This is a genomic window from Mesorhizobium sp. M1088, from assembly GCF_040318575.1.
Taxonomy (GTDB): Bacteria; Pseudomonadota; Alphaproteobacteria; order Rhizobiales; family Rhizobiaceae; genus Mesorhizobium.
The window spans coordinates 107,894-163,017 of sequence record NZ_JAMYMO010000001.1 but is presented as its reverse complement, the minus strand read 5'-3'; the positions used below and the strand labels follow the sequence as shown (position 1 = coordinate 163,017).

Sequence of the window (55,124 nt, the reverse complement as noted above, 5' to 3'; positions counted from 1 at the left end):
GATTGGCAAGGCCCCAGACGGCTATCACCACTATGGTCAGATGAAAACTACTGCTTGCCGCGGCAATCACTACATAGACGACCGCGACAAGCAGATAGGCAAATGGCATGACACGCCGCGCGCCTAAGCGGTCGATAACGCCGTCAAGAAGTGCCGCCGCGCCAAAGCCGACACCATAGGCGAGCGCGGCCAGCCCGTTGGCACTGACCGGCCGTCCCAAGCCGTTGTGAAGGTGATCGCCCAGATAGCCGTAGATGCCGTAGAACGCGGTCATGAAGGCCGCGCAGGCGACCAGCAGCGGCACTATGCCCGGAACGGCCAACGCACCCAGCGGCGTCGGTGCCGGACCGCTCTTCCTGACATCGCTGAGCGAGGTCAGCGACAGGCTGGCCAAGGCGAGTGCTGAGAGCACCGCGACCGCAGCGAATACGGCGCGCCAATGCACCAGATCGGCAAGCACGGCCGACAGCGAAACCCCGGCGACCATGCTCAGCGTCCAGCCGGTCAGCACGACGCCTATGGTGCCGCTTTCGCGGCCGGGCGGCGCAATCGCGGCGGAGCTGGCATAGATTGCCGGCATGGCGACACCTGCAGCGATGCCGGCGAGAAGCTGGGCCGCGACCAGCGCCGTCACGGTCGGCGCAGCGGCGCTGGCGACGAGCGCTATCGCCAGCAGCAGCAACGCCCCTTGCAGCATGCGGCGGGCGCCAAGCCGATCGATATAGCGCGCCAGGAACAAGGCGCTTGCCGACGTCCCGAGCCCGAACGCGGCCGACGCGATCATAACCGCCGGCACGCTTGTGCCGAAGGACGCGGCCACCGCCGGCGCGATCGGACCGAGCACCAGCGAGTTCGAGCCGATCACGGCAATGCACCCCGTCAGCAGGTAAGCGAGTGCCGGGATTGGCGGCCTGGGCGCCGCTGCGAATGTGGCGACTTGATCAGTGTTCGACATATGGCAATAATGGCCGTATTAAATTCTGCATCAATCGGGAATTTTAATATGGATGAAGAAACAGATGGCATTCCGCAGAACAGGCCCGCCGCCCGCGATATCGATGCAACCGACCGAAAAATATTAGGCGTTCTGGTCGACGACGCCACGATCAGCTATGCCGAGCTCGGCGACCGCGTCGGCCTTTCACCGCCGGCAGCCCATGAACGCGTCAAGCGCCTCCGGCGCAGCGGCGCCATCCGCAACACCGCGGTCATCATCGATCCCAAGGCGGTGCACAAGCCGCTGCTTGCCTTCGTCCATATCGACACAAAGGGGTGGGGAAAGACGCCGGAGCTGATGGCAATCTCCGAACACCCCGAAGTCGAGGAGATCCATTCGGTGGCCGGCGACACATGCATGCTGATCAAGGTCCGCACCGAGGACACGCGGGCGCTCGAGGGCCTGCTGTCGCGCCTCTACGAAACACCCGGCGTCACCTCGACCCGAAGCTATGTGGTCCTGTCGACCTATCTCGAGCGGCCGGTGCAGCCGGGGATAACGACGGAATGGCCGACCCCCCGGCATATGGCCAAGCCGCTTTATTAGCTCAAACGATTCTCACGCGTATCCAAAGTCGAACCGGAAACGTCTCAGACACTGCATCCTGTGGTCCCGCCGGTTCTTGGGTCAGACGGGATGCCTGTTGCGCAGCCGGAGACACGCGATGAGAAAATTGATCGTGGGCAGCTTCATTTCGCTGGACGGCGTCATCGAAGCACCGATGGAATGGGCGTCACCGTTCTTCGACGAGGAGATGAAGGAGCACTCATATGAAAAGGCCGGCGACGCGGATTTTTTCCTGCTCGGCCGCGTCACCTATGAAATGTTCTCGGCGCGTTGGCCGCAGGTCAAAGGCAGCAAGTACATGGACCGCATGAACGGGCTGAAGAAGCTCGTCGCGTCGCGCAGCCTCAAGGCAGTGAGCTGGAACGCATCGCTGATCGAAGGCGACGTCGCTGCCGAAATCGCCAGGATCAAGCAGCAAACCGGCGGCAACATATTGAAATATGGAGTGAGCAATCTCGACCAGACGCTGCTCGCCAACAGGCTTGTCGACGAGTATCAACTCTCGATCGTGCCGACCCGCGTCGGCCTTGGCAAACGCGCTTTCCAGGATGTCGACCCGTCCCTGGTCAAGCTGGAGCTTATAGATACGCACCGTTTCAAGAACGGGGTCATTACGCTGACCTATGTCCCGCTATGATCCGTATGCCATGAAGATGCAGCCAGGACTTGACCCGACCGGGCTTTTCGACGTCCGCTACGCCGGCTTCCTGGAGACAGTCGCGCATTTGCGTGGACGGCTGCACCGCTACTGTGCACGCATGACCGGTTCAACGCTCGACGCCGAAGACGTGATGCAAGAGGCGCTGTTCGAGGCCTATCGGAAGATCGAGAAGCTGGACGATGCGAGTGCTCTTCGCCCTTGGCTGTTTCGTATTGCGCATAATCGCTGCATCGATTTCCTGCGAAGCCGGCAGGTGCGTCGGCATGCGGAGGCCAATTTTCGTCGAAGACGAGATCGTCCTGCCGGTCGAGCCGGCGGGCCAGGGCGCGGATCGCGCCATCGAGCGGCTGGTGATCTACCTGCCGCCCAAGGAGCGCGCCTGCGTCCTGCTCAAGGACGTCTTCGACTATTCGCTGGAAGAGATTGCCGATCTCGTCGGCTCGACCGTTGGTGGCGTCAAAGCTGCGTTGAACCGAGGCCGCTCTAAATTGGCTGCCTTGTCGGGCGAGTCGATCGTCCGTTCGGAGCCCCAACGCGATCCGGAACTCTTGGAATTGCTCAGCCGCTATGTCGAACTGTTCAACCGCCGCGACTGGGATGGGGTACGAGCGTTGACCAGCGCCGACGCACAATTGCGGGTCGCGGATTGCTTCAAGGGCAGGCTGTCGGAATCACCTTACTTCGTCGAATACGAAAGAGCTTCGACGACATGGAAAATGGCGGTTGGCGAGATCGATGGCGAGGCGGTGCTGCCCGTGCTCCACCATGGCGAAGATAGTTGGAAGCCGGCCCATCCGGTTCGGATCGAAGCCGTTGGCGGGATCATAAATCGCATCGCCGATTACTATGCCTGCCCTTGGATCATGCCGGCGGCTGGTGCGGTGGTCTTTTCCAGGCCGGCCTGACCAGCAACAGGACATGCAAGTGTCCGGCATCAACCTCAATGGAATGGGATCGATGCCGGACAAGACATGGGCGGCTTACTGAAGCTTCGCCTGCAGGGCGTTGACGTCATCCGTCGTCATTTCGCCGTCGGTCGTCACCTTGCCGTCGACGATCTTCCAGAGGCGGAACGGGCCGGTGATGTCGCCGTATTTGTCGAAGGCGACCGGGCCGATGACGCCTTCGTAGCGGATCGGCTTGCCATCCTTGATCAGGCCGAGCGCCTTAGCGAACTCGTCCTTGCCGGCATAGATCGGCGTGCCGGCCGGGTCGACCGCCTTGTACATCGCCTCCTTGATCTTGGCTGGATCCTCGGAGCCCGCAATGGCGATGGCCAGGCCGACGATGGCGCCGGCATCATACGACCGGTCGGCCGCCGGGTTCGACGGTTCGATGCCCGAAAATTCCTTGTAGTTCTTGGTGAAATACTCGGTCGATGCGGTCGGGCTGGTGCCGGAGGAAGTGCCGTACGCATCCTTCAGATAATCCGCGCCAACGGATTCGATGAAGTCCGGGCTGTTCATGCCGTCATTGAGCAGGAATTTCTGGACACCGCCCTGCGAAATCCAAGTGCGGGCGATGGTTGCGCCGTCGACAGGCGTGCTGACGAGATAAAGCCCGTCGGGCTCGCCGGCCATCGCCGCCGTCACTTCCGAGGCATAGCTCGACTGCTTTTCATTGTAGGGCGTGTCGGAGACGATGGTGCCGCCGAGTGCCTTATAGGCGCGCGAAAATTCCGCCACCATGTTGACGCCGAAGTCGTTGTTGACGTGGATGACCGCCAGCTTCTTGAAGCCTTTGTCGATGGCATATTTGGCGGCGGCGACGCCCTGCAGCGCATCAGATGTGATGGTGCGGAAGAAGATGCCGTTGGTCTTGCCGTCGCGCCCGAGCGCCGTCAGCGTCGGCGACGAGGAAGCAGGCGACACCTGGACTATCTTGGCCGGAGCGGTGACCGAGGTCAGGATCGGGATCGACACCGAGGAGATGATGCCGCCGATGATCACTGGCACCTTCTTGACCTGCACGAGCTGCGTCGCGGCGTCGACCGCAATGTTGCCCTGGCTCTGGCTGTCGCGCGTGTCGGTTGCGAGATCGCAGCCGCGGACGCCGCCCGCATCGTTGATGTCGCGGAAGGCCATCTCAACCGATTTGGCGCCGGCCTGGCCGTACTCGCCGGCCGGGCCTGTCAGTTCCATGACGAGGCCGACGGTGATCTTGCAATCGGCGGCTTGCGCTGCGCCGGCCGCTGTCAGCAGTGCGAGCGCGGTGGTGATCTGAAGTATGGTCTTTTTCATTGCTGTTCCCCTTTCGTTACACGACTCTCATTGATGTCTTGAGCCTGTTCAGCCTTCCGGCATCTGCAGCCAGGTTTCATGCAGATGTCGCCATTCGACGCCGTTGGGCGCCGATGAACTGGTGGTGAAAACGGCACTTGAGCGGCGGCGGCTATGTTTGCCGGCGCGCTGCTGCGCTTCGATGTAGCTGACGACGATCGTGTCGCCTTGTTGCCAGCCGGCCCGGATTTCCTCGATCGAGATGGTGAAATCGCCGTCACAAGTGGCGCGGCTTGCCCTGACATGGTCGAGCACCGCGTCACGATCGAGGACCTGGCCGTCCGGCACAACCATGCGGAAGCCTTCGCCCATGACGCGTTCGAAGCGCCTGAAATCTGAATTGTCCGCACTCGCCGCATTGAACCAGTCGACGAAGAAGCGGTGGAGATCGACCACCTCGGCGCTGGCGCGGGAGAGCAAGGAGGGCTTTTCGTCCATGGCCGCGTTCATTTCCTGCCTGCATTCAAATTGTAATGCATGATCGAGCCGTGGCGGCCGTGACGGTCGCGTTCCAAAGTGTAGACGTCGCCCAGCGGCCCACGGCTTTGCGCGATCACGGCAGCGATCCTCGCCCGGTCGTCGGCATCGAGCGCGACGTCCATGATTCTGGCATTGGCAAGGGCGTGCGCCTGGTTGCGGGCGCCGACGATGACGGCCGCCACTTGCGGCTGCTCCAGCACCCAGGCGCTGGCGATGGTGGCGATATCGACGCCGTGGCGGTCGGCGACGGCCTTCAGTGTGCGAAGCAACTCCTGGAAAAGCTCCCAGCCACCAAAGTCGTCAATGATCAGCTTGTATTTGACCAGCGATCGGTTTTCGAGCGGCGTCTGCGGCTCGGCAGCGCCAAGCCATTTTTCGCTGAGGAAGCCGCCCGCCACCGAACCGTAGCAGAGGAAACTGACGCCGTGCCGGCTGGCGAGCGCTGCAAGGCTGTTGGCTGGCCGCTGGTCGAGCACCGAGTATTGCAATTGCTGGCTGACCAGCGGCACACCGGCGGCCAGCATCTCGGCCAACCGCGGCGTGTCGAAGTTCGTGGTGCCGATGTTGCGCACCTTGCCTTCCCCGCGGATTTCGTTGAGCCAGCCCATCGCTTCGACATAGCCGGGCAGCGCATAGTCCCACCAGTGGAACTGCACGAGATCGAGCCGCTCGGTCTTCAGCCGCCGCAGCGACTGCTCGACGATGCTGCTGATGTAGTCGCAGCTGATCGTGGAAAGCCGTTCGAGGTCAGGCACTAGCTTGGTGTGCACCTTCATCTTGGCGGCAGCATCAAGGCCACGCTCATTGGCAAGGCGCAGGCGTGCCGCGCCGATCAGCTCCTCGACACCGGTATAGATATCGGCGCAATCATAGGTCCTGATGCCGGCGTCGAAGGTGGCGATCAGGTCGGTTACCGCCTGTTGGCGGTCGATCGCGCCGTGCCCGCCGGCAAGCTGCCAGCCGCCGCGAATAACGCGCGAGATCGTATAGCCGGGGCTGAGCTCGAAAGCCTTGGCGGTCATCTCCGGTCATTCTCCTTCGGCAGCGGCACCGCCGTCGTTTCGGCATGGCTGAACCGCCGCTTGCCGGTCCTGACGATCCTCAGCCGGCTGCCACAATTGGGATCCGGACAAGCGATCTCGGCGTCCGACGTCATCCAGTCGTTCCTGTGGGTCGGGCGCTGCTTTGCGGCCAGAAGCGGCAACACTGCCGCAATGGAATAGATCGAGAAACCTTGCCCCGCTGGCATCGACAGCATCTCGCCCTTCAACTCGAAATAGTCGCCGGGCTTGGCGCCGCAATAGATCGGCTTGCCCTCGGGGATAACCGCCTCGACGCGAAGGTCGAAGAGCTCAAAACTGTCGTCGGTCTCAGCCATTCAGATCTCCACCCGGGTGAAGGTGATGTCGCAGGCACCGTTGCGGCGGATCACGCCACAAGCGGCTGCGAATTTATCGCGATCCTCAGGTACCACCTGCGCGACGACGCTTCCGGCAAGCCAGCCGATCGGGAACAGCAGGCGTGCACCCGCTCCGTAGAACAGGCCGACGTCAAAGATGGCATTCGGGTTGCCGCCCCACATGCGCGGCGGCACGTAGGACAACACGATGTCGCCCGGCTGCGGCGTCAGCGTTGCGTTCTCCGCCGGCAAGGGCCTGGCATAGGTTTGGCCCTCAAGTTCGGCTGATGGAACCGGGCAGGAGATTTCCGGCCCCGTCCACATAGCATGGATGCCGGAAACGACGCGCGGCTGCTCGAGATACGCCAGCAGGAAGGCGGCGTTGTCGGGCGCCTTTTCAGGCAACAGCAGCGCGGTCACGGAAAGCTTCGAGCGTGGCTCGGTGATGCTGATGCCAGGCGCCGTCATGCCCTCAATCCTTCCTTGCTTGTGGATTGGAGCTTGTCGCGCAGAAAGGCGAAGGGCCGGCTGATATCGGCCACCAGCGCCTCGCGCGCCGCTTGCGCATCCTGCCTCGCAAGCGCTGCGACGATGCTGCGGTGGTAGTGGGCCGTATCGACCTCGCCGGCGTCGGAGAAGGCGTAGATGGCAACGCGGATGCAAGGCCCCGATTGCAACCACAGGCTCTCGATCATCGGGATCAGCACGGCGGAACCGCAGCAACGGTAGATCTCGAAATGGAAGCTCTGATTGAGCGTGGCCTCGCGGTCGATATCCTTCTTGTGCTTGAGCGCGCGCATCTCGTCCCATTGCCCCAGCATGGCTTCGACCGAAGCGATCTGGCGCGCGTTCATGCGCGTGGCGGCCAGGGCGATCGCTTCGCCCTCGATCAGGGAGCGGGCGCGCAAGAGGTCGTCGATGCGCTCCAGCGTGATCGGCGGCACGCGCACCGAACGGTTGGGAAGCGCCTCCAGCGCCTTCTCGGTGATCAGCCGTCCGAGCGCCTCGCGCACCGGCATGGTGCTTGTGACCAGCGCGTCGGCGAGGCCGCGGATGGTTAGCACCTGGCTCGGCTCGAAAAGGCCGCCGATCAAGGCGCGGCGCAGCTCCGAATAGACGCGATCCTGCACGGTCTCGCGGCCGACCGGCGTAAGCTGGGCTGCGATCACCTCATTGTTCTTTTCGATGGCGGCCTTCTGCATGGGCAATCCCGGTCTTGGCCGTTTTCGGCTTGCGGAAGAAATTAAAGCCGAATAGCGTGATCAAAGCAAGTGTGATCACAAATCAAATCATTGGCGGCGAAGATCGCTTTCGGCCTGAGGGATTGATGGGCGACACGACGGAACGGCAGGAGGAGATCCGCACGCCGGTTCTGACGGCCAGGAACGTCGTCAAGCGCTTCGGCGGCCTCGTCGCGGTCAACAATGTCTCGTTTGACGTCCGGCCGGGTGAAATACTCGGCCTCATCGGCCCGAACGGCGCCGGCAAGACCACGATGTTCGACCTGCTCGCCGGCAGCATTCTGCCGACCAGCGGCGAAATCCTCCTCAATGGCGTATCGGTGTCGGGGGAAGCAGCCCATCGCCGCATCGGCCGCGGCCTTGGCCGCACGTTCCAGATCCCCCGGCCCTTGCCTAACCTGACGCTGATCGAAAACGTCATGCTGGCCGCGCAAGGACAGACTGGAGAAAAACTGCTCGCCAATTTCCTGACGCCCCGGCGGGTCGCTGCCGAAGAAAGGGCTGCCGAGACAAGAGCCGTCGAACTGCTCGAGCTCGTCACGATCGCTCACCTCGCGCACGAACCTGCGCGCGTGCTTTCAGGCGGCCAGCGCAAGCTGCTCGAGTTGGCCCGCGTGATGATGGCCGACCCGGCGATCATCCTGCTCGACGAGCCGGCGGCCGGGGTCAACGCAACCCTGCTCGAGATCATTATCGATCGCATCCGCGACATCAATGCGCGCGGCATCACCTTCCTGCTGATCGAGCACAATATCGACATGGTGACGCGGCTTTGCCACCGCGTCCTGGTCATGGCAAGCGGCCAGCTTCTGTGCGAAGGGACTCCGGAGGAGGTGGCGCGCGACCCGCGCGTCATCGAGGCCTACCTCGGAGGCACGGCATGAGCCAAAAGGTACTCGATGTCCGCGATCTCGAAGCCGGCTACGAGCCTGGCGTTCCGATCGTGCGCGGCGCTTCGATCACCGTCGACCAGGGCGAGATCGTCGTCGTTCTCGGTCCCAACGGCGCCGGCAAGTCGAGCCTTATCAAGGCCATCGCCGGCCTTGTCCCGATCACCGGCGGCGCGGTGCTGCTGGACGGCAAGGATATCACGGCGTCGCCCGCTCACATCATGGTCCGCCTTGGCCTTGCCTTCGTGCCACAGACAGAGAACATCTTCCCGCTGATGTCGGTCGAGGACAATCTCAGGGTAGCATGCGGCATCCTGAGGCCGCGCGAGGTCCCAGCCCGCATCGAGGAAATGTATGCGGCCTTTCCCGATCTCGCCCGTCAGCGCAGAACGGCCGCGGGCAATCTGTCGGGTGGACAGCGGCAGATGCTGGCTGTCGCCCGGGCGTTGATCGTCCATCCCAAGGTGCTGGTGCTCGACGAGCCGTCGGCCGGCCTGTCGCCGAAGTTCGTGGCGACGGTGTTCGAGATGCTGGCCGGCATCCGAAAGTCCGGCGTCACCATCCTGCTGGTCGAACAGAACGCCAAGGCAGCGCTTGCCATTGGAGACCGCGCCTATGTGCTGGTTGAGGGCAAGGAGCGGCACCAAGGCGTCGCCTCCGAGCTCTGGAGCGACCCGGTCGTGGCTGAACTCTATCTTGGCCAGCGCCGCCTCGATCTTGGACAAGGAAGCGCGGCATGAACCTGCAATTCGTCGTCGACGGACTGCTGGCAGGCTCGATGATCGGCCTCGGCGCCATCGGCGTGACACTCACCTATTCGATCCTGCGCTTCTCGAACTTCGCCCATGGCGACTTCATGGCCTGGGGCGCCTATGCGACGCTCGCCGTGGTTGGCGCCATTGGCGCGATTTTCGGCAAGATCGCGCCGATCGCGCCCCTCTCCTTCGGTTGGCCGCTGATCGTCGCGCTCATCATCGGCATGGCGGCCACCGGCCTGCTGGCGCTGGTGCTCGACATGGTGCTGTTCGCGCGGCTGCGGGCCAAGGGCCAGGCGATCATCGTGGTGATGGCGAGCTTCGGCGCCTCGATGGCGCTGAGAAGCCTGCTCGAATTCATCTTCACCTCGCGTCCGACCTATTTCAGCCGGGCGATCCAGATCGCCATGCCGATAGGTTTCGGCATCCGCATCACCCCGGACCAGATCGCGCTGCTGCTGCTGACCGCCGTGCTGGTGCTCGGCGTGCATCTCCTGATGACGCGGACCCAGACCGGCCGCTCGATGCAGGCATTGAGCCAGAACGCGGCACTTGCCCGCATCGTCGGCATCGACGTCGCCAGGGTGGTGCGCGTCACCTGGATCATCGGCGGCGCGCTGGCCTGCGTCGCCGGCGTCATGATCGGCATTCTCATCCAGGTCCGCCCGTTCATGGGTTTCGAGATGCTGCTGCCGATGTTCGCGGCCGCCATCCTCGGCGGCATCGGCAGCGTGCCTGGCGCCGTTCTCGGCGGCCTGATCATCGGCATGGCCGAAGCGGCTGCCGTGCATTTGATCGGCGCCGAATGGCGGGCAGCCGTCTCGTTCATCATCCTGATGGCGGTGCTGTTCGTGCGGCCCATCGGCCTTTTCGGAGCGAGGGAACGCTGATGGATCTGCTCGGCTACGGCGCCTTCTTCCTGACCACCGCGCTGATCTTTTCGCTCATCACGCTCGGGCTCAATCTGCAATGGGGGCTGACCGGGCTTTTCAATGTCGGGGTCGCTGGTTTCGTTGCCATCGGCGCCTACACCTCGGCGCTGCTGACCACGCCCGACGATGCCGCGCGCCTGGGCGGCTTCGACCTGCCGATCCTTATCGGCTGGCTTGGCGCCATGCTGTTGGGCGGCGTCACCGCCGCCATCACCGGCATTGCCACGCTACGCCTGAGATCGGACTATCTTGCGATCACTACTTTCGGCGTCGCCGTCGTCGTGCAACTGATAGCGCTCAATGCCCAGAAGCTGACCGGCGGGCCGTTCGGCATCGGCTTCATTCCGCGTCCGTTCGGCGGTCTTGCCGAAACGCCGTTGCTGTTCAACCTTTCGAACCTTGCGATCGTCTCGGTAGTGACGCTGATCGTCTATCTCGCGCTGGAGCATCTGTCGCGCAGCCCGTGGGGGCGCGTGTTGAAGGCGCTTCGCGAGGATGAGCGGGCCGCGATATCCCTAGGCAAAAGCGCACGGTTCTACCGCGTCCAGGCCTTTGCCGTCGGTGGCGCCATCATGGCGCTTGCCGGTGCGCTGCAGGCGCATTTCACCGGCTTCATCGCCCCGGACAATTATTTGCCGGCGCTGACTTTCCAGGTCTGGGTGATGCTGATCGTCGGTGGCTCGGGCAGCAACATCGGCGCCGTCATCGGCAGCATCCTGGTCTGGGCGATATGGGCCGGATCGGGAGCCTTGACCAGTATGTTGTTCTCGCCGGAACAGCAGGCCCGCGCCGCTTCGCTGCAGATCGTCGCCATCGGGGTGATGCTGTGCGTCATCCTTCTGGTCAGGCCGAACGGCCTGTTTGGCGACAGGCCGCGGCGTCCAAGGTTCGGCAAACGTCGACGCGTGGCCCCGAGCGAGAGCGGCTCATGAACGGCGTGACCGGGCCGCACGGCGTTTCCCTTTGGCATGCCGTCAGCCGCAGTCGCCGCGACCGGCCCACCCTCGAAGGCGCACTCGATGTCGATCTGGCAATTGTCGGCGGCGGGTTTTCAGGCCTTTCCACCGCGCTGCACAGTGCCGAGAAAGGCATCTCGGTTGCCGTCATCGAGGCGGAAATCATCGCCTGGGAGGCAACCGGCAGGAATGCCGGCTTCGTCGTTCCGAATTTCGCGAAAAGAGACCCCGACAATATCATTGCCCAGCTCGGGCCCGAACGCGGCGAACGCCTTGTCGATTTCGCTGCCGGCAGCGCCGACCTCGTCTTCGACCTGATCAGGCGGCATGCCATCGAATGCGATTCCGTCCAGAGCGGCTGGATACAACCAGCCCATTCACCGGCCGCTTTGCAAAAGACCAGATCGCGCGCCGAACAATGGGCACCACGCGGAAGGCCGGCTATTGCGCTGGATAGACAGGCGGTCGAAGAGCTGACCGGCGTTCGCGGTTATCTCGGCGGCTGGATCGACAGATCGGGTGGCGTCCTCAATCCGGTCGAATATGCGCGCGGATTGGCCGACGCGGCGGAAAAGGCCGGAGCGCGCATCTTCGAGCATACGCGTGTCGCGTCGATCGATCATATAGGCGATGGTTGGGCTTTGAAGACGGCCTCCGGTTCGGTACGGGCAGGAAAGGTGCTGGTCGCCACCAACGCCTATGGCGGGTCGCTGAACCGCACGCTTGAGCGAACCTACATCCCGCTGAAAATCTTCCAGATCGCGACGGCGCCGCTGCCGCGCGAAGTGCGCACTCGCCTGCTTCCTGGCGGGCAAGGCGTCGGCGACACAAGACGCAATCTCTTCACCTTCCGCTTCGACGGCGAAAACAGGCTGATCACCGGCGGCATGCATGTTTTTGGCCCCGGTGCCGACACGCGGGTGCCGCGGGCGATCTGGCGGCGGCTTGCCAGATATCTCGATCTCCCGGACATCCCGCCGCTTGAATACAGCTGGTCGGGGATGGCTGCCGTCGAGCCCGACTTCCTGCCGCACCTCGTCGATCTCGGCCCCGGGCTGATCGCCGGCTTCGCGTGCAACGGACGCGGCATCGCCATGACCACTGCGATGGGCAAGGTGCTTGCGGATTGGGCTGATGGAATAAAGCCTCAGGATTTGCCGCTGCCGTTTGCGCCGCCGTCGCCGATCCCGTTCCATAGCCTGATGCGGCATGCACCAAACATGGTGCTCCCCTGGAGCATGCTGCGCGACCGGCTGGATGGCTGATCGACGTGCGTCTCTGGCCGCCGTCCTGATACCCGAACTGCTAGACTCGCCCACACCATGTTGTTAACGACAGCGGATGAAGCAGAACTATCTTTATCTCATCATCGGCGCTTTGGCCGTCGCCGTTATTGCGTTGGGGATTTACGTTTATCGCGAGGAGACTAGGCCGAAAGGCGTGGAACTTCGCATCGACGATTCCGGCATTTCAGTTCGGGAAAAATAGAGCGTAGTCCTGTTGCCCGACTTTGCACTGGAAGTCGGCTTGTACCGCCTCACCCCAGCTCCAACGTCGTTATCGCAAAAACTCCGGACTGCACGAGCTGCGGCGCCTTTCCCTTGTACATCCGAGCCGTCTCGAAGCCCGGTAGAAGGCCTGCGGACGACAGCAAGTCTGCAAATTGCCGGCTGGTTTCGGGAACGTCGAGATGGACGTTTCCGGGACCGGACATGTGCGCGAGCGCGGCGAAGAGATGGCTTGCCGCGTCCAGGCTGTCGGCAAAGAGCGGGCCGATCTTGCAGCCGTCCCGGCATTGGCGCGCGATGCCATATCCCGCAATGGCGCCGTGCTTGAGGATCGCAAGCGCCATGTGCGGCGGGCGCAGCCAGTGTTCCAGGAAGGATCGCCTCGGACCGGGAAAGAAGCGGCGGTCATAGTCCAGTATGTCCGGCACGAGTTCCGGCCCTATGGCGCGAATGTCGTTGCCGACGGCTGCCGGGACATTCGGCGACCCCATGAACCGGATCGTCCGGTAGGCCGGTGCAAAACCCATGCTGCGGTAGTTGGCCTGCTGTTCGACGACACCGTCGAGGCCGATCGTGCGCTTGCCGAGCCGCGCTATGCCGGCATCCCAGACCGCCTTGCCATGACCTTGGGCACGCCTGTCCGGCCGGCAGATGTAGAGGCCGATGAAGCCGAAACCGTCGCCATAGGCAACGGCCGAAATGCCGGCCGCCATCTCGCCATCGATAAAGGCGCCGATGAAGCCATGCGGGTCGGCTGCCTGAAACAGCGCGGCATCGTTAAGGCCGGGATTCCAGCCTTCCGCCGCCGCCCAATCGACTAGGGTTTGCACTTCCTCACGTGCGAGCGTTCGGATCGTTCGGGGCATTGCGATCACTCGGCGGCGCCAGGCGCGAAGGATTTCAACGCGCCATGATAAGACTTTGCCAACGGGCTTGCATAGGCGCCGCGCTTGGATGTCGTCAGGCCAAGGGCGATCAATGCCTCGGCCTGTTTCACGGCAGCGCCCACGCCGTCGATGACCGGAAGCTCGAATTCCCGCTGCAGCGCCGCCGCCAGATCGGCCATGCCGGCACAGCCGAGCACGATCGCCTCGGCGCGATCCTCGTCGATGGCGCGCGCAATCTCGCTGCGCAGCCTGAGCAGTGCGTCGGACGCCGGATCTTCGAGGGCAAGAACCGGGATGTCGGCGGCGCGCACGCGTGCCCGCCCCGCCATGCCATAGCGTTGCACCAGGCCTTCGACCGGCACGCGCGAACGTCCGGTGGTGGTGACGACGGTGAAGCGCTGGGCGATGAACGAGGCCGTGCTGAGCGATGCCTCGCAAATGCCGATGACCGGAATGTTGGCCATGGCGCGCGCGGCATCGAGGCCGGTGTCGTCGAAACAGGCAATGATCGCGGCTTGCGCGCCGGAGCGTTCGCCGGCGGCGATCTCGACCAGCAGGCCGGGCACGGCAAGTGCTTCATCGTAATAGCCTTCGATCGATACAGGTCCCATCGACGAGGTGACGGCAACGATCTTCGTCGATTGAGCAGCGACCGATCGGGCTGCCGCCGCGATAGTGTCGGTCATGCTGGCGGTGGTGTTTGGATTGACGACGAGGATCTGCACTGTCAGGCACGCTCGCGGCGGCGGCCGACATAGACGATTGCGCCGAGCGTCAGCAGGATCACCAGGAAGGAAAACACGGTCGTCACGGTGCCCAGCGCATAGAGCACCGGCGTCGTGACATTCGTCGTCATGCCGTAGATTTCGAGCGGCAACGTGTTGAACGTGCCCGAGGTCATCAGCGTGCGGGCGAACTCGTCATATGACAGAGTGAAGCCGAACAGGCCGACGCCGATCAGGCTGGGCGCGATCATCGGCAGCACGACATGGGCAAAGGTCTGCCACGACGATGCTCCGAGATCGCGCGCGGCTTCCTCATAGGCTGGCGAGAACCGGTTGAAGACAGCAAACATAATCAGCACGCCGAAAGGCAAGGTCCAGGTCAGATGGGCGCCGAAAGCGGAGGTGTACCAGGCGGGGCGGAAGCCGATCTGCTGGAAGACGACGCCGATGCCGAGACTGATGATGATCGACGGCACGACCAGGCTGGCGACGGCCAGATAGAACAGTGCGGTTGCGCCGCGAAATTTCTGCCGGAAGGCCAGGCCGGCGAGCAGCGACACGGCGACAGTGACGACCATCACCATCAGGCCAAGGACGAGCGAGCGTTTGAAGCTGCCGCCGAAGTCGCCGACCGCCTGGCGCTCGAACAAATTGGCGAACCAGTGCAGCGACACGCCGTTCAGCGGAAATGTCAGACCGCCGTTCTCGCCCTGGAAAGAGAGGATCAGGATCGCCGAAAGCGGGCCGTAGAGGAACAACACGAAAAGACCGAAGAACGCCGCCAACACATAGAATTCGAGGGTGCGCTTGTCCTGGCTCATCGCCTCACAGCTCCTTGCGGATGTCGACGATGCGCAGGATGCCCGCGACCATCAGCAGCACCAGCACCAAGAGCACGACGGCGTTGGCGGCAGCTGCCGGATATTGCAGCAGCGACATCTGGTTCTTCATCATCAGCGCGACGGAGGCGCTCTGCCCGCCGGACATCACCTGCACCGTCGAGAAGTCGGCCATCACCAGGGTGACGACGAAAATGGTGCCGATCGCCATGCCGGGCTTGGCGAGCGGAATGACGACGTTCCACAGAACCTGCCAGCCGGAAGCACCGGCGTCGCGCGCGGCTTCTATCAACGACTTGTCGATGCGCATCAGCGTGTTGAAGATCGGCGTCACCATGAACAGCGTATAGAGATGCACCATAGCCAGCACCACGGCGAATTCGGAATAGAGCAGCCATTCGATCGGCTTCGGGATCAGCCCCATTTGCACCAGCGTCGAGTTGACCAGGCCATTGCGGCCAAGCACCGGAATCCACGAGATCATGCGGATGATGTTGGAGGTCAGAAACGGCACCGTGCAGACAAGGAACAGCACCATCTGCATGGCCGTGGTCCTGATATGGAAGGCAAGGAAATAGGCGACCCAGAAACCGATGAACAGCGTCAGCGCCCAGACGATGGCGGCGTATTTCAGCGTATTCAAGTAGGTTTTCCAGGTGACCCAGGAGCCGAGCGTGTCGGAATAATTGGTGGTCAGGAAATCCGGATACATCGCCGCGAAATCGTAATCCCAGAATGAGACCACGGCGATCATCAGAATTGGCAGCAGGAGGAACGCGCCGAGAATCAGCGCCAGCGGTGCCGCCTGGAGATAGGGTGCGACTCCGGCAAAGGAGCGCCTGCGTCTGGCAGGCTTTGCAGACGTAACGTGCGTGGATTGTTCGAGCGCTACTGCCATCTATATCTCGGTCGAGGTCGGCGATGCGACTGAGGGGTGTTCCCTTCTCCCCCTGTGGGAGAAGGTGGCCGAGCGAAGCTCGGTCGGATGAGGGGTGTTCCAGCTTGGCACCAACAGTGCTCCGTCCAGCACCCCTCAACCGTCTTGGCGCTGCGCGCCAATCCACCTTCTCCTACAAGGGGAGAAGGCGGAGGGCATCAAGCAGCGATGAACTCGTTCCAGCGCTTCACCATGTAGCGGTCCTCGTCCATGACCGAGTTCCAGCAGGCGACCTTGCCCATGCGCTCTTCGAACGAGCCGCCGTCACGCACGGCGCCAGCCTTTTCCATGACCTTGCCGTCCGGCGACAGGATATCGCCCTTTGCCGGCTTGCCTTCGATCCAGTAGCCCCACTCGTCCTCGGACATGAACTTCTTGGCCGACACCATGTTGGCCGAGTAATAGCCCTGACGGTTGAGATAGCCGCCAACCCAGCCGGACGTGTACCAGTTGATGTATTCATAGGCGGCATCGAGTTCGGCGCCGGAGAGATGGGCTGCCAGGCCAAGCCCGCCACCCCAGGACCGGTAGCCTTCCTTGAGCGGCTGGAACCGGCACGCGATGCCCTTGGAGCGGACCGCGGCCACGGCCGGCGACCACATCGACTGGATTACGACTTCGCCTGAAGCCATCAGGTTGACGCTCTCGTCGAATGATTTCCAGAAGGCGCGGAACTGGCCGGCTTGCTTGGCCTTGATCAGGAAGTCGATCGTCTTGTCGATCTCCTCCTTGGTCATGTTGCCCTTGTCGGCGTATTTGATGTTGCCCGTTGCCTCCATGATCATCGCCGCATCCATGATGCCGATTGACGGGATGTTGAGGATGGCGGTCTTGCCCTTGAAGGCCGGATCCATGATGTCGGCCCAGGTGGTGATATCGCGGCCGACGAGGTCGGGGCGGATGCCGAGCGTATCGGCATTGTAGATCGTCGGCACCATGGTGAACCAGTTGGTCGGCGCCTTGGCGAAGACCTTGCTGTCCTGCGCCTCGACGTAACCGACGGTATGCGGCGCGGTGCCCTGGGCAATGACGCTGTCCGGCGTCAGCTTGCCGGTTTTGAACAGCGGCACCAGCTCGTCGTAATATTTCAGCTTGCTGACATCCATCGGCTGCAGGACGCCTGTCGGGAACACCTTCTTGCAGATCCAGTATTCGATGTCGGCGATGTCGTAGCTGTCGGGCTGCGTCACGGCGCGCTGCGCGGCGGCGTCGGAATCGGTTGCTGTCATCTCCAGCGTGATGCCGAGGTCGGCCTTGCACTTGTCGGCGATGGCATTGAGGTTGGATACGCCGGTGCCGAACTGGCGCAGCGTGATGTTCGATTGCGCCCAGATGGTCGGAAAGCCAGATATGGCGCCGGAACCGGCGGCGAAACCGACGGCGGCGGCACCTGTCTTGAGCAGCGAACGTCGCGATATTCCAGTCTTCTTGTCGGTGGTGTTGGTCATGTTCAGTTCCCCTGTTTTGGTTGGTTATGCTGGATTTCAGGAATCGAGACGGCCAAGGACGATCGCGTCCTCGGCGTCCCAGGCGATCGGCACTGCGTCGCCGACGGCAACCGGCCTGGCGAAGAAGCTGGTGTCGTCGACGATCACCGTGAAATCCTCGATGCCGGCGCCATTGACCGAGAGCTTCACGGTCGAACCGCGGTACTCGACGTTTGCAATAATGCCGGTGAAGCCGAGCCCGGCTGCCGGCGGCTCGCCGATGCGCACGTGGTCGGTGCGAATGGCGATGTCGATGGGTTCCCCGGTCTCCCTGCCCTGCCCGCTGGCGGCGAACGTGACGCCGCCGGGCACATCGAAAACGACCATGCCGTCGCGACTGCCGGCGACGCGCCCGGAGATGACATTGTGGTCGCCCATGAAACGAGCGACGAAGGCCGTGGCCGGCCGCTCGAACACCGTGCGAGGGTGCGCCGCCTGCTCGATACGGCCGTCGTTCATCACCACGATCAGGTCGGCCAGCGCCATCGCCTCTTCCTGGCTGTGGGTGACGTGGACGAAAGTGATGCCGAGCGACGTCTGCAGCTTCTTCAGTTCGGCTCGCATGCGGATCTTCAGGAAAGGATCGAGCGCCGAAAGCGGTTCGTCGAGCAACAGCGCCTCGGGATCGGTGATCAAGGCGCGCGCAAGGGCAACGCGCTGCTGCTGCCCGCCGGAAAGCTGCGCCGGGCGGCGGCTGGCATAGGCCTCCATCTGCATCAGCTTCAGCATGTCGAGCGCCTTGGCGCGGCGCTCCTCCTTGCCGACGCCTTTCATCTTCAGGCTGAAGGCGACGTTGTCGATCAGGTCGAGATGCGGAAACAGTGCGTAGGACTGGAACATCATGGCAGTGCCGCGCCTGGCCGGCGGCAGGTCGGTGACCACTGTGTTGCCGAGACGCACGTCGCCACTCGATATGCTCTCGTGCCCGGCGATCATGCGCAGCGTCGAGGTCTTGCCACAGCCGGACGGACCGAGCAGGCAGCAATAGGTTCCGGCAGGGATTTTCAGGCTGATGCCTTCGACGGCAGTCGTCGCGCCATAGACTTTCGAAACGGACACAATGTCGATTTCGGCGGCTTTGGACATCCAGCTTCCCCTTTGGTCGGATTAGCCAAAGCATCATGCGTGCCAGTTGCGCACCGCCGCACCAACTGACTGAATCCTCGAAGAAATCAGGGCCGCCTCTATGTAGCTGCCGATACGTCGGCCTTGTGCAATGCACAAATTATAGGCGATTGCCGCCGATCTCCGCAAAGATCGTATGCAATCTTTTTCATCTCTGTATTCACTTTGTCTCTCGTCCAAGCGATGCGATTCAGGGTAGAAGAACGCAGGACCACTGCCATGAACATTGCCGACCAGACCTTCCCTGCTATCGAGGCCGCCAACGAGGATCGCGCGCAGGCGATCCGCGACCAGTTGCGCGACGCGATCGTCGATCGCCGGCTGGCGCCGGGAACAAAGCTTTCCGAAGGCGAAGTCGGCACGCTGTTCGATGTCAGCCGCACCGTGGCGCGTGCCGCACTGCAGATGCTTTCCTTCGAGGGATTGGTGCGCACCGAGCGCAATCGCGGCGCCTTCGTCGCCAATCCGTCGCCGGAGGAAGCGCGGCAGGTTTTTGCTTCGCGCCGGCTCATCGAACCAGGCATCGCGATCGCCGCCGCCGGACGGATGACGCCGGCGCATGTCGCCGCGTTCAAGGCCCAGCTCGACGAAGAAGGCCGTTTCATCGCCGAACGCGGACCGAACGCAAGGCGATCGGAGATCAAGGCGTCGGGGGATTTTCACCTGCTTCTGGCGTCGGTCGCGGGAAACGTCATCCTGCAGCGCTTCATGGAGGAATTGGTCGCTCGTTCATCGCTGGTGATCGCACTCTATGGCCGCTCGGGCATCTCGAGCTGCGGCCACAACGAACACACGCAGATCCTCGAGGCGCTGGAAAATGGCAATGCCGAACGCGCCAGCGCGCTGATGCTGCACCACATCGACCATATCGAGGCCGACCTCGATTTGCGCGTCAGGAGCGGCCCGGCACTCAGGCAGGCGCTCGAGTTCTGAAAATTTGCCGTTCGCGGCAACCTCGCCATGCCCATAATCACCTTTGCCCGACAAGCGCTTGCCTTGCGAAGCGCGCGCGGCCGCACGCCTTCCCCCAAAGCGCAAGATACGGCCGGCGGTTGAGGTGCCGTACACGATACGTAAGTGCACCCGCTCAATGATTGCGTCGAGATAAGCGTCACATGCTCGGGGCCGCATGTAGACGCATCGAGGTATCGAGCCGGGGATGTCGCAATGCGCAAGGGCCTTGCCGCGGTGCTTATGGATTTCGTCAAAACTCGTCGGTCGCGAGGAAGCTGCGCCTCGCTGGACCTTTCGTTTGGCCGGATTATCTCCGGAATGACAGCGGTGTCTTTCATCTTGCTGTCGACGGTGGGCTTCACCAGCGATCACATCTCCGCCTGGCGCCTGGGCGCCCGTATCGTCGCCGTCGGGCTGCCGGGCGTGGCCGGCGTGCGCGAGGTGGGGCGTTTCCATAATGGCGGACCGATACCGGGAAATCCGGAATTCCTGCTGACCACGCGCGAAGGACGTGTGCTCGATCCGCTTAGGGTTCTGGTCGCGGTAGGCAGCAATTTCGGCGCGCCCCCAGGCGCTCTCGTATTCAAACCTGGCGCGATCCTGTCAATCGATCCGCGCGGCGACAAATCGGGCACGATCCTGGTTCCGCAGGATCTCACCGACCAAGATCTAGCCGACTATGGCGGACCGAGCCCAGTCCAGCTCTACACGGCGCAGAGCGAGCCATTCCTCAACCGGCGCTACAATGGCCAGGCTCGAACGGCGCGGCTGGCGGCGGCATCCGGACCGCGCTACATCTCGATCAACAACGCCTTTGGAAGGCCCTGGATCGCCAACGCGCCGAACGGATTGGCCGGCGAAGGCAGCGTCACCGTCGTCGACCCCGACGGAGCCCCGCTCGACAATGCGCCAAGCCGCGAGGCCGGCGGCGTGTTCGCCGGCCGGTCTACCGATCGCAAACAAGCGCAGATCGCTCAACCCACTGGATGGCTGGCGCGCGGCTGGCTGGCCAATGGATGGCTGGCGAAGCGGCTGAACTACCGGGCAAGCGGCCAACTGACGCCCGGCGGGCTGCAGACCGGTGCGCTCGGAACGGCGTTTCTCGGCCCGTCACCGGACGGCAGCGGATTTGCCGTGTTCGCCGCGGTCACTGCGGACGGCAGCGTGGTCCAGATCCATGTCCAGGACGGTGTCGACGGCCTGGCCGGCCCTGGCACGGTGAGCATGGGCCGCAACAGCGGCGACGATCCCGGCGTCATCGGCATTGCCTTCAAGTGGAATCCGGACCGTGTTCTCTACATCGCCGACCCCGGCCGCGACCGGCTGGTGCTGCTGAAACTGCAAGACGACCGGCGGCATTTCACGGTCGCCGGGGCTGGCATGGTCTCGCTGCCGGAATTCGATCGTCCAGTCGACATCGCCGCGGCTGTCCCCGAGATCGCCAATCCGCACTTTTCGAGCCATACGACGCTTGCCGGCGGGTCGGACCTGTTCGTCGCCAATCGCGGCGACGGCTCGCTACTGCGCATAAGCCAGGACGGCCGGCTTCTCGCCCGAGCGACGATCGACATCCCTGGCCTTGGGCCTCTCGGCGGCGATCGCCTGCGAGCCATCGCAACGTCGGCGGACGCGCAGCGGATCTGGATAACGATAGGCGGCGAGCTTCCCGGATTTCCCGGCCGCGACGGAGCGCTGCTCGAGGTCCCTGCTTTTGACGAGCACGGCGTGTCGGCGACGGCCCAGCAGACGCAAAATGCTGCCGCCAACCCAGATCTCGCCGCTCGCGGAAGGGAGCTGTTTCAGACCGATTTCACGCCGCGGACCGGTCTTGGACCATTGTTCAATGCGACGTCCTGCCTGTCCTGTCATCCCGGCCCCGGCGGTGCGAGCGCGGATGAGAACCGTTTCGCGCGCAGGATAGCCCATATGGATCCGGGATCCGGGCGCACGGTCCCGATCGATCATCCCAACAGCCCGGTCGCCCGGCGCTACATGCTGCGCGATGGTGCCGGCATCGCGGCTGAACCGGCTGCACTGCCGCAGCAGGCCAATGTCATCTCGCTGCGCATGCCGCCCAGCCTCTACGGCGTCGCTGGCATAGACGACATACCCGACAGCGTCATCGAGGCGCAGGCAGTCAGCAAAGGCGACGGGATCAAGGGCCGCCCGCACTATGTCCTCGATGCCAACGGCGCGACGCGCGTCGGCCGCTATGGCTGGAAGGCCGACATTGCGGTCCTCGAAGAGATGGTCGCCGACGCTTTCACCAGGGAGCTCGGCATCACCAGCGTCGTCTCCGGCCACAGCGGGACGGACACGCAACCCGTCGAACAAGGGTCCGGCGAGATCGAGGCGGTGGCTGCCTATCTGCGAATGCTCACCCCGGCCGAGGAGGCCAGGCGATGAGCATCGCCCTGACGTTTTCGCATGCGCCGGAACAAGCGCGCTCGATCTTGCCCGGTATCGCCGTGGCGGCCGCGCTCGCCCTTGCGGGCGGCTGGATTGCCGGCGGATTGGGTGAGCCGCTGTCGCGCAATCCGGTCCTCGTCGCCATGCTCTTCGGGCTGCTGATCGGCAACAGCTTTGCCTGCCGCGACGTCCTGCGCCCGGGGCTCGACTTCACCAAGCGCTACCTGTTGCGCCTGGCGGTCGTCCTTGTCGGCTTCCGCATCACGACGCGACTGTTCCTCGATCTCGGGCTGATGCCGCTCGCGGTGGCGGCCATCGAACTGATCCTGGTCGCGGCTTTGCTCTACGCCATCGCACGTAGGCTGTTCAGGCTGGAGGCCGAGATCGCGTTGCTGGTCGCGGTCGGAAGCGCCGTCTGCGGCGCAGCCGCCATTCTCTCAATGGCTGCGCTGATGCGCGCACGCGACCAGAGCGCGGGGGTTGCGATCGCCCTGATCACGCTCAGCGGCACCGCGGCGCTGCTCGTCTATCCCGTGATGTTCCTGGGCGGCTGGCTGCCGCATCTCGACGACCGGCTCTACGGCGTGTTCGTCGGCGCGAGCATCTTCGAACTGGCGCAGGTCTACGGCGCCTCCTTCGCAGTCTCGGACGGGGCGCTGAACACCGCTACCCTCGTCAAGCTCAGCAAGGTGCTGATGCTCATCCCGCTTCTGCTGGCCATCGGCACGTTCTTTCGCGGCCGCAAGAGCGCGCCCGGAGCAACGCCGATCCCGTTCCCGTGGTTCGTCGTCGCCTTCATCGGCGTGGTGATGCTCAATTCGCAAATCACGCTCGATCCGCAACTGCGCCGCGGCATTCTCGACGTCGACCAGTTCCTGTTCCTGATGGTGATGGTCGCGCTCGGGGTCACCACACGCATCGGCCGTCTCGGCGAAGCCGGCGGTGCGTGGCGCCTGATCGGCCTCGGCTCCAGCGGAGTGCTTTTGTCGGCAACCCTGGCCTATGGCGCACTGATCCCGTTCTCGGCCGGCTTCCTGGCCTCGCCGTCGGTCTCGAGCGAAAGCGCAATGCTGGCCAGCGATGGCGGAAGGCTCTTCGCTTCGGTCGGCTGCGCCAAATGCCATGTGCCGGCGCTGGCGGGCACAAAAGGCGAAGTCAGGCTCTACTCGGACCTTCTGCTGCACGACATGGGATCGGCGCTCGACGACAAGATCATCCAGGGTAACGCCATCGGCGCCGAATGGCGGACAACGCCGCTGGTCGGCATCCGCCTGCGCCAGCGCTTCCTACATGACGGCCGCGCGACCACACTGCGCGATGCAGTGTTCGCGCATGGCGGCACGGCGCAGATCGTCCGCGACCGCTTCTTCGGCCTGGACGAGGCCGACCGCCAGGCGATCCTCGATTTCGTGAGCAGACTATGAACCGGCCGCGTCACGCCAAAACCGGACCGAATCGCCATGCATGAAGGCATCATCGCGGAGCTGAACCATCTCGACGGACCCGAGCTGCTGGCGCCACTCGTCACCGACTTGTTCCGCGGAAAGGTAGCGCTCGTCTCCTCATTTGGCGCGGAATCTGCGGTGTTGCTGCACATGGCCGCATCGATCGACAGGTCGCTCCCCATCGTCACGCTCGATACCGGAAAGCTGTTTGCGGAAACGGTCGCCTATCGTACGCAATTGACGGCCTTGCTCGGCCTCACCGACGTGCGCATCGTCACGCCCCGGGCAAATGTCCTGCGGGTGCTCGACGGCTCTGGATCGCTGCACCGCAGCGATCCGGACCGGTGCTGCCACATCCGCAAGGTGCTGCCGCTCGAGAAGGCCCTGAGCGGTTTCAAGGCCTGGATTTCCGGCCGCAAGCGCTATCATGGCGGAGTTCGCACGGATGTTGCGACGCTGGAAGAAACTGACGGACGCCTGAAAATCGAGCCGCTCGCCCGCTTCACCCGGCAGCAGATCGAGGTCTATCTCGACCATCATCGCCTTCCCCGGCATCCGCTCATCGAAAAAGGCTATTTCTCGATCGGTTGTGCGCCCTGCACCGTCGCGTGCGGCAGTGCGGACAATCCGCGCGCGGGCCGCTGGAGCGGATTGTCGAAAACAGAGTGCGGGATCCACCGGTCGCCCATCCCCTCGCACAATCCGGTCCCGTCCGCTTCCCGATTTCCGGTTGCGTAAGGCACCGAAGACCCGGGCGCCCAACAAGCCTTGAAAACTAGGCACGCTTGCGAAAACTGGGAGATCAATCGCCGGGAAACTAGGTGACCGTACCAATGTGCGCGGATGCCACTGCGCACAGGATGAGCTCGTGCGTTTGGAAAGGACTGCCAGGCAGCCCATGAGCTTGCCAATCGGAGGGAATAGCCATGATCAGGTCTTCTACCGGATTTGGAGCCGACGGTCGAAGACCGAGTGCGAGGTTCGCCCGCCGTCCATTGCCCAGTTTCAGGTTGCGCAACCATCGAGATCCGCCCTCCCGGGATCAGCCAGTGCCGCTTCATCTACGAAGCCCCCACGAATTGTCGCATGACTGCGCCAGGCTAACGTCAATCGGATCGGCGGGACGGTCATGGCAGCACGACCGTCGCTCGATGATTGGTCGAGCGGGAGCCCCCATGGCCGCCTTAGATGCCTTTGAAGCCGATGCGACGCAACCGCTCTCGGGCACAGGCCGGATCGCCAAGCTGGCGGCGCCGCGCAGCGCCAGGATATTGAGGCGGAACCGCGTTCTCGAAGCGATCGATCGGGTGTCGCGGTCGAGCGTATGCTGGGTGGCGGCACCGGCCGGCTACGGCAAGACGACCGCGGTCATCGATTATCTCGAAAGCGTCGAGGCGCCGCACATATGGTACCGTGTCGATGAGGGCGACCAGGATATAGCGCGGTTCTTTCAATATCTGGCGCAGTCGCTGGACTCAGTCTCGGCTGGAGACATGCCGGTCTTCGGCGTCGAGTATGCCGAGCAGCCGAAGGAGTTCGCCAGGCGCTTTTCCAGAGCCTATTTCGCTCGGCTAAAGCCTGGCACAATTCTGGTGCTCGATGATTTGCACGACGCCGATACCGCAGAATTTCGGGCGGTGCTTTCCGAGATGTTCCGTGAACTTCCTGACACCGTCCGCTGCATCTGTGTCTCACGCACGCTGCCCCAGGAGGAACTGGGCGACCTCATTCTCAAGGGCAAAATGGCTGTCATCGACCGCCACGCGCTCGAATTCTCGACCGCGGAAGCGCGCGATCTCGTCCACCTGCGTTCGAGGGACGCCGCTCGGGTCGATGTCGAGGCGGCGCGCGGTTGGGCGGTCGGGCTCGTCCTGCTCGCGGACCAAGGCACCAAAGCCGGACTGGACGGCACAACGGAGACGGTCCCCGGCGGGCAGAACGTGCTGCCCGACGTTCTCGGTCGTCATTTATTCCTTTCCCTTCCCTCCGTCGACCAGGACATGCTGCTGAAACTCAATCTGCTGCCCGAAATCAGCGCCGGGTTGGCTGACGAGATGATCGGGTCGGGCGAAGCAGGAAAGCTGCTCGACAGGCTTTACAGGCGACAGTTTCTGGTCACGCGCTCGGAAAACAACCGCGATATCTTTCACCTTCATGACCTCTTGCGCGACTTCCTCGAGCGTCGTTTCGCACAACAAATTGCCAGGGAAGAGCAGCAATCGCTCCGGCGAAAGGCGGCGAAGGTCCTTGCGGGGGCGGGCCGTCATGACGAAGCCATACGCCTCGCCTTACAGGCCGACGACTGGGACCAAGCGAGCGAACTGCTGCTGAGCCGCGCAGAGGACTTGCTGGCGCAAGGGAGCCGCGCGACCTTCATCGAGTGGTGCGGCCGATTGCCGGAAACCATCATGAATGGCTGGCATTTCTATTGGCTGGGCGTGGCCCACATGCCCGACGACGCTGCGGCGGAGCGTTGGCTGTCCAAGGCGTGGCAAGCCTTTGGCGAGGCCGACGATCTGCGCGGCCTGTGCCTCACGGTGTCGCGGGCGGTGTTGGTCAAGACGGCCAGCTGGCGCACGTACGAAGGTCTGTCCATGTGGACGCGACGGGCGTTCGAGCTTATCGAACGCGGGCTTCCGGAACTACCTTCCGAGGAAGCGATGCTGGTACGCATTGGCATGATGCGGGCGCTGAACTTCGGCGACGACTGCTATCGCAGCAGCCCCGCCGGACAAGCACTCGAAACCGAACTCCTGGAGCGGTTGACCCGGAATCCCGAGCACGATCCGAGCGGATTGCGGCTGCTTGCCAGCGAAACGCTGATCGATCTTTCGGTATCGACCATGCGCGCCGATCTGTTCGCCAAGGCCGTCGACAGCGTCGTTGACGATTTGAGTGACAAGAGCGTGCTGCCTTGGATTCTCGGCATGTGGCTGGTCGCCTTTGGTGCGGAAAGTGGACGTTATTTTCCCTATAAGAGAAGGGATTTTCCCTATCCGTCGGCCGAAGCGGCGTTGCGGGCGGCGATCGCGATTGGCGAGCGCGAATCGCTGAGGGGCGTGGAGTTCGGGGGGCTCTACCATTTGCAAATGCAGATGAAGGTCCGCAACGATTTTGCCGAGTTCCACCAAGTGGTCGAGCGTTTGGCCGAGATCGCCGACAGCCGTTTCACCACGCAGGTCGCCGTCGTCGCCGATTGCCACGCCGCGCTCCATGCCAGGCAAGGCGATTTCACGGCCGCTTACCAGGATTGCGAGCGCTTCATGACTGCCATCGAGGCGGCCAACGAGCCGATGATCGAGCGCTGGCCGCACTACATCACGCAGTTCCAGGTGCTGCTGGCGGACAGGAAGCCGCGCGAAGCCGCCGTGCTTCTCAGCGATCTGCTGTCGCGGCTGGACGGCGGCGCCCACAAGCGAACCGAGATATGCATTCTGGCAGCGGCCGCATTGGAGAACCTGTGGAGCGACGATCCGCACTATGGCGACCGGCTGCAGGCCTTCCTGGAAGCGCTGCGCGACATCAGCTGGCCAATGGTGCTGCTCAATGTCCCGGAATTGCTCGCCGAACTGCTTGGCGATGCGCTTGAGCGCGGCACCGAGCCCGAGTTCTGCCGGTCGTTGATCCGCGAACGCCGGCTCGAGCCGCCGCCCCGGCGGCCCGCCGCCTGGCCCTGGCCGCTCAGGGTCCACGTCCTCGGAGGCTTTCGGCTCGAACTCGATGCAAACCCTCTCGCGCTCGGCGCGAAGCCGCCGACGAAGGCCCTCGACATCCTGCGAGTGCTGGCTATCTCAAAGGAAAATACCTGCTCGCAGGAGACCATTCAGGACTGGCTGTGGCCCAACCTCGACGGCGACCAGGCGCGGGCGGCGTGCGACCAGGCGCTTCATCGGCTGCGCAAGCTGTTGGGACGGACCGACCTCATCGTCCAGCGCGAAGGCAAGCTTCGCCTTGCATCGGACAAGGTCTGGGTCGACCTCGCCGACTGGGAAGCACGGCTCAAGACTGTCGCAAAGGTCAATGCGGAGGGATTGCGGCCAGACGCGGAGGCGCTCTTCCATGCATTCCCGGGTCCGTTGTTGTTGCACGAGCGAACCGCTTCCTGGTCGCTCCCGGCTTGCGAGCGCGTGCGTCGCGAACTGATCGATCTTGGGCTGCGGCTCGGCCAGCGGCTGGGCGCGGCCGACCAAGCCGACAAAGCACGGGCGATATATTTAGGGGTATTGGACTTCTATCCAGATGCCGGACCGATCTGCAAAGCGCTGATAAAGGAGCAACTGTGCCGCAATGATTTCGAAGGCGCAGTTGACGAATATGGGCGCTACGAGCGCGCATTGCGTGCTGCCGGTGACGTAGCGGCCGCAGACATACGCGCGCTGGTGGCTCCCTATCTCGCGCGACGGGCGTCCCGACACTCGTATTGAAACGACACGTTCTTATGGCCATGGTACTGGCGGAATTTTCACCCGCCAGCGCTCAACGCACGATCCTCACGCACATCGGCGTGCCAATATCGATGGATCGGCCGGTGTCGGTCAGCCGGCCGGTTGCGGCATCACGGGCGAAAATCGAGATGCGGTCGGCATTCTGGTTGGCCGAGAACAGATGGCCGCCCGAGGGCGTCAGTGCCAGATTGCGCGGCGTGGCGCCGCCGCAAGGCGTATAGTCGACAAGAGCAATCCTGCCGGTTTGCTGGTCGACCGAAAACACGACGATGCTGTCATGACCGCGGTTGGAGCCATAGATGAAGCGGCCGTCAGGCGAGATCTGGATGTCGGCGCAGTGATTGCCGTCGCGCGCCTCGGGCGGCACGGCCGGCTTGCTGTCGATCACGGTAAGCTTGCCTGATGCTTCGTCCAGCGCCAGCGAGACAACCGTCGAATCCAGCTCGTTCATGACGAACACGAAGCGACCGCCCGGATGCAGTGCGAGATGGCGCGGACCCGCGCCTGGCGCAAGCGCCGACTCGGCGAGCTTCGTCAGGCTGCCGTCTGAGCCGATGCGATAGGACACCAGCCGGTCGATGCCGAGGTCAGCGACGATTGCCATGCCGCCGGCAACCGTCTCGGTTACGCTATGGGCATGCGGCCGCTCCTGGCGGGCAGGATCTGGCCCGGTCCCGCTATGGGCAACGCTCGACAACGGCGCTGTCAGGCCGCCATTCTCACCCAACCCATAAACCACGACCGAGCGATCGGGGCCGCCCTCGCCCATGCCGTAATTGGCGACCAGCAGCTTGGTCCCGTCGCGCGTGATGGTGTTGTGCGCCGTGATGCTGCCCAGCGTCGGCTGCTTGTTGATGTAGGACAGCGTGGCGGTCTGCCTGTCGAAACGGTAGGCCGAGACCACCCCTTCGCGCCAGGTGAACACTTCTGAGTTGGCATAGATGTGGGAGCCGTCCGGCGTCACCGACAGGAAGGTGGGATTGTCGATGTCTCCCGTCTCGGCCAGTTTCTTCGTCTGCAGCGTCCCTTCGTCGAAACTGTAGACACCCAGCCCGATGCCGCGCGCGCCCTGAAAATACGGGGCGTCGCGATTGAGGCTGCCGACGAAAATCAGACAGGCATTCTGCATCACTTCCTCCCTTGTTCCGCTGGCATTGGCCCCGACGGAGCAGGCAAAATTTCGCCGAGACTCGCTTGCAACACAACCCCATATGTGAAAATACTATTCACAAAAGAAGATTGACGGGAGGATCTATCATGCATTTCGCTGGTCTGCGGCGCGCCCTGATGGACGATTCCCGCTCCCAGAGGAAGTTGTCATGAGCGGTTTCGCGCCAACCGTGGGCGTGGCATCGACACACCCCGCCAACATGCCTAGGGATCACGCCGACCTTCCTGTCTGGAACGCGGAGAACTGGTTTTACGAAGACTGGCCGGTCGGCCAGAAGATCCGCTCGCTGCGCCGGACCATTGCCGAGGGCGACAGCCATCTCTTCAACACGCTGGTGCTCGACATCCATCCATACGTGCAGGACCAGATGTTCGCCGAGACGCAAGGCATTTTCGGCAAGCGGCTGGTGGCAGGGGCCTTCGTGTTCTCGGCCGGGCTCGGTCTCGTCGCCACCAATTGCATCAACGCCTTTTCGTATGGCTACGACAAATTGCGCTTTATCAAGCCGGTGTTCATAGGCGACACGATCTATTCAATCCGCTCCAACCTCGACAAGAAGCCAAAATACAAGGAAATGGGGCTGATCCGCGCCAGCTATGAAGTCTTCAAGGGTGAAGGCGAGCTCGTGCTTTATTGCGAGCACCTGCAGACGGTGAAATACCGCAATCCGGCCGATTTCGCCGGCAAGACGGAGAAATAGGCAATGGCTGCCATTGCCGAACTGCCGCTGACCGGGCTCATCGTTGTCGACATGAGCCAGTTCCTGTCCGGGCCTTACTGCTCGCTGCGACTGCTCGACCTCGGCGCTCGCGTCATCAAGATCGAACGGCCGGACGGCGGCGACCTGTCGCGCCGGCTCTATCTCAGCGACACCGAGATCGGCGGCGATTCCACCATTTTCCATGCGATCAACCGCGCCAAGGAAAGCCTTGCCATCGACTTGAAGGACGAGGCCGACCTTGCGGCGCTGCGCGGACTGCTGGCCAGGGCCGACGTGCTGATCCAGAATTTCAGGCCCGGCGTCATCGAACGTCTGGGCTTCGATTACGAGGCGGTGCGCAAGATCAATCCGCGCCTGGTCTATGCCTCGATCAGCGGCTATGGCGAGGAAGGCCCGTGGGTCAAGCGGCCCGGGCAGGATCTGCTGGCGCAGGCCCGCTCCGGCGTGATGTGGCTGAACGGCGACGAGGACCAAGGGCCGGTGCCCTTCGGCCTGGCGATCGCCGACATGCTGGCGGGTTCCGCCGCCGCGCAAGGCATCCTCGCCGCACTGGTGCGGCGCGGCGTGACCGGCAAGGGCAGCCATGTCGAGACCAGCCTGCTCGAAGCGCTGGTCGACTTCCAGTTCGAGGTGCTGACCACGCATCTCAATGACGGGCGCCGGCTGCCGCGGCGGTCGAGCTTCCGCAGCGCGCACGCCTATCTCTCGGCGCCCTACGGCGTCTATCCGGCCAAGGACGGCTATCTGGCGATCGCCATGACGCCGATCTCGAAACTCGCCGATCTCCTCGGGCTCGAGGAGCTTGCGCCCTATCGCGACCAGCCGTCGACCTGGTTCACCGCCCGCGACGAGATCAAGGCGATCATCGCGCAAAAGATCGCAACGAAGACGGTCGACGAATGGCTTGCCATTCTCGAGCCTGCCGACATCTGGTGCGCCAAGGTTTTGACCTGGCCGGAAATGATGGCCAGCGAAGGCTTCCAGGTCCTCGACATGCTGCAGACGGTGACGCGCGAGGATGACGTTTCGATCCTCACCACGCGCTCGCCGCTCAGGGTAGACGGCATCCGCGCGAAGGTCGAGCGGGCCGCGCCGCGCATCGGCGAGCACAGCGCAAAAATCCGCGCGGAGTTCGGGCTGTGAGCGACGTCACGCTCAAAGGCATGACCTGGAGCCATCCGCGCGGCTATGACCCGATGGTCGCCTGTTCGAGACTGTGGAAGCAACAAACTGGCATCGCCGTTGAATGGGACAAGCGCTCGCTGCAGGATTTTGAATCCTTCCCGGTCGAGGAACTGGCCCGTGCCTACGACCTGATCGTCGTCGACCATCCGCATGTCGGCCAGATCACCGCCGAGAATTGCCTGGCGCCGCTCGATGTCGCCGGCCGGCAAGCCGAACGTGCAGCACTTGCGGCGAGCAGTGTCGGCCCGTCCTTTCCGAGCTACAACTGGCAAGGCCGGCAGTGGGCGTTTCCGATCGACGCGGCCAGCCAGGTGCAGGCATGGCGGCCCGACATGCTTTCGGCTGCGCCGGCGAGCTGGGCCGATGCCCTCGATCTGGCGCGGCAAGGCCACGAGCTGTTGCCGCTCAGGCCGCCGCATTCGCTGATGGTGTTCTACACGCTTGCCGGCAATCTCGGCCGGCCCGCCGGTGAAGGCCCTGGCGACCACGTGGATCCGGCAGCGGGCAAGCAGGTCTTCGAGATGATGCGCGAGATCGCAGCCCTCGTCGACCCGGCCTGTCTTGGCATGGATCCGATCGCGGTTCTGGAGCAAATGGCCGGATCCGGCTCGCGGATCGCCTGCGCGCCGCTGATCTATGGCTATGTCTCCTATGCCATCGCCGGGTTTCGACCCACCCGCCTGGCTTTCGCGGATATCCCGGCCGCTGGCAATGCCGGCCCCAAAGGCTCGGCGCTCGGCGGGACCGGCATCGCCGTGTCGGCCTTCTCGAAGGCCGGACAGGCAGCAATCGACTTCGCCTACTGGATCGCCAGCGGTGACGTGCAGCGCGGCCCCTACGCCTCGGCCGGCGGCCAGCCCGGCCATGCGGCAGCCTGGGCGGATGCCGCCGTCAACGCCGCTGCCGGCAATTTCTACAAGGACACGCGGGCTACGCTCGAAGGTGCCTGGGTGAGGCCGCGGCACGACGGCTATATGGCGTTCCAGCAGGCGGCGTCCGATCGCATCAATCTCGGCCTGAGCGAAAGGCACAATGCCGCTCGCGTCGTTGCCGATCTCAATCGCCTGTTTCGGGAGAGCCTTTCGACGCAGGTGTCCGGCGTTGCCGGCGGAGGAGCCTGAACAACCGAACGGAGGAGAACATGAACAGCCTGATCCGCGGCCTTATGGCCGCAACCGCACTTGCATCGGTCACGACCATAGCCTGCGCTCAAGACGTTTCGGGCGTGATTGCTGGATTGCCGACCGAACTGAAGGCACAATATGACGGCGCGCCGCAAAAGGTGCTGCCGTCGGCCTGGGATAATTTCACGCCGCCGCCAAAGCCATGGAAATGGTGCCACTCCGAGTCCTACCAGGGCAATCCGTGGCGCGTCACCGTGACCAAGGAGTTGAAGCGGCTGGTCGACGGCCTGATCGCCGACGGCACCGTGGCGAGCTTCGAGGTGTCGGATTCCAACAACGACGCCAGTCAGCAGATCAACCAGATCCGCGCCTTCATCGACAAGAAATGCTCGATCATCACCTCGATCCCCGGCTCGGCGACGGCGCTGGACGATGCCATCGATGCCGCAGCCAAAGCCGGCATCCCCTTCATCACGGCAGCTGGGTCGGTGACCAGCCCGAATGCCATCAACGTCGATTCCAACTATGCGCGCTGGGGCTACGACATGACGACGGCGATCGGCAAAGCAATGCCGGACGGCGGTAGCGTGCTTCTGGTCGAAGGCATTGCCGGTCACCCGATCGTCGTGCAGGAGCGCCAGGGCGCCGACAAGGCGCTGGCCGAAAATTCAAAGCTCAAGGTCTCGCGCAGCGTCAACGGCAACTGGACGGCCAACGTCACCAAGACGGCGGTGCTGCAGGCGATCGCCACCAATCCGGCGCCGATCGATGCAGTGTGGACGACGGGCAGCGAAAGCCGCGTCGTCGCCGAGGCCTTTGCCGAGGCCGGCCGCCCTGCCCCGCTGATCACCGGCTCGATCACCGGCGATGCGCTCGGCTACTGGAAGGCCAATCCCGACAAATACCGCTTCGAAGGCCATGCGGTTCTGCCGCACTGGACGGCCGAGACGCTGTTTCGTGTCGGCGTGCGCATGCTCGACGGACAGAGGCCGAAGCTCAATACGCTGCTGATCCCGATTCCGCCGGTCCACAATGCCGACCTCGGCGCCTGGTACAAGGACTGCATGACGCCGGACGCCGTCTCGATCTTCCCGGTCCCGCCGAAGGATCCGATGCCGGAGGAATGGCTCGATGCCTACTTCGCCAATCCGGCACCCACCAAGGGCTGGGATTATTCGAAGGTGCCGGACGCCTGCGCCAAGTAGGATACGAAGGCCGGCTCCGCACGGGCGGTGCCGGCTTTCTCTATCAGGATTGCTCATGCTGGAAGTCCAGGCCATCTCGAAACGCTACGGCGAAACGATTGCGCTGGCCAATGCCTCAATCGCATTCCGCGCCGGCACGATCCACACCATCCTGGGCGAGAATGGTTCGGGCAAGAGCACGCTGGTCAAGCTGCTGTCGGGGATAGTCCAGCCGGACAGCGGCGCGATCCTGCTCGACGGAGCGCCCTTTACCGGCCTCTCGCCGGCAGCGTTCCAGACCGCCGGATTGGCCACCGTGTTCCAGGAAGTGCTGATCGCGCCTGACCGTTCGGTGACGGACAATATCCTGCTCGGCCTCGACGGCCTGCTGACGCGCACCGTGCCGCGCGCCGAGCGGCGGCAACGCGCGCAAGCGGTGCTGAAGCGCTTCGCGGTGACCGAGATCCCGCTCGACCAGTTGGCCGGGCAATTGCCGCTTGCGGTTCAGCAATTGGTAGTGCTCGCCCGCGCCGTGGTGCGCAGCCCGCGCATTCTCATCCTTGACGAGGTTACGGCTGCGCTCGACTTTGCCGATCGCGAGGCGGTCTTTGCCATGATGCGCAAGCTTGCCTCCGAAGGCTGCCTGATCCTGTTCATCACCCATCGCATGGACGAGGTTATGTCGCTTTCGGACCGGATTTCCGTCCTGCGCGGCGGCAGCGTGGTGACGACTGAGGAACGCGGCACGTCCACCGCATCCGAACTTCTCAGCGCGATGGCGCCACGCACGGCGGCGGAGCTGGCGCATGGCTGATCGCGCCAGCCTTTCGGTGCGTGGCCTGGTGATCGCGCCGAGCGCAAGCCCCATGACACAAACCATTGCGCCGGGCGAGATCGTCGGCCTTGCCGGCCTCGACGGCCACGGACAGGAGCGGTTCCTGAAAGTGCTGGCCGGCCTGGAACGCCCGGCCGGCGGCGAGGTGACCGTCGAGGCGCCAACCGGAGCGCGCGCGATCACCAATTTCCGCAAGGCGGTCGCCGGCGGCATCGCCTATTTGCCGCGCGACCGGCGCACCACCGGCATTTTTCCGACCCAATCGGTGCTCGACAATTTTGCCGTCTCGACGCTGTCGCGCGATATGCGTTTCGGCCTGCTCAGCTTCGCCGCGCGGCGGCAGCGCTATGAACGCTATCGGGACAGACTGTCGATCATCGCGCCACGGCCGGACGCCCCGATCACCACGCTTTCCGGCGGCAATCAGCAGAAGGTGCTGCTGGCCCGTGCATTGGCGCTGGAACCGGCGATCCTGCTCCTCAACGATCCGACGCGCGGTGTCGACGTGGCGACGCGCCATGTCCTCTACGATGTGTTTCGTGGACTGGCGGCGGACGGCATGGCGCTGGTCATCCTGTCGAGCGAGATCGAGGAGATCCTGCTGCTTTGCCATCGCGTGCTGGTGTTCCGCGAACAGCAGGTGGCGGCTGAAATCACCGGAGACGAGATGAAAAGCGATACGGTGATCGCCGCCATGTTCGGGCGCGCGGCATGAGCGGGTTGCGGCGCATGGCGGCGCGATGGCGCGGCGCTGGCTTTGCGGCAGTGCTGCTGGCCATCCTGATCGCGGTCAATCTGCTGCTCAATCCGGCGCGCTTCCATCCTGCCGCCTGGGGCGCGCTGATCGGGCTCGCCGCGCCGCTGATCGGCGCAGCGGTCGCCTCGGCTCCAGTGATCCTCGCCGGGCGCGGCGGCATCGACATTTCCGCCGGGCCATTGATGGGCTTCGTCAATGCGATGGTGATCCAGGTGCTGTTCCTCAGGCTTGGCATATCTTCGCCGCTGGTCATCGTGCCGGCGGCGCTTCTGATCGGCGCGATCGTCGGCGCTGCCAACGGCTTTCTGGCGACCATCGTCCGCATCCAGCCGATCGTCGCAACGCTCGGCACCTATCTGATCCTCACCGGCATGACGCTGACCGTCCTGCCGGCGCCGATCGGCCCGGCGCCGGGCTGGCTGAAGGCAATGGCCGGACCCTGGTCGGCACTGCCGCTGGCGCTGATCTTGCTGTTCTGGTGGCTGGTGCGACAGACGCCTTATTACGACCAGCTGATGGCGGTGGGCAGCGACGACCGCGCCGCCTACACGGCCGGCGTTCCAGTCACCAAAGTACGTTTCATAGCCTATGTCATGACCGGCATACTTGCCGCCTGTGCCGGCCTCATGCTGACCGCCCTGATCGGTTCGGCCGACCCTAATATCGGGCCGACCTACACGCTGATCGCGATTGCCGCGGTGGCGCTCGGCGGCGTCAGCCTTGCCGGCGGGCGCGGCGGGCTCGCCGGCGCCGCCATCGGCGCTGTCGACATCTTCCTGCTGCAGAGCGTGCTGACCGCGTTCAACGTCTCCACCTATGTGCTGCAGATCGCCTATGGCACGATCCTGGTTGTGGCCGTCATCATGACGGCGCTGCAGGAGCGGCTCTCGGGACGGAAAGGCTGAGAAGCATGAGCCGGAACTGGTTCCAGTCCACCAATGCCCGCGTCGCCGGTGCCTTTGCCGTCGCTGTCGCCTTGCATCTCCTTGGCACCTTGCTCATCCCGGGCTACTCCCAGCCGTTCGCCGTCCGGGCGCTGCTGGTGATCGCCTCGCTGCTGGCGGTGGCATCGATCGGCCAGACCCTCGTCGTAATCCTGGGCGGTATCGATCTGTCGATCCCCTTCATCATCGGCTTTGCCAATGTCGTTGCCGCACAGCTCTACGGCGTCGGCTGGAATTTTGCCCTTGTCTGCGCAGTCGTCGTCGCGCTCGCCATACTGATCGGGGCGCTGAACGGCCTGATCTCGCGCGGGCTCGACATCCACCCGCTGATCGTCACGCTCGGCATCGGCATGATCGTGCAAGGTGCCGTCCTGTTGTGGACCGGTGGCTTTCCATCCGGATCGGCGCCTGCCGCGGTTTCCGCCTTCGTTTCGATCGGCGGTTCGGTCGGACCGCTGCCGGTGCCGGGGCTGGTGCCATGCGTACTGGTGTTGACCTTGCTGGTGGCGCTGGTGCTGGCGCGCACGCCATACGGCCGCCGTCTCTACGCCCTAGGCAGCAATCCAGGTGCTGCGCCGCTGGCGCTGATCGATCCAGTCCGCATGTGGACCGTGACCTATGCCGCGAGCGCCTTCTTCGCCGCCGCGGCCGGCGTGCTGCTGCTCGGCTTCACCGGCTCTGCCTATGGCGATGTCGGCCAGCCCTATCTGTTCCAGACGATCGCGGCAGTGGTGGTCGGCGGCGCCGCCCTTGTCGGCGGCCGCGGCAGCTATTTCGGCACCATTGCCGGCGTGCTGGTGCTGACGGAGATCAACACGCTGCTGATCGGCCTCGGCTTCCGGCCCTCGACGGTGCAGGCGGCACTTGGCCTGGTCATCGTGCTCCTGGTTTCGCTCTACGGTCGCGAGCGGCACGTGTCGGCGACGATCTGAGGCTACCTTATTCGTTTTAGCCGCATATGCGCGACGCCAAGTGATCCCACTTGGCTGCAAAATGCTCTACAAGCTCCACAGCCGCTTGGCGTTGCCGGAGAGCAGCTTTTGCCGCTCATCGATGCTTGCACCGGCGAGCAGCGCGTGCGTTGCCGCCACCCAGGTCGCAAGCCCGCCGCCAAGCGTGCAGACCGGCCAGTCGCTGCCCCACACAACGCGGTCCCAGCCGAAGCATTCGATGGTGTGCTCGACATAGGAACGCAGCGTTTCGACAGTCCAGGATCCGGCATCCGCATAGGCGACCACACCGGAAATTTTGCCGACGACGTTCGGGCGCCGCGCGATCTCCGCCATGTGCTCGCGCCAGGGGTGCTCGGCACCACCCTTGATGTCGGGCACGCCACAATGGTCGAGCACGAACTGCACATCTGGCGCGAGGTCGGCGAGTGCGATCGCCTTGGGGATCTGGTGCGGCAGAACGACGAGGTCGAAGGTCAGGCCGCTGCCGGCTAGCCGCTTGATGTTTTCACGAAACAGCGCGCCCTCCGAAAGCTCGTCCGGCATGACGTGCAGCACGCGGCGAAAGCCCTTGACGAAAGGATCGGCGCGCTGGCGCTCGAGATAGGCGGCAAAGCCGGGCTCTTCCGGACGGCAGGAGGCAATTGCCCCCCGCAGCAAGCTGGCCTTCTCCCGCGACAGCGCTTTGACACGGCCGGTTTCGGCCTCGATGTCGGCAGGATCGACATCGACCTCCATATGCAATGCGCCCTCGATGCCGGCGCGGCGGGCCTGGAGTGCATATTCGTCGTAGGAGAAATCGCGGTTGAGCGCCGGCACATCGGCCAGCCAGGGATAGCGCAGCGCGGACTGGTCGATCAGGTGCAGATGGGTGTCGAAGATCATGATGGCGCGCTCCTCCTTGGCGACTTCGAGATCATCTCACGGAGAAATTCTTCATTCAAATAAGAATTCATCTTGATTGCTTGACGGTCGATCCCGCCAGTTGCGACAGCTTTTCGGTCGCTGCCAGCAGCAGCTCAATCGTCCTCGTAATGTCGGGCGCCTTGGGTGCGTTGACCAGGGTTATGTAGGGGATCGACAGTGCGGCGATCGCCTTGCCGTCCGAGCCGAGAACGGGTGTCGACAGGTTGAACACGCCTGCCGTCTGCATCGACGCCATCATCTCGTAGCCGCGTTCCCGGATCTGGTCGAGGCGGGCGAAGAATTCCGGCGATTGCGGCGGCTTGTCGGTGCTGCGCAGATGTTCTGAGATCATCATCTGCCGCTCTTCCGGCGGGCGGAACGCCAGCAACACATGGCCGGACCCGGTGTCGAACAGGCTGATATGCGAGCCGACGCGGATGGAGATGCCCCAGTAATCCGGCGCCTCCTGCTGTGCGATCACCACCGCGGAACCGCGGTCGAAGACGACGAGCTGATTTGCCTGCTGTGTGGTTTCGGCCAGTTCGCGCATCAGCGACGTCGCGTAGGAAGCCAGCCGGCGCACCGGCGCGTGCAGCTGCGCCAGGCCAAACAGCTTGAGCGTCAGCGAGTAACGGTCGCCATCCGGCCGCGTGACATAGCCGCGCCGCACCAGCCGATCCAGCATGCGATAGAACTCGTTCGGGCTGCGGTCGAGTTTCTTGGCGATTTCCGCCTGCGTCAGGCCGCCGTCGACGCCGGCCAGCAGCTCGAGAATGTCGAGCCCCTTGTCCAACGCCGGGGCTCGATAGCGGTCGTCTTCCTCGTCCTCTGCCATTGGGCTTCTCCAGTGAATTTCATATTTCATATACGCATAACGGTTGCTTCCGGAAGAACTTTCGGCTTGACGATCTTATAAATATTTTGTTTGTATATGAATGAACCTGCCGATCGACCTCACTACGCGATCGACGCAGACTCTTGGGAGGATACCGATGACGAAACTGTTTTGCGGCCTGTCGGCCGGCGTAACGCTGCTCGCACTGGGTGCGAGTGCTGCCCTTGCTGCCGACCTGCCCGGTAAATTCGACGGCGTCACCATCGACGCCAAGCTGATCGGCGGCCAGCAATATGAAGGGCTGTACGCGCGCATCGGCGAATGGGAAAAACTGACCGGCGCCAAGGTCAACGTGATCTCGAAGAAAAACCACTTCGAGCTCGACAAGGAGATCAAGTCGGACATCGCCTCCGGCAGCATCAACTGGTGCGTCGGGTCGAACCACTCGTCCTTCGCGCCGCAATATCCTGATATCTACACCGATCTCAACAAGCTGCTGCCGAAGGAGGAGATCGACGCCTTCGTGCCGTCGACGATCAAGGCCTCCACGCTCGAGGGCAAGCTGGTGATGCTGCCGCGCGCGCAGTTCGACGTCTCGGCGCTCTATTACCAGAAGAGCCTCTACCAGGACGAAGCCAAGAAGGCCGCCTACAAGGCCAAGTACGGCAAGGATCTGATACCGCCCGACACCTGGGACGAGGTCGCCCAGCAGGCGGAATTCTTCGCCAGCCCGCCCGATTTCTACGGCACCCAGTTCGCCGGCAAGGAAGAGGCGATCAACGGCCGCTTTTACGAGATGCTCATCGCCGACGGCGGCGAATACCTCGACAAGGATGGCAAGGCGGCCTTCAACTCGGAAGCCGGCGTGCACGCGCTCGACTGGTTCGTCAATCTCTACAAGGCCAAGGCGGTGCCGGCCGGCACCACCAACTATCTGTGGGACGATCTCGGCCAGGGCTTTGCCTCGGGCACCGTCGCCATCAACCTCGACTGGCCGGGCTGGGCAGGCTTCTTCAACGATCCGAAGTCGTCGAAGGTCGCCGGCAATGTCGGCGTGAAGGTGGCGCCGAAGGGATCGGCCGGCATTCGCACCGGCTGGTCGGGGCACCACGGATTTTCGGTCACCGAAAACTGCGCCAGCAAGGAGGCCGCGGCGTCGCTGGTCTGGTTCCTGACCAATGAGGACAGCCAGAAGCTCGAGGCGGCAAGCGGCCCACTGCCGACCCGCACGGCGGTGTGGGACTGGGACATTCAGCAGGCGGCCAGCGATCCTTACAAGAAGGAAGTGCTGGCGGCCTTCCAGGAAGAGGCAAAGCACGCTTTTGCCGTGCCGCAGACACCTGAATGGATCGAAATCTCCAACGCCGTCTATCCCGAATTGCAGGCCGCCATCCTGGGCGACAAGACCTCCAAGCAGGCGCTGGACGACGCTGCCGCCAAGGCCACGCAAATCCTCGAGGACGCCGGCAAGCTTTGACCATTCTCCCAAGGGGGCGCCGCGCTCATCGAAGAGCGGCGTCCCCGAACTATTTACGAACCATGCGCAACCCGCTTTGTCTTGATCCCAGCTCGCCGATGGCGGCCTTCGGTGTCCGGGCACCAACCAGAACCGGATCGCCATGAAAGGCTGGAGACCTTCGCCGCCATTGCTGCTCCTGCTGCCGGCGGTGATCGTTCTGGCGGCGGTGGTGGTGGTGCCGCTGCTGCTTTCGCTCTATTCCAGCTTCACGCCGTTCCGGCTGACCAGGCCGGAGACGTTCTGGGTCTTCATCGGCGCGCGCAACTACGTCGCCATCCTGACCAGCCGCGCTTTCTGGGCCGCCTTTGCCCGCACCGTGGTGCTGCTGACGGTGGCGCTCAACCTGGAAATGCTGATCGGGCTCGGGCTGGCGCTGCTGGTGGAGAAAGCGTCGCGCGGCCAGCGGATCCTGCGCACCATCATGATGTTTCCGATGATGTTTTCGCCGATCCTCGTCGGCTTCCAGTTCAAATTCATGTTCAACGACAATATCGGCCTGGTGAACAACGCCCTGCAGGGGCTCGGCCTGACAGATCGCGCCATCCCGTGGCTGATCGATGGCAATCTCGCCTTCATCGCCATCCTGATCGCCGAGATCTGGTCGTCGACCTCGGTGTTCGCGATCCTGATCCTGGCCGGCTGCTGGCGATGCCGCGCGAACCGGTCGAGGCGGCCCGCGTCGACGGCTGCACGCCGTGGCAGACATTCCGCTATGTCACCTGGCCGTTCATCATGCCGTTTGCTTTCATTGCCATGACCATCCGCTCACTCGACGTCGCGCGCGCCTACGACATCGTCAAGATCATGACCGACGGTGGCCCCGCCGGCCGCACTGAACTGGTCTGGACACTGGTCGCCCGCACCGCCTATGGCGATGCCAGGATGGGCCTGGCCAATGCCATGGCCTATTTCTCGATCCTGCTGTCGATCCTGTTCACCGTCTATTTCTACCGCAAGCTCGCCGCAGCGCGCACGCAGATCGCGGCGGAGTGGTGAGGATGGACCAGAACAGCCTGCATCGCGTCGGCAACAAAGCGCTCGGAATCGTTCACGGCATCGGACTGTTCCTGGCCATGCTGGTCATCTGCCTGCCCGGCATCTGGATCGTGCTGTCGTCGCTGCGGCCGACCGTCGAAATCATGGCCAAGCCGCCGGTGTGGATCCCGCAGCAACTCTCGCTCGACGCCTACATCGCCATGTTCAGCGGCGTCGGCCAGGGCGGCATTCCGGTGCTCGACTACTTCCGCAATTCGCTGATCATCTCGGTGACCTCGACGGTGATCGCCATCGTCATCGGCATGGCCGGCGGCTACGCCTTTGCGCGCTACCGCTTTCGCGCCAAGTCGGCGATGTTCCTCGGCCTGATGCTGACGCGCACGGTGCCCGGCATGGCGCTGTCGCTGCCGCTGTTCTTTGTCTTTGCGCGGCTCGGCATCATCGACACGCATTTCGGGCTGATCCTGGTCTATGTCGCGCTCAACGTGCCGTTCACCGTCTGGCTGATCGACGGCTTTTTCCGCCAGGTGCCGAAAGATCTCGCCGAAGCCGCGCAGATCGACGGCTGCACGCGCTGGCAGGCCTTCTGGCAGGTCGAGTTTCCACTCGCCGGGCCTGGCATCGCCTCGGCCGGCATCTTTGCCTTCCTCACCTCCTGGAACGAGTTCGCGCTCGCCTCGCAGCTGACGCGCTCGATCAACTCCAAGACCCTGCCGGTCGGCCTGCTCGACTATACGGCCGAATTCACCATCGACTGGCGCGGCATGTGCGCGCTCGCCGTGGTCATGGTCATACCGGCGCTCACGCTTACCTTCATCGTCCAGAAACATCTCGTCGGCGGCCTCACTTCCGGCGCGGTGAAAGGCTGACATGGCAACCGTATCGCTCAAGAACCTCACCAAAAGCTACGGCCCGGTGGCGGTGGTGCACGGCATCGATCTCGAGGTCGCCGACCGCGAATTCATCGCGCTGGTCGGGCCGTCCGGCTGCGGCAAGTCGACAACCCTGCGCATGATCGCCGGCCTCGAGGCGATCAGCGACGGGATCATCGAGATCGGCGGCCGCACGGTCAACGATCTGCCGCCGCGCTCGCGCAATATCTCGATGGTGTTCCAGTCCTACGCGCTCTACCCGCATATGACGGTGCGCGAAAACCTCGGCTTCTCGCTCAAGATAGCCGGCGCCGCAAAGGAAGAAATGGACCGTCGCGTCGCCGAAGCATCGGGCATTCTCGGCCTCGACCAGTTGCTCGACCGCCGGCCATCGCAGCTGTCGGGCGGACAGCGCCAGCGCGTCGCCATGGGCCGCGCCATCGTGCGCGATCCCGACGTCTTCCTGTTCGACGAGCCGCTTTCCAATCTCGACGCCAAGCTTCGGACGCAGATGCGCACCGAGATCAAGAAGCTGCACGCCAAGGTCCGGTCGACGGTGATCTACGTCACCCATGACCAGGTCGAAGCGATGACATTGGCGGACCGCATCGTCATCATGCGTGACGGTTTCATCGAGCAGGTCGGCACACCCGACGAGGTCTTCCGCCGGCCGCAGACACGCTTCGTCGCGGGCTTCATCGGCTCGCCGCCGATGAATCTGCATGAGGCGGTTGTCGATGACGGACAGCTGCTGTTCGCCAGCGGCGAGAGGCTGCCTTTGCCCAGCCAGTTCAAGGCCAATATCGAGGCCGGCGACAAAGTCGTGTTCGGCCTCAGGCCCGACGACATCTATCCGACCGGGCATGGCATCAGCTCCGGCGAAGACGTCGACGTCCACCAGGTGGAGTTGCCGGTGACCGTCACCGAGCCGCTCGGCAACGAGACGCTGGTGTTCGCCGAATTCAACGGCAGCGACTGGGTATCGCGGATGCTCAACCCAAAGCCGCTGAAAGCCGGCGACCGGGTCAAGATGAGCCTGGACCTGTCGCAGGCCCATCTGTTTTCTGCTGAAACGGGCAAGACATTGCGAGGTTAAAACCATGGCAAAGATCGAGAAAATCGAACTGCGGATGGTCGACCTGGTGCCGAAGGTCAAGCGCACCGATGCCATCCAGAGTTTTGTCAGCCAGGAAACACCGATCGTCACCATCACCGACGCCGACGGCGCGGTCGGCACCGGCTACAGCTATACGATCGGCACCGGCGGCTCCTCGGTGATGCGGCTGCTGGCCGACCACCTTGCGCCGCGGCTGATCGGCCGCGACGCCGACATGATCGAGGCGATCTGGCACGAGCTGGAGTTCGCCACCCATGCCACGACGATCGGCGCGATCACGGCAATCGCGCTGGCGGCCATCGACACTGCGCTTTGGGACCTGCGGGCCAGGAAACAGAGGCTGCCGCTGTGGCAGCTGGCCGGCGGCGCCAAGGACCGCTGCCCGCTCTACACGACCGAAGGCGGTTGGCTGCATATCGAAACCGAGGCGCTGGTCGCGGATGCGCTGGCCGCCAAGGCCAAGGGGTTTCGCGGCTCGAAGGTCAAGATCGGCAAGCCGCACGGCTCCGAGGATCTTGCCCGGCTGACGGCGGTGCGCCGGGCGGTTGGAGACTCCTACGAGATCATGACCGACTGCAACCAGGGCTTTTCGGTCGACGAGGCGATCCGCCGGGCCGAGCGCTTGCGTGAACTCGATCTCGCCTGGATCGAGGAACCGTTGCCGGCCGACGACATAGACGGCCATATCCGCCTGTCGAATGCGACGTCGACGCCGATCGCCGTCGGCGAGTCGCTCTACTCGATCCGGCATTTCCGCGAATATATGCAGAAGGGCGCGTGCTCGATCGTGCAGGTCGATGTCGGCCGCATCGGCGGCATCACGCCGTGGCTGAAGGTGGCGCATGCAGCCGAGGCGTTCGACATACCGGTCTGCCCGCATTTCCTGATGGAATTGCATGTCAGCCTGACATGCGCCGTTCAGAACGGCAGATATGTCGAGTATATTCCCCAGCTCGACGAGCTGACCGGCAAGAAAATGCGTATCGAGGACGGGCACGCGCTGGCGCCGGACGAGCCCGGCATCGGCATCGACTGGGACTGGGATGCAATCAAGTCGAAGAGCATCGCGGAATTCACCATGGCGATAGTGAAGTAGGAGGCGGACATGCAGCGAATGGGAATGGTGCTCGGCCTCAAGCCGGAGAAAGTCGCCGAGTATGTGCGGCTTCACGCTGCCGTCTGGCCGGACGTCCTCAAGATGATTTCCGCCTGCAACATCAAGAATTATTCGATTTATCTGAGGGAGCCGGAGCACCTTTTGTTCAGCACCTTTGAGTACCACGGCACCGACTATGCCGCCGACATGGCGAAGATGGCCGCCGATCCCACGACGCAGGAATGGTGGGCGCTCTGCATGCCATGCCAGGAGCCGCTGCCGACCCGCAAGGACGGCGAGTGGTGGGCGTCGATGGACGAAGTCTTCCATTATGACTGATGACATTTTCGATCCTGCCTCGCTTTCCCAGGCCTGGGCACAGCCGTCAAAGCCCAGGCCGATCGTGATTTTCGGCGCCGGCTCGATCGTCGGCGATGCGCATTTCCCGGCCTATGGGAAAGCCGGTTTTCCGGTTGCCGGGCTGTTCGACCCCGACCTGCCCAAGGCGGAAAAACTGGCGCAGAAATGGGGCGTCGCCGCTTACCGGTCGGTCGAGGAAGCTGCGTCAATCAAGGACGCCGTCTTCGATCTGGCGACGCCGCCGGCTCATCATGCCGGCGTGCTCAGGGCGTTGCCCGATGGTGCGGTGGCGCTGATCCAGAAGCCGATGGGCAGCAATCTCACCGAGGCGACCGAGATCCTCGAAATCTGCCGCGCCAAAGATCTGAAAGCGGCGGTGAATTTCCAGCTGCGCTTCGCGCCGATGATGCTGGCGCTCAGGGATGCGATCGCCAAGGGCTGGCTGGGCGAAGTGGTCGATTTCGACGCATGGCTTGCGCTGGCGACACCCTGGCAGCTCTGGGAATTCCTGTTGCGGGCGCCGCGCGTCGAGATCGCCATGCATTCGATCCATTATCTCGACCTGATCCGGCAATTGCTCGGCGACCCCAAGGGGGTTCACGCCAAGACACTCGGCCATCCCGGCCACAAGGTTGCGCAAACGCGCACCAGCGCGATCCTCGACTATGGCGACACGGTGCGCTGTGCACTGTCGATCAACCACGATCACAAATTCGGTCGAAAACACCAGGCCTGCGAATTCCGCATCTGCGGCACCGAAGGCGCCGCTTACCTCAAACTGGGCGTCAACCTCGACTATCCGCGCGGCGAGCCGGACATTCTCGAAATCTACCCCAAAGGCGGCACGGACTGGATTGCGGTTCCACTCGTCGGCGCATGGTTTCCGGACGCCTTTGCCGGCCGCATGGCCAATGTCCAGCGCTACGCGTCGGGCGAGGACGCCGAGCTTGTCAGTTCCGTCGAGGACGGCTGGAACACCATGGCGCTGGTCGAAGCCGCCTACCGATCGAGCGCGGCGCCGGCAACACCGATAGCGGCGAGGCCCTGACATGGAGCAGACAGTCTATTTCGAGGACTACCGGATCGGCTCGTCGCGCATGACCAGCGGGCGCACCATCACCGAGACCGACTTCGTCGTCCATGCCGGCCATACCGGTGATTTCTTTCCCCACCACATGGACGCCGAGTTCATGAAGACGACGCCGTTCGGGCAGCGCATCGCCCACGGCACGCTGGTGTTTTCGGTCGGCGTCGGGCTGACGGCCAGCGTCGTCAACCCGGTTGCCTTCTCCTATGGCTACGACCGGCTGCGCTTCATCAAGCCGGTGTTCATCGGCGATACGATCAGGACCCGCACCACCATCTCGGCTAGGGAAGACGACCCGAAGCGACCCGATTCAGGCCGGGTCGTCGAGCGCTGCGAGGTGATCAACCAGCATGGCGACGTGGTGCTGGTCGCTGATCACATCTACATCGTCGAGCGTCGCGACAAGCCGAGCAGAGCCTCGACAGATGACGCTGAAACCTAAAGACAAAAAACCGCCTTGCGGCGGGTCCTCGGTGAATCATCACCATACGCAAATTAGTAGCATAGCTGCCGGCACAAAGCAAGAACAAAATGTGGCAAACCGGATAAATCGCGACAGGTTGCGCTGCCCCTTATCGCCCTGCGAACCCCGACTTGCAGGACTTGGGTTCCGCGGAGCAGGCGGATAGAGGTGGTGCCGACATCGGGAATTGGTCATATCCGGTTGACCGGATATACAGGCTTGCCGCCGCGCAGGACTGATGCGACATCGGCAAACACCTTGTTGCGAACCTCCGCGTAAGACTGGGTCGAGTAGTGCGCCGCGTGTGGACTGACCAGGACGGTGTCCAGCGCCAGCAGCGGATTGTCGGGCGAAGGCGGCTCCCGCTCGAACGTGTCGATGCCGGCGCCTGCCAGATGGCCGCGCCGGATCGCGTCCGCCAATGCAACCTCGTCGACCAGGCCGCCGCGGGCCACGTTGATGAGTATCGCCCCTTTCTTCATCCGCGACAGGGCTTGCGCCGACATGATGTTTCTGGTCTCCGGTGTCGCTGGAACGTGCAGCGAGACGATGTCGGCCCTGGCCAGCAACTCGTCGAAGCCGACCGGTTCGGCATCACCGGCCGCGATGCGCTCGGCCGGCATATGCGGATCGTAGGCGATGATGTGGTAGCCGAAGACCCGCGCCCGCTCGGCAGTCAGCCGCCCGATCTGGCCGAAGCCGATCAGGCCGAGGATCTGCCTGTCGGGCCGTGTGATGCCGGCGCCATCGGTCATTGCAACCCAGCGGCCGGCGCGCACCGCGCTGTCGAACTGCTTCAGCCTGCGCGTCAAGGCCAGGATCAGGGCCATGGCGTGGGTGCTGACTTCAACCAGATTGGCGTCCGGCACGTAGGTTACCTGAACACCGGCACGGCTGGCAGCCTCGACGTCGATCGAATCGAGCCCTACGCCGAACCGCCCGATGACCTTGAGCCTCTTCAGTTCCGCCAAAACGCGAGCCGTGATCGGCTCCCGCAATACCATCAATGCGTCGGCGTCGCGGCAGTGTTCGATCAGGGCATCTTCCGTGAGCAGCGTCTTTTCGACAAATTCGACGTTCAAGCCGTCGAGGTAGCGCAGCTGCTCCTCCTCGACTGACAGCACACCGTCGGTCTTGATGATCTTCATGGCAAACTCTTGCTATGAGGCGCTGCGCGCCGAGGCGACGCCGGCGGCAAGGCCGGCCCCGAGAAACATCGTGTCGCTGGCCAGCATGTAGAAGCTGATGCCGTGCCGCGACCATTTGCCGACATCATCCGCCGAAGGGCGAAAGATGCCGACGGCCTTGCGGGCCGTGCGCGCCGCGGCCGCGATCCTCATAATCGCTGCATTGAGCTTGTCCTGGCCGGCCGGCCCCATGGCGTCGATCGAAACCGACAGGTCGCCGGGACCGATGAAGATCACGTCGACGCCGTCGACCTGGACGATGTCGTCGATGTTGGCGAGCCCTTCGACCGTCTCGACCTGGATGGCGACCGTCAGGACATCGTTGGCCGAGTTGAGGTAGTCCGGAATCCTGTAGCCATAACCGGCGGCGCGGCCCGGGCCGACACCGCGGGCGCCGACCGGCGGGTACCGGCAGGCCATGACCGCCACGCGCGCTTGCTCGGCCGTGGAGACGCGGGGTACCAGGACACCCGACGCGCCGGCGTCGAGCGCGGCGGCCATCCACTCCGGCGTGTGGCCGGGAACGCGCACCATCGCGGGAACCTTGTGGACATCGGCGGCGCGGATCAGATCCTCGAGCCGTTCGCGGCCGATCTGCGAATGCTCCCAGTCGATGCACAGGAAATCGACCCCGCTGGCGGCGGCCACTTCGACCGCCACAGGGTGCGGGATGGCGCAGAAGGTGCCGATGAGGCGATCGAGAGAGATACATTTCTTGCGAAAGTCGTACATGAAATCTCCAGAAATTTTCGGCGTCGGCAAAAACCTGTTTGCCTATGTGGCCCTTGACGAAGGATGCACGGCTTCCGTCGACATCGGAAAATGCCCGCTGCCGCCTGAAAACGGCGGGAAGGTCTTGTAGTCGGCGCGCATCTCCAGCCGCGCCGGCGATTGCAGCGCGTGCGTCAATGCAGCGGGACTGTCGAACATGACGCGATTGCGCTGCATATGGTCGATCCGCGGCCAGGGCAGCGAACCGCACCAATCCAGTCGCGACAGAACCTCGATGTGGCGAATGCCGGGGAAGCACCGCATCAATTGCGGATGATGCGTCACATAGTGGTAGAGCCAGGCATTCATGTCTTCGGCCGGCCCGGGATAGTGGACAAGATAGCTGCAGGGCAGCCCGGACGTCTTGACGCCAGCGTCGTCGACGGGAAACGGACGCACGCACATTGCCTGTTGCGTCGGCCTCGAACCGGCGATGCTCGACAGCATACCAGGTGCGGCAAGCGCCTGCAGATGGCCGGACGGCGCCAGCGCCGCCTCCATGTCCGCCAGTTCGTCGAAATAGAGCTGGAAGCCAAAGACCGGCGGTGGACCATCGTTGTTGAACATGTCCGTCGCCACTTCGGGCAGATAGATATTTGCAAGCCCAAGGCCCGGCGTTGAAGCAATCACACGCCGCACGGCGTCAACGTCTTCACCGGCGATGGCCAAATTTGCCTCGCGGTCATCATGGAAGAAAGCAAGATAGGCAAAGCGCATGTGGACACCTGCTGGATCGAGTTCGACTAGATCAAGTTCGGAAGAAAGAGAGCGATCTGCGGAAAGAGGACAATCAGCAGGATCAGCAGAAGCGTCAGCGCGATGTAAGGCGCCGCAGCCATGGCAACCGTCTTGAGCGATGTGCCTTTCGGCGCAACGCCGATCATGATGAACAGCAGCAGACCAAACGGCGGCGTGGTGAAGCCGACCTCGTAGGCGAGCAGCAGGATCAGCCCGAACCATACCGGCTCGTAGCCGAATTGCTGGGCGATCGGCAGGAAGATCGGCAGCGTGATCAGCATCATCGAGACCTGATCCATGAACATGCCGAGCAGCAGGATGACGAGCACCATCATGAGCAGCATGGGATACGGTCCAAGATCGTAGCCGACGATGAACTGGATAAAGCCGTTGGAGGCGCCGGAGAAGGCGAATATCTGCGAGAACGTCGTCGAAGCCGAGATGATCAGGAAGGTCATGCCGGTGACCTTCATCGCATCGTCCAGCGACTTCCAGACAACCGACCAGCTGAACCGCCGGTAGACAAACAACAAGGCGAAGACAGCGGCACAGCCGAGGCCTGCCGACTCGGTCGGGGTCGCTATTCCAAGGATGATCGTGCCGACCACCATGAACACGATGACGCTCATCGGAATGATGTTGACGGCGACCGCCCTCACCTTCTCGGCCGCGGGGACGGCGGGCACCGGATAGTGCGGAGCGGCGTCCGGATCGATCTTTGTCTGCGCGAAGATCAGCGCCGCGTACATGAGAACGAGCAGCAGTCCCGGCAGAGCCCCCGCTATGAGCAGCGCGCCGACGTCGATCTGGGCCAGCGAGCCGAGCAAGACGGCCAGCGAGGATGGCGGGATGATGACGGCAAGGCTTCCGGCGCCAAGCACCGGGCCGTAGGCCATGTGCGGCTTGTAGCCCCGCTTCAGCATCTCGGGCACCATCAGCGAGCCCATCATGCCGGTATTGGCGAGGCTCGAGCCCGACAGCGCGGAAAAGATCGTGCCGGCGGCCAGCACGACATAGGCGAGGCGTCCGCGCAGATTGCCGATGCACAGGTCGAGCGCGTAGATGACCTTCTCGCCGAGGCCGGAGCGGAAGAACAGGCTGCCCATGACGAGAAACATCGGCAGCGGGGCAAGCGCGTAGGTCGAGACAGCGTCGGAGAAGTTGGCGACCATCTGCGTCACGCCGATCGAGCCGCCGAAGAACAGATACAGCCCGATCACATTGGTGACGAAGAACGCGAAGGCGACCGGCAGCCCAAGGCCCATCAACACCAGGATGGTGCCAACGAGCACGGCGAATGGAAACAGCCAGGCCACCGGTCAGAGCCCTTCCATTTCCAGCGGATCGAGCGTGTACAGCGTGTCACGGCCGAGCAGATATCTGAGCCATTCCAGCGCCGAGAGATAGAAGGCGAGCATGATGGGCAGAAAGACCAGCCATTTCGGCATATCGAAGCTGCGCGTTTCGTATTCGCCGCCCGCAACGGCACTTGTCAGCGAAGACAGAGCGACGCTGCCGAGGTAGAGGCTGACGCCGATGCAGGCGAGATAGACCAGCTTTTCAAGCACCGCCCGTGCCCGCACCGGCAGCGCCTGGCGCAGGAACTCGACGAAGACATGGCCCTTGCTGTGGACCAGCCATGGCATCGGCAGAAATGCCGCGTAAAGCAGGCCGTATTCCGTCGCCGACACCGCCCAGGCAAGCGGCCTCAGGCCCAGATTGCGGACGCACACATCAGCAACCACCGCGACGATGATGAGGCCAAGCACCACTTTTGCCGCCGCCGCCAACGCAAGGCTCAGCTTCCCAATCACTGCAAACGATCTGTCCATTCCCGACGACCCTCATGTCCACCTTTGCCTCCTTGGCCCAGCTTTGATGGAGGGCACGCAAGGCACCCTCGGCTCGGGCTACTGGAAGAATTTCTTCAACTGATCGATGCTGGTGGGATCGCGTTTGGCCATTCTCGCCCAGCTCGCCTGCGTGGCAGCCGCCAGGAATTTGTCGCGGCCGGCGCCGGTCAAGCTGATCACCTTCTGCCCGCCGTCGATCATCGCCTGTGCCTGTTTTTCGGACTGGGCAAGGTTGGCGTCATAGCTCGCGCGCTCGTATTCGACGGCCGCGTCGGCAAGCAGCTTCTGCGCTTCGGGCGACAGCGTGTCCCATTTGGCCTTGTTGATCGAGATCAGCACGTCGGTTTTGAAGAACTGCGGGTCGACACGGTATTTGGTGAATTTGTCCCAGCCGAACGACGCATAGCCAAACACCGTATACGCGTTGGCATTGACGACGCCGCGCTCGAGCGAGGTATAGACATCCCCCGGCGCTTGCACGATCACCGTTGCGCCCAAGGATTCAAGGAAATCGCGGTAGAGCGGCGACGAGCGGATTTTCAGGCTGCCCCAGTCGATGCTGCCTTCGCTGTTGAGCTTGGGTTCGTCGACGGTGAAGACGTTGAAGCCCGAGCCCGCGTCGACATGCGCCAGCAGGTGGGCATTGGCCTTCTTCTCGAAAATTCCGCTGATGAAATCCCAGCCGCCATTGTCGCGGACCTCCCACGGCGTCTTCGTCGATGCGGAGAAAACCTCGCCTTCGGGCACGAGTTCGAGGAACTGCCCTGCCGGTGTGTCGATCACATCGATCAGGCCGCTCCTGAGCGCCGCGCCCTGCTGGATCGGCGGAATGACCTCCGGCCCGCCACGGACGTTGATCTGGACCACGCCCTTGCCCTTTTCGTTCACCTTCTGAACGAACTTCAGGAAGCTCTGCGCGTAGCCGTTCTGCGTCGGCGTAAAATGCACGGCGTTGAGGACGACCTCTTCGGCCGCGGCGCTACCCGCCACACCCGACATGAGTGCAGCCAGAACAAGGGATTTCCAAATGCGCATTGCCATACTCCCTTTGATAGTTCGTCCATGATCGGGTTCGATCTAAAATTGCAATCGCCGCGCCGCCGCGTGAACGGCGGTTAGTTGGCATCATCTCCTACTGTCAGGAACCGCCCATGCGCGTAGAAGACCGGCGATCGATGAGCGCGGTCCAGCGCAACGCCCGACACGATGCCGATGACGATCATGTGCGATGCCCGCACGATGATTTCGGCCACCCGGCATTCGAATATTGCCCGTGCGCCGACAAGCAAGGGCGCGCCGGTTTCGCCACGCACCCATGATCCGGACGAGAACCGCGCGGCGCCCTTGGCTTTGGTCATGCCGCCAAAGGCACGTACAACGTTCTCCTGGTCGCCGGCGGGAAGATTGACCGAAAACGGCAAACCTTCGTGAATGACCGAGGCAAAGGTGCTGCCGCGGTTGACACAAGCCAGCAGCGACGGCGGCTCGGCGCTGAACGAGCAGAGAGCCGTCGCCGTGATGCCGCAAAAACCGATCTCGTCATGTTCCGACGCGAGGATGGCGACCGAGCCCGCCACGGCCCGCATAGCCTGCTTGAACGCGCGCGGATTGATGGCGTCGTGCCCATCCACCCACGGCGTCGGAATGGCGGCCGCCGGCATCAATTTACTCGAAGCCCGGCCTGGCGCATCAGCGGCAGCACGCGGTCGCAGAAGAAGGGCAATTCGTAGGTGTAGTTGACGAATGTGAGGGCGGCGCCGGAATAACCCTGTTCCATGATCTCGGTGAGGTCGTCGACGATCGTTTCCGGCGTGCCGATGAGCGGGAACGTCCCGGCACCCCCGGCGAACCTTTGCCGATATTCGGTGAAAGCCTTCGCATCGTGCGAGTTCGCGAATTCCTTCTTCTTGCGCATGTGCTCGTCGACCGCACCCTCGTCCGCGCATTCCAACGCGTAGTGCCGGTAGTAATCCTCGGCTTCCTGCTGGGTCTCCCGGCAGACGACGTGACAAACCGTATAGACGCCGACTTCGCGCCCGACTTCGGCCGCGCGGTTGGTGATGTCGACCACATGCGCACGGCCGTCGGCAATTTCGGAAAAGGTCGAAAACAGATAATCGCAATGGCGCGCTGCGTAGTTGCGCCCCGGCGCGCCGAAGGCGGCGTTCATGGTCACCGGTCGCGGCGCCTGCAGGCTTGGCGGCCGGCTGACGACGCCCTTCAGATCATAGAACTCGCCGCCGAAGTCGAACGGCTCCCTCGATTGATAGGCGCGCACGATGATGTTGATCCATTCCTCGGCTTGATCGTAGGTTCGATCGCCGACCGTTTGCCCGAACATGGCGAACTCGTCGGGGTTCCAGCCGCAGACAATGTTCAAGCCGGCCCGCCCATTGGAGATGTGGTCGACCGTCGCCAGCGCTTTTGCAGCCTGCAGCGGATGAACCAGCGGCACATGCACCGTCATGAACAGGCCGATGTTCTCGGTGGCGACAGCAAGGCCCGCCGCCCAGGTGAAAGTCTCGAACGACCATTCCCGCACATGCGTCAAACCGCCGAAGCCGCGCCAACGGGCGATCGGCAGCAGAAACTCGAGGCCGGCGCGGTCGGCGATACAGGCGGAATTGAGGTTGTCTTCCCAGCGGGCGCGCCAGCGCTCGGGAACGGTGGTCATTGCCAGGCCGCCATCGGCGTTCATTGAAAATACGCCGAGCTTGAACCTGTTCGGCCCTTTCAGCGGGTGCTGCTTCCTGATCATGCTTTCCCCTGCCGCGACATGCCCTCACCTTCACCGTTGGAGTTTTGAAACGGTGGGCTAAGCTTCGTGAAACGCTCCTCGGCGTTCTGAATGAAGTGGGTCATGCGGTCGTAAGCGGCGACGGCGTCGCGCTTAACGAATGCCTCATAGATTGCGCGCATGCCGGCAACGATGACGGCCTGCGTCGGCTGGTGCGACAGCGTCCTCAAGCGGACGACGAGCACATGGTCGGCGAACCTTGCAATCGTTTGGGAAAGGCGCTCGTTCGCGACGGCGCCGAGCCAACAATTCCTGAATGCCGAATTGGCCTGGAAAAAGCGGTCGGCATCACCGGCGGCGGCCGCAGCCTCGGCCTCCCGAAGCGCGGCTGCCAGGGTCTTGAGGCCAGCGGCGTCAAGTGTCCGTGCCGCGTGCGCGGCGGCCCGTGGCTCAAGCAGGCGGCGGACCTCGAAGATGTCGGCGACATCCGTCGCGGTAAGCGTGGGCAGGGTGAAGCCGCGTGTCGTGCCGACGAGATAGCCCTCATGCACCAACTGCATCAAGGCGTCACGGACAGGCATTCTGGAAATGCCGAGCTGGGCGGCAATATCGACATCGACGAGCTTCTGGCCAGGCGCCAATTCGCCATGCTGTATCGTCAGCCGGATTTGTTGATAGACCTGGGCACGCAGATTGCCATCGCCAACCCGTTTGAGCTCTATCGTTTCCGTCATCCACGCCTTCCCATGCGAAGATTTCGTATATTGTTTGAGGCTGTGTTCTCGCAGTCGTGCCGTTTGAAATGCAGCCACGTGTCGGCAGAAATCGACCTATCAGCCGTGTTCCCGGCTCAAGTGGAGCATAGGCTGGATCACCTGGCAAGATGTTTTAAGTTTATAATGTATACTGTTTGAGTTCGCTGTCCGGAGGGCAAAGGGTCACGCCATCCGTACGGTCGCGCCGCGCGACGGCGGGAACAGCCAGCGATCCGTGCGGTTCGGTAAAAAACGTACAGACGTTTTTCCGTGACACATCGAAGTTGACGGATTTAACTAAAATTACTTGCGATCTGCGCGCGCCGGCACGCCCACCCCGATCCCCTCGCCGGTACGCATCACTGGATCGCCCGCCGTATCGAAAGGTGCGGCGGGCTTTTCGTTTCGTTTGGCGGGGAGGCGCTTATGCGAGACTTGCCCAGGAATATCGACGCCGACGTCGTGATCGAAATCAGCAAGCTGCTCGACGACCGGGCGAAGTCCGTGCCGGTGCCGGTGCACAAGCTGGCGGCGATGATCCGGCTGGGCGTCGAGACGCGTCTGACCGATCACTCCATCGAAGAACTGATCGTGGAGATGGCCGCGACGCGGGGGCTTCCGATGCTGTTCGATTTGCCGGTGGTCGACAACGTCGTGCCGATTGCCTCGGCGCGCCGTCCCCGCTGACACTTCGCTCGAACCTCACCGATCGTCGCGTCGCCGCACGACTTCACTTGTCCTGATGCGCGGGCCGGGTGTCGCCTTTCTTTTCGGGGTCGTGGGTATGGTGGCTGTCGTGTTCGCCGCCGCCGCCGGAGACCTTGCTGTGGCTGCGACGGTCGGAGTCGGCCGGCGGCTTTTCGACGCTCAGCGGCTTCTTGGCGTTTTCGTGCGCGGCGCCGGGACCGCCCTGGCGGATGCTGGCAGGAGTCTTCTTCGACGTGGACATGACCTAGCGATCCTGGACGTTGCCTTGATGGGTGGTGTTGACCTTCGTATTGCCTTGCTGGCCCTGCTTGTCGGGATCCGGAACAGCTGATTGC

57 protein-coding genes and 2 pseudogenes (2 of these 59 running past the window's edge) are annotated in these 55,124 nt (G+C 63.4%); 32 read left to right on the top strand and 27 right to left on the bottom strand.

All coding sequences use genetic code 11. The features are described 5' to 3' along the window. Positions 1-955, bottom strand: the 5' portion of a protein-coding gene (locus NKH49_RS00935) for an MFS transporter (RefSeq protein WP_352612215.1). 227 nt of this gene lie to the left of the window's left edge; 955 of the gene's 1,182 nt are visible here — the first part of the coding sequence; its start codon is at positions 953-955; the stop codon falls past the left edge of the window. A gap of 48 nt (positions 956-1,003) precedes the next feature. Between NKH49_RS00935 and NKH49_RS00930 the strand changes: the two genes are divergently transcribed. The 4 genes and pseudogenes from NKH49_RS00930 (at position 1,004) to NKH49_RS00915 (ending at position 3,130) form a co-directional block, all read left to right on the top strand. Beyond that, a complete protein-coding gene (locus tag NKH49_RS00930) occupies positions 1,004-1,543 on the top strand; it encodes an Lrp/AsnC family transcriptional regulator (RefSeq protein ID WP_352452390.1) in 540 nt (179 codons plus the stop codon). A 118-nt stretch (positions 1,544-1,661) separates the two neighbouring features. Further along, positions 1,662-2,201, top strand: a complete 540-nt coding sequence (locus tag NKH49_RS00925) for a dihydrofolate reductase family protein (protein ID WP_352472229.1) — start codon at positions 1,662-1,664, stop codon at positions 2,199-2,201. Beyond that, positions 2,188-2,430 (top strand): annotated as a pseudogene (locus NKH49_RS00920) (RNA polymerase sigma factor); the annotation flags it as partial. The gene NKH49_RS00925 and the pseudogene NKH49_RS00920, both read left to right, overlap by 14 nt. Before the next feature lie 58 nt (positions 2,431-2,488). Continuing rightward, entirely contained in the window at positions 2,489-3,130 is a 642-nt protein-coding gene (locus NKH49_RS00915; RefSeq protein ID WP_352925100.1) for a sigma factor-like helix-turn-helix DNA-binding protein, read from the top strand. A 75-nt stretch (positions 3,131-3,205) separates the two neighbouring features. On the opposite strand, the gene NKH49_RS00910 is transcribed toward NKH49_RS00915, so the two are convergent. From NKH49_RS00910 to NKH49_RS00885, 6 genes are read right to left on the bottom strand one after another with little or no spacing between them, the layout of a single operon-like run. After that, positions 3,206-4,465, bottom strand: a complete 1,260-nt coding sequence (locus tag NKH49_RS00910; RefSeq protein WP_352472226.1) for an ABC transporter substrate-binding protein — start codon at positions 4,463-4,465, stop codon at positions 3,206-3,208. 48 nt (positions 4,466-4,513) lie between these two features. Then, positions 4,514-4,942: a DUF4440 domain-containing protein gene (locus NKH49_RS00905; RefSeq protein ID WP_352542251.1), complete on the bottom strand. Its 429-nt coding sequence runs from the start codon at positions 4,940-4,942 to the stop codon at positions 4,514-4,516. Positions 4,943-4,950: 8 nt separating this feature from the next. Continuing rightward, complete coding sequence (locus NKH49_RS00900; protein ID WP_352612212.1) at positions 4,951-6,006, bottom strand: aldo/keto reductase; 1,056 nt, start codon at positions 6,004-6,006, stop codon at positions 4,951-4,953. Beyond that, a complete protein-coding gene (locus tag NKH49_RS00895) occupies positions 6,003-6,362 on the bottom strand; it encodes a TIGR04076 family protein (protein ID WP_352612210.1) in 360 nt (119 codons plus the stop codon). Before NKH49_RS00895 ends, NKH49_RS00900 begins: the two co-directional genes overlap by 4 nt. Continuing rightward, on the bottom strand, positions 6,363-6,851 hold the full coding sequence (locus NKH49_RS00890; RefSeq protein WP_352452384.1) for a DUF3830 family protein: 489 nt from the start codon (positions 6,849-6,851) through the stop codon (positions 6,363-6,365). It abuts the gene before it with no gap. Further along, a complete protein-coding gene (locus tag NKH49_RS00885; protein WP_352612208.1) occupies positions 6,848-7,585 on the bottom strand; it encodes a GntR family transcriptional regulator in 738 nt (245 codons plus the stop codon). The genes NKH49_RS00890 and NKH49_RS00885 overlap by 4 nt, the downstream gene beginning before the upstream one ends. Before the next feature lie 125 nt (positions 7,586-7,710). Between NKH49_RS00885 and NKH49_RS00880 the strand changes: the two genes are divergently transcribed. From NKH49_RS00880 to NKH49_RS00855, 6 genes are all read left to right on the top strand, one after another. Continuing rightward, the gene (locus NKH49_RS00880; RefSeq protein WP_352612206.1) at positions 7,711-8,508 is read left to right on the top strand and encodes an ABC transporter ATP-binding protein; all 798 of its coding nucleotides are present in this window, start codon (positions 7,711-7,713) and stop codon (positions 8,506-8,508) included. Continuing rightward, positions 8,505-9,254: an ABC transporter ATP-binding protein gene (locus tag NKH49_RS00875; RefSeq protein ID WP_352612204.1), complete on the top strand. Its 750-nt coding sequence runs from the start codon at positions 8,505-8,507 to the stop codon at positions 9,252-9,254. The genes NKH49_RS00880 and NKH49_RS00875 overlap by 4 nt, the downstream gene beginning before the upstream one ends. Beyond that, entirely contained in the window at positions 9,251-10,159 is a 909-nt protein-coding gene (locus NKH49_RS00870; protein ID WP_352612202.1) for a branched-chain amino acid ABC transporter permease, read from the top strand. Before NKH49_RS00875 ends, NKH49_RS00870 begins: the two co-directional genes overlap by 4 nt. Further along, on the top strand, positions 10,156-11,133 hold the full coding sequence (locus tag NKH49_RS00865) for a branched-chain amino acid ABC transporter permease (protein WP_352612704.1): 978 nt from the start codon (positions 10,156-10,158) through the stop codon (positions 11,131-11,133). Before NKH49_RS00870 ends, NKH49_RS00865 begins: the two co-directional genes overlap by 4 nt. Further along, a complete protein-coding gene (locus NKH49_RS00860; RefSeq protein WP_352612200.1) occupies positions 11,130-12,422 on the top strand; it encodes an NAD(P)/FAD-dependent oxidoreductase in 1,293 nt (430 codons plus the stop codon). The genes NKH49_RS00865 and NKH49_RS00860 overlap by 4 nt, the downstream gene beginning before the upstream one ends. 76 nt (positions 12,423-12,498) lie before the next feature. Next, on the top strand, positions 12,499-12,645 hold the full coding sequence (locus NKH49_RS00855) for a hypothetical protein (RefSeq protein ID WP_352612199.1): 147 nt from the start codon (positions 12,499-12,501) through the stop codon (positions 12,643-12,645). A 49-nt stretch (positions 12,646-12,694) separates the two neighbouring features. On the opposite strand, the gene NKH49_RS00850 is transcribed toward NKH49_RS00855, so the two are convergent. The 6 genes from NKH49_RS00850 to NKH49_RS00825 all read right to left on the bottom strand — a co-directional run bounded on the left by NKH49_RS00850 (position 12,695) and on the right by NKH49_RS00825 (position 18,626). Further along, entirely contained in the window at positions 12,695-13,531 is an 837-nt protein-coding gene (locus NKH49_RS00850; protein WP_352612197.1) for a GNAT family N-acetyltransferase, read from the bottom strand. A gap of 5 nt (positions 13,532-13,536) precedes the next feature. Then, the gene (locus tag NKH49_RS00845) at positions 13,537-14,277 is read right to left on the bottom strand and encodes an aspartate/glutamate racemase family protein (protein ID WP_352872123.1); all 741 of its coding nucleotides are present in this window, start codon (positions 14,275-14,277) and stop codon (positions 13,537-13,539) included. 2 nt (positions 14,278-14,279) lie between these two features. Then, positions 14,280-15,098: an ABC transporter permease gene (locus NKH49_RS00840; protein ID WP_352451583.1), complete on the bottom strand. Its 819-nt coding sequence runs from the start codon at positions 15,096-15,098 to the stop codon at positions 14,280-14,282. A 4-nt stretch (positions 15,099-15,102) separates the two neighbouring features. Further along, positions 15,103-16,014 (bottom strand): ABC transporter permease, encoded by a 912-nt coding sequence (locus NKH49_RS00835; protein WP_352612193.1) that lies wholly within the window; start codon positions 16,012-16,014, stop codon positions 15,103-15,105. A gap of 197 nt (positions 16,015-16,211) precedes the next feature. Next, positions 16,212-17,501: an ABC transporter substrate-binding protein gene (locus NKH49_RS00830; RefSeq protein ID WP_352472208.1), complete on the bottom strand. Its 1,290-nt coding sequence runs from the start codon at positions 17,499-17,501 to the stop codon at positions 16,212-16,214. Between the two features lie 36 nt (positions 17,502-17,537). After that, a complete protein-coding gene (locus tag NKH49_RS00825) occupies positions 17,538-18,626 on the bottom strand; it encodes an ABC transporter ATP-binding protein (protein ID WP_352612191.1) in 1,089 nt (362 codons plus the stop codon). A 258-nt stretch (positions 18,627-18,884) separates the two neighbouring features. Between NKH49_RS00825 and NKH49_RS00820 the strand changes: the two genes are divergently transcribed. The 5 genes from NKH49_RS00820 (at position 18,885) to NKH49_RS00800 (ending at position 27,897) form a co-directional block, all read left to right on the top strand. After that, positions 18,885-19,598, top strand: coding sequence for a GntR family transcriptional regulator (locus NKH49_RS00820; RefSeq protein ID WP_023676076.1), 714 nt, complete (start codon positions 18,885-18,887; stop codon positions 19,596-19,598). Between the two features lie 339 nt (positions 19,599-19,937). Continuing rightward, the gene (locus NKH49_RS00815; protein ID WP_352925098.1) at positions 19,938-22,025 is read left to right on the top strand and encodes a di-heme oxidoredictase family protein; all 2,088 of its coding nucleotides are present in this window, start codon (positions 19,938-19,940) and stop codon (positions 22,023-22,025) included. Beyond that, positions 22,022-23,452 carry a putative sulfate exporter family transporter gene (locus NKH49_RS00810; RefSeq protein WP_352612187.1) on the top strand — a complete coding sequence of 477 codons (1,431 nt, stop codon included), beginning with the start codon at positions 22,022-22,024 and terminating at the stop codon, positions 23,450-23,452. Before NKH49_RS00815 ends, NKH49_RS00810 begins: the two co-directional genes overlap by 4 nt. A gap of 36 nt (positions 23,453-23,488) precedes the next feature. Continuing rightward, complete coding sequence (locus NKH49_RS00805; RefSeq protein ID WP_352612185.1) at positions 23,489-24,211, top strand: phosphoadenylyl-sulfate reductase; 723 nt, start codon at positions 23,489-23,491, stop codon at positions 24,209-24,211. A gap of 437 nt (positions 24,212-24,648) precedes the next feature. Further along, entirely contained in the window at positions 24,649-27,897 is a 3,249-nt protein-coding gene (locus NKH49_RS00800; protein WP_352925096.1) for an AfsR/SARP family transcriptional regulator, read from the top strand. A 52-nt stretch (positions 27,898-27,949) separates the two neighbouring features. Here the strand turns inward: NKH49_RS00800 and NKH49_RS00795 are convergent, their stop codons facing one another. Beyond that, positions 27,950-29,047 carry a lactonase family protein gene (locus NKH49_RS00795; RefSeq protein WP_352612181.1) on the bottom strand — a complete coding sequence of 366 codons (1,098 nt, stop codon included), beginning with the start codon at positions 29,045-29,047 and terminating at the stop codon, positions 27,950-27,952. 190 nt (positions 29,048-29,237) lie between these two features. Between NKH49_RS00795 and NKH49_RS00790 the strand changes: the two genes are divergently transcribed. From NKH49_RS00790 to NKH49_RS00755, 8 genes are read left to right on the top strand one after another with little or no spacing between them, the layout of a single operon-like run. After that, positions 29,238-29,789, top strand: coding sequence for a MaoC family dehydratase (locus NKH49_RS00790; RefSeq protein WP_352455282.1), 552 nt, complete (start codon positions 29,238-29,240; stop codon positions 29,787-29,789). A 3-nt stretch (positions 29,790-29,792) separates the two neighbouring features. Next, positions 29,793-30,953 carry a CaiB/BaiF CoA transferase family protein gene (locus NKH49_RS00785; RefSeq protein ID WP_352612178.1) on the top strand — a complete coding sequence of 387 codons (1,161 nt, stop codon included), beginning with the start codon at positions 29,793-29,795 and terminating at the stop codon, positions 30,951-30,953. Positions 30,954-30,973: 20 nt separating this feature from the next. Next, positions 30,974-32,116 (top strand): extracellular solute-binding protein, encoded by a 1,143-nt coding sequence (locus NKH49_RS00780; RefSeq protein ID WP_352612702.1) that lies wholly within the window; start codon positions 30,974-30,976, stop codon positions 32,114-32,116. A gap of 20 nt (positions 32,117-32,136) precedes the next feature. Continuing rightward, complete coding sequence (locus tag NKH49_RS00775; protein WP_352612176.1) at positions 32,137-33,324, top strand: ABC transporter substrate-binding protein; 1,188 nt, start codon at positions 32,137-32,139, stop codon at positions 33,322-33,324. Between the two features lie 55 nt (positions 33,325-33,379). Then, entirely contained in the window at positions 33,380-34,117 is a 738-nt protein-coding gene (locus NKH49_RS00770; RefSeq protein ID WP_352612174.1) for an ATP-binding cassette domain-containing protein, read from the top strand. After that, positions 34,110-34,853, top strand: coding sequence for an ATP-binding cassette domain-containing protein (locus NKH49_RS00765; RefSeq protein ID WP_352612172.1), 744 nt, complete (start codon positions 34,110-34,112; stop codon positions 34,851-34,853). The genes NKH49_RS00770 and NKH49_RS00765 overlap by 8 nt, the downstream gene beginning before the upstream one ends. Next, positions 34,850-35,800 (top strand): ABC transporter permease, encoded by a 951-nt coding sequence (locus NKH49_RS00760; protein WP_352612170.1) that lies wholly within the window; start codon positions 34,850-34,852, stop codon positions 35,798-35,800. Before NKH49_RS00765 ends, NKH49_RS00760 begins: the two co-directional genes overlap by 4 nt. Positions 35,801-35,805: 5 nt before the next feature. Next, positions 35,806-36,771 carry an ABC transporter permease gene (locus tag NKH49_RS00755; RefSeq protein WP_352612168.1) on the top strand — a complete coding sequence of 322 codons (966 nt, stop codon included), beginning with the start codon at positions 35,806-35,808 and terminating at the stop codon, positions 36,769-36,771. Between the two features lie 66 nt (positions 36,772-36,837). Here the strand turns inward: NKH49_RS00755 and NKH49_RS00750 are convergent, their stop codons facing one another. Together NKH49_RS00750 and NKH49_RS00745 are read right to left on the bottom strand one after the other, a co-directional pair. After that, complete coding sequence (locus NKH49_RS00750) at positions 36,838-37,674, bottom strand: amidohydrolase family protein (RefSeq protein WP_352612166.1); 837 nt, start codon at positions 37,672-37,674, stop codon at positions 36,838-36,840. 67 nt (positions 37,675-37,741) lie between these two features. Next, positions 37,742-38,530 carry an IclR family transcriptional regulator gene (locus NKH49_RS00745; RefSeq protein WP_352612164.1) on the bottom strand — a complete coding sequence of 263 codons (789 nt, stop codon included), beginning with the start codon at positions 38,528-38,530 and terminating at the stop codon, positions 37,742-37,744. A 157-nt stretch (positions 38,531-38,687) separates the two neighbouring features. Between NKH49_RS00745 and NKH49_RS00740 the strand changes: the two genes are divergently transcribed. The 8 genes and pseudogenes from NKH49_RS00740 to NKH49_RS00705 all read left to right on the top strand — a co-directional run bounded on the left by NKH49_RS00740 (position 38,688) and on the right by NKH49_RS00705 (position 46,019). After that, positions 38,688-40,007: an ABC transporter substrate-binding protein gene (locus tag NKH49_RS00740; protein ID WP_352612162.1), complete on the top strand. Its 1,320-nt coding sequence runs from the start codon at positions 38,688-38,690 to the stop codon at positions 40,005-40,007. A gap of 142 nt (positions 40,008-40,149) precedes the next feature. Continuing rightward, a pseudogene (locus NKH49_RS00735) lies at positions 40,150-41,045 on the top strand (carbohydrate ABC transporter permease). A 2-nt stretch (positions 41,046-41,047) separates the two neighbouring features. Continuing rightward, on the top strand, positions 41,048-41,914 hold the full coding sequence (locus tag NKH49_RS00730) for a carbohydrate ABC transporter permease (protein ID WP_352612158.1): 867 nt from the start codon (positions 41,048-41,050) through the stop codon (positions 41,912-41,914). Position 41,915: 1 nt separating this feature from the next. Beyond that, positions 41,916-43,013, top strand: a complete 1,098-nt coding sequence (locus NKH49_RS00725; protein ID WP_352612156.1) for an ABC transporter ATP-binding protein — start codon at positions 41,916-41,918, stop codon at positions 43,011-43,013. A 4-nt stretch (positions 43,014-43,017) separates the two neighbouring features. Further along, positions 43,018-44,130, top strand: coding sequence for a mandelate racemase/muconate lactonizing enzyme family protein (locus NKH49_RS00720; protein ID WP_352612154.1), 1,113 nt, complete (start codon positions 43,018-43,020; stop codon positions 44,128-44,130). 9 nt (positions 44,131-44,139) lie between these two features. Next, the gene (locus NKH49_RS00715) at positions 44,140-44,469 is read left to right on the top strand and encodes an L-rhamnose mutarotase (RefSeq protein WP_352502205.1); all 330 of its coding nucleotides are present in this window, start codon (positions 44,140-44,142) and stop codon (positions 44,467-44,469) included. Then, positions 44,462-45,538, top strand: a complete 1,077-nt coding sequence (locus tag NKH49_RS00710) for a Gfo/Idh/MocA family protein (RefSeq protein WP_352612152.1) — start codon at positions 44,462-44,464, stop codon at positions 45,536-45,538. Before NKH49_RS00715 ends, NKH49_RS00710 begins: the two co-directional genes overlap by 8 nt. 1 nt (position 45,539) lies before the next feature. Next, positions 45,540-46,019: a MaoC/PaaZ C-terminal domain-containing protein gene (locus NKH49_RS00705; protein ID WP_352502203.1), complete on the top strand. Its 480-nt coding sequence runs from the start codon at positions 45,540-45,542 to the stop codon at positions 46,017-46,019. A gap of 212 nt (positions 46,020-46,231) precedes the next feature. Here NKH49_RS00705 and NKH49_RS00700 read toward each other — a convergent pair whose 3' ends face one another. The 9 genes from NKH49_RS00700 to NKH49_RS00660 form a co-directional block, all read right to left on the bottom strand. After that, positions 46,232-47,188: a C-terminal binding protein gene (locus NKH49_RS00700; protein ID WP_352502202.1), complete on the bottom strand. Its 957-nt coding sequence runs from the start codon at positions 47,186-47,188 to the stop codon at positions 46,232-46,234. A 12-nt stretch (positions 47,189-47,200) separates the two neighbouring features. Beyond that, positions 47,201-47,959, bottom strand: coding sequence for an HpcH/HpaI aldolase family protein (locus NKH49_RS00695; protein WP_352612149.1), 759 nt, complete (start codon positions 47,957-47,959; stop codon positions 47,201-47,203). A gap of 42 nt (positions 47,960-48,001) precedes the next feature. Further along, a complete protein-coding gene (locus NKH49_RS00690) occupies positions 48,002-48,715 on the bottom strand; it encodes a hypothetical protein (protein WP_352612147.1) in 714 nt (237 codons plus the stop codon). 26 nt (positions 48,716-48,741) lie between these two features. Then, positions 48,742-50,052 (bottom strand): TRAP transporter large permease, encoded by a 1,311-nt coding sequence (locus tag NKH49_RS00685; RefSeq protein WP_352612145.1) that lies wholly within the window; start codon positions 50,050-50,052, stop codon positions 48,742-48,744. A gap of 3 nt (positions 50,053-50,055) precedes the next feature. Next, positions 50,056-50,568: a TRAP transporter small permease gene (locus NKH49_RS00680; RefSeq protein ID WP_352612143.1), complete on the bottom strand. Its 513-nt coding sequence runs from the start codon at positions 50,566-50,568 to the stop codon at positions 50,056-50,058. A 78-nt stretch (positions 50,569-50,646) separates the two neighbouring features. Then, entirely contained in the window at positions 50,647-51,624 is a 978-nt protein-coding gene (gene dctP, locus NKH49_RS00675) for a TRAP transporter substrate-binding protein DctP (protein WP_352612141.1), read from the bottom strand. 80 nt (positions 51,625-51,704) lie between these two features. Beyond that, entirely contained in the window at positions 51,705-52,250 is a 546-nt protein-coding gene (locus tag NKH49_RS00670) for a flavin reductase family protein (protein WP_352502197.1), read from the bottom strand. Further along, positions 52,250-53,344, bottom strand: a complete 1,095-nt coding sequence (locus NKH49_RS00665; protein WP_352612700.1) for an LLM class flavin-dependent oxidoreductase — start codon at positions 53,342-53,344, stop codon at positions 52,250-52,252. The genes NKH49_RS00670 and NKH49_RS00665 overlap by 1 nt, the downstream gene beginning before the upstream one ends. Next, positions 53,344-54,060, bottom strand: coding sequence for a GntR family transcriptional regulator (locus NKH49_RS00660; RefSeq protein WP_352612139.1), 717 nt, complete (start codon positions 54,058-54,060; stop codon positions 53,344-53,346). Before NKH49_RS00660 ends, NKH49_RS00665 begins: the two co-directional genes overlap by 1 nt. A gap of 447 nt (positions 54,061-54,507) precedes the next feature. Between NKH49_RS00660 and NKH49_RS00655 the strand changes: the two genes are divergently transcribed. Next, complete coding sequence (locus tag NKH49_RS00655) at positions 54,508-54,768, top strand: hypothetical protein (protein WP_352502195.1); 261 nt, start codon at positions 54,508-54,510, stop codon at positions 54,766-54,768. A 43-nt stretch (positions 54,769-54,811) separates the two neighbouring features. Here the strand turns inward: NKH49_RS00655 and NKH49_RS00650 are convergent, their stop codons facing one another. Together NKH49_RS00650 and NKH49_RS00645 are read right to left on the bottom strand one after the other, a co-directional pair. Continuing rightward, positions 54,812-55,030: a hypothetical protein gene (locus NKH49_RS00650; protein ID WP_352612137.1), complete on the bottom strand. Its 219-nt coding sequence runs from the start codon at positions 55,028-55,030 to the stop codon at positions 54,812-54,814. A 3-nt stretch (positions 55,031-55,033) separates the two neighbouring features. After that, a protein-coding gene (locus NKH49_RS00645) for a hypothetical protein (RefSeq protein ID WP_352472894.1) crosses the window boundary here: on the bottom strand, positions 55,034-55,124 show its 3' portion. Its footprint extends 89 nt past the window's final position; the window shows 91 of its 180 coding nt (coding positions 90-180); its start codon lies off the right edge, out of view — the gene reads right to left on this strand; it ends in the stop codon at positions 55,034-55,036.

What these genes read in the sequence shown, in the direction of transcription:
- NKH49_RS00790 (WP_352455282.1), top strand. Translation starts at nt 29,238, where the DNA reads ATGAGCGGTTTCGCGCCAACCGTGGGCGTGGCATCGACACACCCCGCC.
- NKH49_RS00660 (WP_352612139.1), bottom strand. Translation starts at nt 54,060, where the DNA reads ATGACGGAAACGATAGAGCTCAAACGGGTTGGCGATGGCAATCTGCGT.
- NKH49_RS00720 (WP_352612154.1), top strand. Translation starts at nt 43,018, where the DNA reads ATGGCAAAGATCGAGAAAATCGAACTGCGGATGGTCGACCTGGTGCCG.
- NKH49_RS00830 (WP_352472208.1), bottom strand. Translation starts at nt 17,501, where the DNA reads ATGACCAACACCACCGACAAGAAGACTGGAATATCGCGACGTTCGCTG.
- NKH49_RS00880 (WP_352612206.1), top strand. Translation starts at nt 7,711, where the DNA reads ATGGGCGACACGACGGAACGGCAGGAGGAGATCCGCACGCCGGTTCTG.
- NKH49_RS00655 (WP_352502195.1), top strand. Translation starts at nt 54,508, where the DNA reads ATGCGAGACTTGCCCAGGAATATCGACGCCGACGTCGTGATCGAAATC.
- NKH49_RS00730 (WP_352612158.1), top strand. Translation starts at nt 41,048, where the DNA reads ATGGACCAGAACAGCCTGCATCGCGTCGGCAACAAAGCGCTCGGAATC.
- NKH49_RS00915 (WP_352925100.1), top strand. Translation starts at nt 2,489, where the DNA reads ATGCGGAGGCCAATTTTCGTCGAAGACGAGATCGTCCTGCCGGTCGAG.
- NKH49_RS00855 (WP_352612199.1), top strand. Translation starts at nt 12,499, where the DNA reads ATGAAGCAGAACTATCTTTATCTCATCATCGGCGCTTTGGCCGTCGCC.
- NKH49_RS00895 (WP_352612210.1), bottom strand. Translation starts at nt 6,362, where the DNA reads ATGGCTGAGACCGACGACAGTTTTGAGCTCTTCGACCTTCGCGTCGAG.
- NKH49_RS00690 (WP_352612147.1), bottom strand. Translation starts at nt 48,715, where the DNA reads ATGCGCTTTGCCTATCTTGCTTTCTTCCATGATGACCGCGAGGCAAAT.
- NKH49_RS00710 (WP_352612152.1), top strand. Translation starts at nt 44,462, where the DNA reads ATGACTGATGACATTTTCGATCCTGCCTCGCTTTCCCAGGCCTGGGCA.
- NKH49_RS00695 (WP_352612149.1), bottom strand. Translation starts at nt 47,959, where the DNA reads ATGTACGACTTTCGCAAGAAATGTATCTCTCTCGATCGCCTCATCGGC.
- NKH49_RS00810 (WP_352612187.1), top strand. Translation starts at nt 22,022, where the DNA reads ATGAGCATCGCCCTGACGTTTTCGCATGCGCCGGAACAAGCGCGCTCG.
- NKH49_RS00700 (WP_352502202.1), bottom strand. Translation starts at nt 47,188, where the DNA reads ATGAAGATCATCAAGACCGACGGTGTGCTGTCAGTCGAGGAGGAGCAG.
- NKH49_RS00775 (WP_352612176.1), top strand. Translation starts at nt 32,137, where the DNA reads ATGAACAGCCTGATCCGCGGCCTTATGGCCGCAACCGCACTTGCATCG.
- dctP (WP_352612141.1), bottom strand. Translation starts at nt 51,624, where the DNA reads ATGCGCATTTGGAAATCCCTTGTTCTGGCTGCACTCATGTCGGGTGTG.
- NKH49_RS00705 (WP_352502203.1), top strand. Translation starts at nt 45,540, where the DNA reads ATGGAGCAGACAGTCTATTTCGAGGACTACCGGATCGGCTCGTCGCGC.
- NKH49_RS00860 (WP_352612200.1), top strand. Translation starts at nt 11,130, where the DNA reads ATGAACGGCGTGACCGGGCCGCACGGCGTTTCCCTTTGGCATGCCGTC.
- NKH49_RS00755 (WP_352612168.1), top strand. Translation starts at nt 35,806, where the DNA reads ATGAGCCGGAACTGGTTCCAGTCCACCAATGCCCGCGTCGCCGGTGCC.
- NKH49_RS00780 (WP_352612702.1), top strand. Translation starts at nt 30,974, where the DNA reads ATGACCTGGAGCCATCCGCGCGGCTATGACCCGATGGTCGCCTGTTCG.
- NKH49_RS00840 (WP_352451583.1), bottom strand. Translation starts at nt 15,098, where the DNA reads ATGAGCCAGGACAAGCGCACCCTCGAATTCTATGTGTTGGCGGCGTTC.
- NKH49_RS00670 (WP_352502197.1), bottom strand. Translation starts at nt 52,250, where the DNA reads ATGCCGGCGGCCGCCATTCCGACGCCGTGGGTGGATGGGCACGACGCC.
- NKH49_RS00930 (WP_352452390.1), top strand. Translation starts at nt 1,004, where the DNA reads ATGGATGAAGAAACAGATGGCATTCCGCAGAACAGGCCCGCCGCCCGC.
- NKH49_RS00885 (WP_352612208.1), bottom strand. Translation starts at nt 7,585, where the DNA reads ATGCAGAAGGCCGCCATCGAAAAGAACAATGAGGTGATCGCAGCCCAG.
- NKH49_RS00815 (WP_352925098.1), top strand. Translation starts at nt 19,938, where the DNA reads ATGACAGCGGTGTCTTTCATCTTGCTGTCGACGGTGGGCTTCACCAGC.
- NKH49_RS00800 (WP_352925096.1), top strand. Translation starts at nt 24,649, where the DNA reads ATGGCCGCCTTAGATGCCTTTGAAGCCGATGCGACGCAACCGCTCTCG.
- NKH49_RS00680 (WP_352612143.1), bottom strand. Translation starts at nt 50,568, where the DNA reads ATGGACAGATCGTTTGCAGTGATTGGGAAGCTGAGCCTTGCGTTGGCG.
- NKH49_RS00745 (WP_352612164.1), bottom strand. Translation starts at nt 38,530, where the DNA reads ATGGCAGAGGACGAGGAAGACGACCGCTATCGAGCCCCGGCGTTGGAC.
- NKH49_RS00760 (WP_352612170.1), top strand. Translation starts at nt 34,850, where the DNA reads ATGAGCGGGTTGCGGCGCATGGCGGCGCGATGGCGCGGCGCTGGCTTT.
- NKH49_RS00725 (WP_352612156.1), top strand. Translation starts at nt 41,916, where the DNA reads ATGGCAACCGTATCGCTCAAGAACCTCACCAAAAGCTACGGCCCGGTG.
- NKH49_RS00835 (WP_352612193.1), bottom strand. Translation starts at nt 16,014, where the DNA reads ATGGCAGTAGCGCTCGAACAATCCACGCACGTTACGTCTGCAAAGCCT.
- NKH49_RS00905 (WP_352542251.1), bottom strand. Translation starts at nt 4,942, where the DNA reads ATGGACGAAAAGCCCTCCTTGCTCTCCCGCGCCAGCGCCGAGGTGGTC.
- NKH49_RS00890 (WP_352452384.1), bottom strand. Translation starts at nt 6,851, where the DNA reads ATGACGGCGCCTGGCATCAGCATCACCGAGCCACGCTCGAAGCTTTCC.
- NKH49_RS00820 (WP_023676076.1), top strand. Translation starts at nt 18,885, where the DNA reads ATGAACATTGCCGACCAGACCTTCCCTGCTATCGAGGCCGCCAACGAG.
- NKH49_RS00740 (WP_352612162.1), top strand. Translation starts at nt 38,688, where the DNA reads ATGACGAAACTGTTTTGCGGCCTGTCGGCCGGCGTAACGCTGCTCGCA.
- NKH49_RS00770 (WP_352612174.1), top strand. Translation starts at nt 33,380, where the DNA reads ATGCTGGAAGTCCAGGCCATCTCGAAACGCTACGGCGAAACGATTGCG.
- NKH49_RS00900 (WP_352612212.1), bottom strand. Translation starts at nt 6,006, where the DNA reads ATGACCGCCAAGGCTTTCGAGCTCAGCCCCGGCTATACGATCTCGCGC.
- NKH49_RS00910 (WP_352472226.1), bottom strand. Translation starts at nt 4,465, where the DNA reads ATGAAAAAGACCATACTTCAGATCACCACCGCGCTCGCACTGCTGACA.
- NKH49_RS00715 (WP_352502205.1), top strand. Translation starts at nt 44,140, where the DNA reads ATGCAGCGAATGGGAATGGTGCTCGGCCTCAAGCCGGAGAAAGTCGCC.
- NKH49_RS00750 (WP_352612166.1), bottom strand. Translation starts at nt 37,674, where the DNA reads ATGATCTTCGACACCCATCTGCACCTGATCGACCAGTCCGCGCTGCGC.
- NKH49_RS00850 (WP_352612197.1), bottom strand. Translation starts at nt 13,531, where the DNA reads ATGCCCCGAACGATCCGAACGCTCGCACGTGAGGAAGTGCAAACCCTA.
- NKH49_RS00650 (WP_352612137.1), bottom strand. Translation starts at nt 55,030, where the DNA reads ATGTCCACGTCGAAGAAGACTCCTGCCAGCATCCGCCAGGGCGGTCCC.
- NKH49_RS00925 (WP_352472229.1), top strand. Translation starts at nt 1,662, where the DNA reads ATGAGAAAATTGATCGTGGGCAGCTTCATTTCGCTGGACGGCGTCATC.
- NKH49_RS00765 (WP_352612172.1), top strand. Translation starts at nt 34,110, where the DNA reads ATGGCTGATCGCGCCAGCCTTTCGGTGCGTGGCCTGGTGATCGCGCCG.
- NKH49_RS00825 (WP_352612191.1), bottom strand. Translation starts at nt 18,626, where the DNA reads ATGTCCAAAGCCGCCGAAATCGACATTGTGTCCGTTTCGAAAGTCTAT.
- NKH49_RS00875 (WP_352612204.1), top strand. Translation starts at nt 8,505, where the DNA reads ATGAGCCAAAAGGTACTCGATGTCCGCGATCTCGAAGCCGGCTACGAG.
- NKH49_RS00805 (WP_352612185.1), top strand. Translation starts at nt 23,489, where the DNA reads ATGCATGAAGGCATCATCGCGGAGCTGAACCATCTCGACGGACCCGAG.
- NKH49_RS00870 (WP_352612202.1), top strand. Translation starts at nt 9,251, where the DNA reads ATGAACCTGCAATTCGTCGTCGACGGACTGCTGGCAGGCTCGATGATC.
- NKH49_RS00795 (WP_352612181.1), bottom strand. Translation starts at nt 29,047, where the DNA reads ATGCAGAATGCCTGTCTGATTTTCGTCGGCAGCCTCAATCGCGACGCC.
- NKH49_RS00785 (WP_352612178.1), top strand. Translation starts at nt 29,793, where the DNA reads ATGGCTGCCATTGCCGAACTGCCGCTGACCGGGCTCATCGTTGTCGAC.